The following is a 55,645-nucleotide window of genomic DNA, read 5'->3' on the forward strand; positions in this document are numbered from 1 at the left end:
GATCGGCAGCTGGAACATCTCGCCGCCGGCACCGCTCAACAGGAGATGCACTCCGTCGTCGTGCACGCCTACAAGCCGTAGATCCTGCATACAAATCCTCCACCCTGGCATTACTATCAATCGAAACTCTGCCACTCGCGGGCGGTGTTTTGGGTGAGGAGCGAGGGCGCGCCGCGATATTCCGGGACTTTGTGCGCCGGGGCACAAACCGGAGCCGCGCTGCGTTATGAAGGTGAAGCCCGCCGACGCGAAAGGAACGGGGTTGAGCGGAGATGGCCACCGACTACGATGCGCCACGCAAATCTGAAGAAGACCTCAACGAGGATTCCCTGGAGGAACTGAAGTCCCGGCGGACAGACAAACCGACGGCAGTAGTGGAAGAGGACGAAACCGACCTCGCCGCAGGCTACGAGCTTCCCGGAGCCGACCTCTCCGGCGAGGAACTGCTGGTCACGGTGATCCCGCCGCAGCCCGACGAATTCACCTGCGCGTCATGCTTCCTGGTCCGTCACCGCTCACAGATCGCCAGGGAAAAGGACGGCCACTTCTACTGCAGGGAATGTGAAAGCTGACCCCGCTGCGTCCCGGACGATACTGCGTGCAGACAATTCAGTTCAGTTACTTACCGGTCAGGGCGGCAGCAAGTTCCTCGGGCCGCCGGGTAGAGGTCAGCCAGTACGGAGTCCGGTCGGACGGGTCGGTAATCTCGATCCGCACCACGGGGTCGATCCAGCCCCGGATGCACAGGTAGGCAAGGCCGTTGAGCCTGGTCCCGCGCTGGGCCGTGGCTTCCTTCTCACGAAAGGTTTCCACTGCGCCGATAAAGCGGCGTTCGATGGTGGCCCGGCCCACGGTCAGGGTATCCCCGGTAACCACGATGCTCGGGGTGGAGACCACCAGCAGGACGGAGATGATGACGAACAGCACTCCAGCGGCTGTATAGCCCGCTGCCCAGGTGATGGGCGCGAAGACAAGGATGCCCGCACTCGAGACGCCCGCCGCGATGATCCACATCCAGACGTTTGGCCACAGCCTTTCCTGGAAGATTGCCGGGGTGCCGGCGGAAGGGGTGTTGGGGACAGGTGCGGCGGAACTGGATTCGGGCATGCCATCAGCTTTCCATCTTTGGGCGGCTAATTCATCTTGGCCGTCCCGGCAACGGATTCGTATCCCGGCGCCCCTGCCCGGTCCCTCTAAGCCGTGCCCGCGCCCGGCTGCCTTCCGTTGTCTAGGCCGCAGCTGCGGCGGGGCGTTAGAGTGAGTGACTGTGACTGACGAACTTGCCACCTTGAAGACCGTTCCTGACACTGCGCCCACCGGTGCTGTACCGGTGGCCTACGGTGCCCCCACGCTGCAGGTGCAGCTGAAAATGCTCGACGCCGGACTCGAGGCGCCGTCCTACGCGCACCCCGGTGACGCGGGAGCCGACCTCCGTGCAAGGGAGGATGTGGTGCTGCAGCCGGGGGAGCGGAAGCTGGTGCCCACGGGCGTCTCCATCGCCCTCCCGGACGGCTTTGTTGCCCTGATCCACCCGCGTTCAGGGCTGGCCACAAAACACGGATTAACCATCGTCAACGCCCCGGGGACGGTGGACGCCGGATACCGCGGCGAAATTTCCGTCACCCTGTTGAATACTGATTCGCGGGACGCCGTCGAGCTGCGGCGCGGCGATAGAATTGCACAGATGGTGATCCAGCGCGTGGAGTACGCGCAGTTTGTCCCTGTCAACGATTTGAGTGAATCGGTCCGGGGTGCCGGCGGATTCGGTTCCACCGGCGGCTTCACGCCGGGCAACGCCTGACACTAGCCACGAGGTGGCAGCCCGGGACTGTCTGACTGCGGCAGCGAAGATTTTGGCGGGACCCAGCGGCCGGCCGGGCACTTTCACAACTAAGGAGACAACCCCATGGTTTTTGGGCTCGGCAGGAAATCCAAGAAGGACCAGGCCGGCGAGCCGGAAGAGTCCTCGGCGGCAGCGGAATCAGAGGACACGGCCGGGAAGGGTTCCCAGGACACCGGCCGGCGGGCCAACGGCCCCTTTGATGTTTCCGAAGTCTCCAGCCGCGACGGCTACGTGGACCTCGGAGCGCTGCTCATTGCCCCGAGTGAGGGGCTTCAGCTCCGGCTGGAGGTGGAGGAAGCCACGCAGCGGGTGGTTGCTGTGACCATGGACCTGAACGGCTCCAGCCTTCAGTTGCAGGCGTTCGCCGCACCCAAGACCGAGGGGCTCTGGGACGAAATCCGCGAGCAGATCGGCCAGTCCGTGGGAAGCCAGGGCGGCCAGGTCGAAGAGGTGCAGGGTGCCTTCGGAACCGAACTCGTGGCGAAGCTCCCCGCCGGCGCCCCGGACGGAAGCCAGGGCTACCGGGTGGCACGGTTCATCGGCGTTGACGGACCCCGGTGGTTCCTGCGCGGCGTCCTGGGCGGAGAAGCCGCGATGGAGCGTGAGGCCGCCGCTCCGCTGGAGGACTTGTTCCGCCGGATCGTGGTGATCCGCGGCGACAGCCCCATGCCTCCGCGCGACCTGCTGCAGTTGCGGCTGCCCAAGGACGCCAGCGCTGCTCCGCCTCCCGGGGCCTCCGAATTCAAGGAACCTGAGGTCAGGGAGCCCGAATTCAAGGGGCCCGAGCGCGGCCCGGAAATCACCCAGATTGGCTGATTCCGGGCAACGCCCCCCGGGCCCGCACGGTCATGGGGTGCCGGTCAGCCAGCTCCCGGAAAGGGGCCGGGTGATGTGCCACGGGTACGTTGAATCGGTAACCTATGTGCCCGCGGACCAGAATCCGGCGTTCACCGCCATCCTCTCCGACGCTGAAGTCCTGCACCCCGGCGCCGGACCGGTACCTGGCAGGAACGCGCGCCTGCGGGTGGTGTGGCTGGGGCGCCGCAAAGTGCCGGGGATCGATGCCGGCACGGAAGTCAGCGTCAACGGCATGCTGACCCAAAGCCATGGACTGCCCACCATGTTCAATCCGCGCTACGAAATACTTTCCCGCCAGGAGCACGAATGACCTCGCCCCAGCTGCCCGAACCGCACTCCGGATCGGGCCATCGCTCTCCGGAACCATCCGGACCGCAGCCCGCCAGCCCCGAACCGTCCCCCGGGGAACCCTCTCCGATGGCGGGCCTCGCGGCGGACTACGCGGCCAAAGCCGGCCTGCACCGCACGCACGACGGCCGGATTGATGTCCTCAAGACCGCCGGCGGGGTCCAGGGCATCGCGGAGAGCATCGTGCCGGGCCTGTTGTTCCTGGTGGCCTTCACAATCACCCGGGACCTCACGCTGGCCCTGGTCGCAGCGCTGGCATCGGCCGCCGCGTTTACGGTGGCCCGGCTCATCCAGCGGCGCCCGCTGACCCAGGCGCTTGCCGGCGTTGTGGGCGTGGGCATTTCAGCCTGGCTCGCAAACACCACCGGGAAAGCGGAAGATTTCTATCTTCCGGGCTTCTTCACCAACGCCGCCTACATTGTGGCGATGGTCATCTCCATCGCCATCAAATGGCCGGTGGCGGGACTCTTGTTCGGTTTCATCCGCAATGAAGGCCTTGACTGGCGCAAGAACCCGGCACGGCTCAAGGCCTACCGCCTGGGCACCTGGGTCATCGTGGCGGTCCTGGTCCTGCGGCTGGTGGTCCAGGTACCCCTTTACCTGATGGGCGAGGACGGACTGGCTGCACTCGCCACCACCCGGCTGATCATGGCTGCCCCGCTGTACATCCTGGGCGTCTGGGTCGCGTGGCTGATCACCCGGCCGGCGCCGGCCGGGGCTGACCCTGGCGCTCAGCCGTCGAAGCCGTCGTCTTCCGGAGCCTGAACCTCGGCGGGCTGAACACCTTCGGGCCCGGCCGCATCGTCAGCCGTGGCCGATTCCGCGGACAGCAGCGCCCGCAGCTCATCTTCTGCGGCGATGGTGGTGACGAAGAACAGTTCGTCGCCGCCGTCAATCACGTCGTCGCGGCTGGGAGTGATCGGGGCATGGTCCCGGAGGATCGCCACCAGCGTTGAATCCTCGGGCCACCGGATATCTCCAACGGTCAGGCCAATGACATGGGAATCGTGCGGGACCGTGAACTCCACCAGCGAGGAAACGCCGGTCTGAAGCGTCAGGAGCCTGACCAGGTCACCGATCTCCACTGCCTCTTCCACCAGCGCAGTCATCAGCTGGGGGGTGTTCACCGCCACGTCCACCCCCCAGGAATCGTTGAACATCCAGTCGTTCTTGGGGTTGTTGACCCGGCCCACAGTGCGGCCCACGCCGAATTCTGTCTTGGCCAGGAGTGAGACGACGAGGTTCACCTTGTCATCCCCGGTGGCTGAAACCACGACGTCGGCTTCCTCCACTTTTGCCCCCTGCAGGGTGCTGAGCTCGCAGGCATCGCCCACCAGCCAGTGCGCGCCGCGCAGCCCGCTGCGTCCGATGACCTCAGGCTTGAGGTCGATCAGCAGGATGTCGTGTTTGTGGGCCAGCAGTTCCCTGGCGATGGATGAACCGACGCTGCCAGCGCCAACAATCACTACTTTCACTACGACTCCTTGGCGGGTGCTTTGGCCAGGACCTGGGCCACCTGGGAACTGCGGTCTACCGGAACCATGGCGTGCACGGTGTCGCCGTCCTGGTACGACGTGCCGGCCTCGGGGAGCATCCCCTCGCCGAACCGGGTCAGGTAGGCGACCCGGATGGCTGCGACTTTCTCGATTTCGCTGACCCTGTGGCCGATCCAGCCGGCGTCGAGGTCCACCTCGGTGAGCACCAGCCGGCCGGAAGGCTCGCGGAAATCGCCCGCGAGGTGCTGTTCGGGAAGGATGCGGCGCAGCACCTGGTCGGCGCTCCAACGCACGGCGGCCACCGTGGGGATGCCCAGCCGCTGGTAGATCTCTGCCCGGCCCGGATCATAGATTCTGGCTACAACGTGGGGAACATGGAACGTCTCGCGAGCCACGCGGGTTGCCAGGATGTTTGAGTTGTCTCCGCTGGACACGGCCGCGAAGGCGTAGGCGTCAGCCACGCCGGCCTGCTGGAGGGTGTCCCGGTCAAAGCCCACACCCGTGACTTTGCGTCCGGTGAAGCCTTGGCGGAGCCGGCGGAACGCCCGGTCGTCCTGGTCGATGATCGCGACGGAATGGCCCGCGTCCTCCAGCGTGTGTGCCAGAGTTGCCCCCACCCGGCCACATCCCATGATCACGAAATGCGCCACCGTGTTTCCTTACCTTCCGTCGCCCGTTGCTGCTGCTAGAACTCTACCGGCAGGCCGCCTGCCGCAGCCGCCTGGCCGCCGTCATGACACGGGCCGCGAATCAGACTAGCTTTGTGGAGTGCTGACAATACTGAATGCCGTTAAACGGGTGCTGGTGGGCAGGCCCTTCAGGAATGACAGGCTCGCCCACACGCTGTTGCCCAAACGGATAGCACTTCCGGTGTTCGCCTCAGACGCGCTGTCATCGGTGGCCTACGCCCCGGATGAAATCCTGCTGACGCTGGCCCTCGCCGGCATCAGCGCCGTAGCCTTCTCGCCCTGGGTGGGCCTGGCTGTCATGGTGGTGCTCCTGACAGTGGTGGCGTCCTACCGGCAGAACGTGCACGCGTATCCCTCCGGGGGCGGCGACTACGAGATCGCCAACGAAAACCTCGGCAAGTTTTCCGGGCTGACAGTTGCCTCGGCCCTGTTGGTGGACTACGTCCTGACCGTGGCGGTCTCGATGTCTTCGGCGGCCACTTACCTCACCACGGCCATACCCGCCCTCCATGGGCAACAGGCGCTCATCGCCACCATCGGCGTGGTCATCCTCGCCTTGGTCAACCTGCGGGGGGTCAAGGAAGCCGGGACCCTTTTCGCGGTCCCCACCTACATCTTTATGGCCTCCATCCTGGGCATGACGGCCGTGGGCATTTTCCAGGCGGTAACAGGCCAGTTGGGCCAGGCGCCGTCCGCGGCCTTCACGATTGTTCCGGCGCCCGGCTTCGACGAAGGGCTGGTGGGCCTGGCGGGGGCCTTCCTGCTGCTGCGGGCCTTTTCCTCGGGCGCCGCCGCCCTGACCGGTGTTGAAGCCATCAGCAACGGCGTGCCCAACTTCAAGGTACCTAAGAGCAAAAACGCGGCCACCACCCTGTTGCTTCTAGGCACGATCGGCGCCGCCATGCTGGCTGGAATCATGTTCCTGGCCAACGCCACCAAGGTCCATATTGTGCTGGACCCGGCCACGGAATTCCTCCTGAACGGGCTGCCGCTGCCCGAAGAATATATCCAGACCCCGGCGATCAGCCAGATCGCGCAAACCATCTTCGGACCCGGCTCCATACTGTTCTACGTTGTGGTGGCCGCGACGGGCGTGATTCTGGTGTTCGCAGCGAACACCGCGTTCAACGGCTTTCCCGTGCTCGGTTCCATCCTGGCCCAGGACGGCTACCTTCCCCGCCAGCTGCGGACCAGGGGTGACCGCCTGGCGTTCAGCAACGGCGTCCTGGCCCTGGCCGGCGGAGCGCTGGTGCTGATCATTTCGTTCAACGCCGATGTCACCAAACTGATCCAGCTCTACATCGTGGGCGTCTTTATCTCGTTTACGCTCAGCCAGTTGGGCATGGTCAGGCACTGGGGGAGGCACCTCAAGCTTGCCAAGGACAAGACCGTCCGACGCCGAATGGTCAAGTCCCGCACCATCAACAGCATCGGCTTCGGCATGACAGCCCTGGTGCTGGTGATCGTCCTGATCACCAAATTCACCCAGGGGGCCTGGCTTGCGCTGCTCGCGATGGTGGTGCTGTTCCTGATCATGTGGAGTATCCGGGCGCACTACGACAACGTGGCAAAGGAACTGGCCGTGGACGAGGATTCCTCCCCGCGGGCCCTGCCGTCCCGGGTCCACGCGGTACTCTTGGTTTCCCACGTGCGGAAGCCCGTGCTGCGTGCCTTGGCGTATGCCCGGGCGTCACGGCCGTCGCGGCTTGATGCCATTACGGTGGACATCAACGCCGAAGAGACAGCGCAGACAGTTGCCGACTGGGACAAGCTCGACATCCCCGTGCCGCTCACGGTCCTTGCCAGCCCATACCGGGAAACCATCACCCCGATCATGGAGTACGTCAAAAACATGCGGCGCGATTCGCCCCGCGACCTCGTCGTCGTCTACATCCCCGAGTACGTAGTGGGCAAATGGTGGGAACAACTGGTTCACAACCAGACGGCGCTGCGCATCAAGACCCGGCTGCACTTCGAACCTGGCGTGATGGTGGCCAGTGTCCCGTGGCAGCTTAAATCATCCGAAGAAGCAAAGAACCTGCAGGATATTCAATGAACCCCCAGTCCCAGTCCACGTCCCGGACAGCCCCCGCACAGGAAGCCGCCGTCGAGCTGGTGCTCGACGTCGGACCCATAGCCCACGGCGGCCACTGCGTAGCCCGCCACGAGGGCAGGGTGATCTTTGTCCGCCACGGGATTCCCGGCGAAAAAGTCCGCGCCCGCCTGACCGATGCGGGGGAGTCAGCGAAATTCTGGCGGGCAGACGTGGTGGAGGTCCTGGCCGCATCCCCGGACCGGGTGGAACCCTTCTGGCGCCCGGCCGACTCCCTCCGTTCCTGGCAGCACGGACACCCGCCGGTAGGCGGTGCCGAGTTCGGGCACATCGCCCTGCCCAGCCAGCGCGAACTTAAGTCCGCGGTACTGGCTGAACAGCTCAAGCGGCTCGCCGGCGTCGACCGTCTGCCCGATGGCCGGGACACACTCAACCTGGTGGAGGCAGTGGGGGCGCATGTTCCGGGCGCGGATCCCGCGTCCGGCACGGATGCGGCGTACGACGCCGGCACGGGCCTCGGGTGGCGGACGCGCGCGAGTTTCTCGGTCACCCCCGGCGGAAAACTCGGCATGCACGCCCACCGGTCGGACCAGATCATCCCTGTCCGGGAAATGCCGCTCGCAACGGAGCGCATCAATGGGCTGCGGCTCTGGGATATCGACCTGCAGGGCATCGAACGTGTTGAGGTGGCAGCGCCGTCAAACGGTTCCCGCCCCCTGGTACTGCTTGCACCTGCTCCCGGAACAAAGCCCAAACGGCTCAGTGCCATCGCGGCGCAGCTCCCGGACGACGTCTCGGTGGCCACTTTGGATCCCCTCAGCGGGGACGTCACGCCGTTGCGTGGCCGGACCTGGGTCCAGGAGTCTGCAGCAGGCCATGACTACCGGGTCACCGGCGCAGGTTTCTGGCAGATCCACCGCGACGCGCCCGGGACGCTTGTGAGGGCGGTCACATCCTTCCTTCACGAGGGCGGATTCCTGGCAGCCGGTTCCGTGGTTGCCGACCTGTACGCCGGAGCCGGGCTGTTCACGGCACCGCTGGCTGACGCGGTGGGCGAAACCGGGTCCGTTCTTTCCGTCGAAGGCGCGCCCGGGACCAGCCGGGACGCCCGGAAGAACCTGCATGAGGCGCCTCAGGTGGAGATCGTCCAGGGGCGGGTTGAGCGCATTCTCCGCCAGAAACCGCGGAATTTCGACGCCGTTATCCTGGATCCTCCGCGGGCGGGAGCGGGGAAGGCCGTGGTCAGCCAGCTGGTTGCCGCCGGTCCCCGGGCCGTTGCTTACGTATCCTGTGATCCGGCATCCTTTGCCAGGGATGTGGGGTACTTCCAGCAGGCAGGGTGGGCGCTGGCGGGCCTGCGCGCCTTTGACCTCTATCCGCATACCCACCACATGGAGACTGTCGCACTGCTGACGCCGGCCCGGTGATGCTACTAGGATGGCGGTAGTAATCCCACGTCGCGCACCGTATTAACGGCTGAGTATTCATGGCTGACCTCCTGCAACATATCTGGCCAGCACTAATTAGGCCTGCCTAACTAGCAAGCCGTCTACCGCGCGACAAAGATGAAACTGTTGCGAGAGGAGTCCTGCGATGAGCACAGTGGACAGCTTCGGTTCAAAAGGCAAACTTAATGTAGCCGGAACCGAATACGAAATTTTCCGGTTGAACTCCGTTGAAGGTGCAGAAAACCTTCCGTTCAGCCTCAAGGTATTGCTTGAAAACCTGTTGAGGACCGAGGACGGCGCGAACATCACTGCCGATCACGTGCGTGCCTTGGCTGGCTGGGATCCCAATGCCCAGCCCGATACAGAAATCCAGTTCACGCCTGCCCGCGTGATCATGCAGGACTTCACCGGCGTCCCCTGCGTGGTGGACCTGGCGACCATGCGTGAAGCGGTCAAGGAACTCGGCGGTGACCCCAAGCGGGTCAACCCGCTGGCTCCTGCGGAAATGGTCATCGACCACTCCGTCCAGATCGACGCTTTCGGTAACTCCGGCGCACTGGAGCGCAACATGGAGATCGAATACCAGCGGAACGGTGAGCGTTACCAGTTCCTGCGCTGGGGCCAGACGGCATTCGATGACTTCAAGGTGGTTCCCCCGGGAACCGGCATTGTGCACCAGGTCAACATCGAATACCTGGCGCGCACGGTGATGACCCGCGAAATTGACGGCGTAGTCCGGGCCTACCCCGACACCTGCGTTGGCACCGACTCGCACACCACCATGGTCAACGGCCTGGGTGTCCTCGGCTGGGGCGTTGGCGGCATCGAAGCCGAAGCGGCCATGCTGGGACAGCCCGTCTCCATGCTCATCCCGCGCGTTGTCGGCTTCAAGCTGACCGGGTCCATCCCGGCCGGCGCCACTGCCACCGACGTTGTGCTGACCATCACCGAGCAGCTCCGCAAGCACGGTGTCGTGGGCAAGTTCGTGGAATTCTACGGCGAAGGTGTTGCAGCGGTGCCGCTGGCCAACCGCGCCACCATCGGCAACATGAGCCCGGAATTCGGTTCCACGGCCGCAATGTTCCCGATCGACGACGTCACATTGGATTACCTGCGCCTCACCGGCCGCTCGGACGAAAATGTGGCACTCGTGGAGTCCTACGCCAAGGAACAGGGCCTCTGGCACGATCCGTCGCGTGAGATCAAGTTCTCCGAGTACCTTGAACTGGACCTCTCCACGGTTGTTCCGTCCATCTCCGGCCCCAAGCGTCCGCAGGACCGCATTGAGCTGACGGATGCCAAGGAGCAGTTCCGCAAGGACATCCACAACTACGTCGCCATCGAAGACGGCAGCGTGGACGAGTCCCTGGACGAGTCGTTCCCGGCCTCGGATGCCCCGTCCTTCACGCACGCCGACTCGCACACCACCGAGACCAGCCGTGTTGTGTCCGCAGCGAACGGCGCCAACGGGCGTCCGAGCAGCCCGGTGCACATCAAGACCGAAGACGGCCGCGAGTTCGAACTGGACCACGGAGCGGTGTCCATCGCCTCCATCACGTCCTGCACCAACACGTCCAACCCGTCTGTGATGCTGGCAGCCGCGCTGCTGGCGCGCAACGCCGTGGACAAGGGCCTCATGTCAAAGCCGTGGGTCAAGACCTCCGTGGCTCCCGGTTCCAAGGTAGTCACCGACTACTACGAGAAGTCCGGCCTGACCCCCTACCTGGAGAAGCTCGGCTTCTACATTGTGGGCTACGGCTGCGCAACCTGCATCGGCAATTCCGGCCCGCTGGACGCTGAAATCTCCGAGGCCATCCAGGCCAACGACCTTTCCGTCACCGCAGTGCTCTCCGGTAACCGCAACTTCGAAGGCCGGATCAACCCGGACGTGAAGATGAACTACCTGGCCTCCCCGCCGCTGGTCATCGCTTACGCCCTGGCCGGTACCATGGACTTCGACTTCGACACCGATTCCCTCGGCAAGGACGAAGCAGGCAACGACGTCTTCCTGAAAGACATCTGGCCCAACCCGGTTGAGGTCCAGCAGGTCATCGATTCCTCGATCGACAAGGACATGTTCGCCCGCGGCTACGAGGGTGTCTTCGATGGCGACGCACGCTGGAAGGCGCTTGACACGCCCGCCGGTGACACCTTCGCCTGGGATCCGAACTCCACCTACGTCCGGAAGCCCCCGTACTTCGAGGGCATGAAGGCGCAGCCCGAGCCCGTCCGGAACATCACCGGCGCACGCGTGCTGCTCAAGCTGGGCGATTCGGTCACCACGGACCACATCTCCCCGGCCGGTTCCTTCAAGTCGGACACCCCTGCCGGTCAGTACCTGCTGGCCAACGGTGTGGAGCGCAAGGACTTCAACTCCTACGGCTCACGCCGTGGCAACCACGAAGTCATGATCCGCGGCACGTTCGCGAACATCCGTATCAAGAACCAGCTGCTGGACGGCGTCGAAGGTGGCTTCACCCGCGACTTCAGCCAGGCTGACGGCCCGCAGGCTTATGTCTACGACGCCGCGCAGAACTACCAGGCAGCCGGCACTCCGCTGGTGGTCCTGGCAGGCAAGGAATACGGGTCCGGATCCTCCCGTGACTGGGCTGCGAAGGGCACGGCGCTTCTGGGCGTCAAGGCCGTCGTTGCTGAAAGCTACGAGCGCATCCACCGTTCCAACCTGATCGGCATGGGCGTCCTGCCGCTGCAGTACCCGGCCGGCGAGTCCGCAGCCACCCTGGGCCTGACCGGCACGGAAACCTTCGCGGTTGAGGGCGTCACCGCCCTGAACGAAGGCACCACGCCCAAGACCCTCAAGGTCACCGCCACCGCAGAAGACGGTTCGGCCAAGTCCTTCGATGCAGTACTCCGCATCGATACCCCGGGCGAAGCCGACTACTACCGCAACGGCGGCATCCTGCAGTACGTCCTGCGCCAGATCTCCGCAAACTAGCGGAGAGCTGAACTACGCAGCACCCTTCCGAAGCCCCGGCCGGTCACCGACCAGCCGGGGCTTCGGCTTTGCATTTCACCCAAGGCGTTAGAGTTAACAGGCACGTCTACCACCCGAAGGAGGGGTCATTTGGGAATCTTGGACACCATCCGGAATCCGCAGGACCTGAATGGGCTGTCCCAGGGACAGCTCGAAGAACTGGCTGATGAGGTCAGGAGTTTCCTGATCACGAATGTCTCCCAGACGGGTGGGCACCTTGGCCCCAATCTCGGTGTTGTGGAACTGACGCTTGCAGTGCACCGCATCTTCGATTCGCCGCGGGACAGCATCGTCTTCGACACGGGCCACCAGTCCTACGTGCACAAGCTTTTGACGGGCAGGCAGGATTTCAGCACGCTGCGCCAGCAGGGCGGGATGTCCGGTTACCCGTCCCGCGCCGAGTCCGAGCACGACGTCGTGGAAAGCTCACACGCGTCCTCATCATTGTCCTGGGCTGACGGCATTTCCCGCGCCCGCCAGCTCACCGCGGAAGGCGACCGCTATGTCGTCGCCGTTGTAGGCGACGGCGCCCTGACCGGCGGCATGGCCTGGGAAGCCATCAACAACATCGCAGCTGACAAACGCCGCCGTGTGGTCATTGTTGTTAATGACAACGGCCGTTCCTATGCGCCCACCGTGGGCGGTTTCGCGGACTACCTTGCTTCTCTTCGTCCCACCATTGACTCGTTCCGTGCCGCCCCGGCCTACGAGGGCACCCTGGACTGGTGGAAGAAGAAACTCCAGAACGGCGGCCCGGTAGGCCAGTTCACCTACAAGAGCCTGCATGCCATGAAAAAGGGCATCAAGGACTGGTGGGCGCCGCAGGGGATGTTCGAGGGCCTCGGCATGAAGTACATCGGCCCCGTTGACGGCCACAACCTCCAGGCCATGGAGCACGCGCTTTCCACGGCCCGTAACTTTGCCGGGCCTGTGATTGTCCATGCAATGACCGAAAAGGGGCATGGCTACGCCCCCGCCCGGGCACATGAAGCCGACCAGTTCCATGCCGTAGGGATCATCGACCCCGAAACCGGTGAACCCACCGGAGCGTCAGGGGCCCAGTCCTGGACGTCCGTCTTTGCCGACGAGATCGCTGCCATCTCCGATGAACGTGCCGACATTGTGGGCATCACGGGTGCCATGCTGATCCCCGTGGGCCTGCACAAGTTCGCTGCCAAGCACCCGGACCGCGTCATCGACGTCGGTATTGCCGAGCAGCACGCCCTGACCTCGGCTGCGGGCATGGCCTTCGGCGGCCTCCACCCGGTGGTGGCCGTCTATGCCACCTTCCTCAACCGTGCCTTTGACCAGTTGCTGATGGACGTGGCCCTGCACAAGGCCGGCGTGACCATCGTCCTGGACCGCGCCGGCGTGACCGGGCCTGACGGCGCAAGCCACCACGGCATGTGGGACATGGCCATGGTGCAGATTGTCCCCGGGCTGCACCTCGCTGCTCCGCGTGACGCCTCCCGGCTCCGCGAAGAACTCCGCGAGGCCGTGGCCATCAGCGACGCCCCCACCGTGGTGCGGTTCTCCAAAGGCACCGTCGGCGCCGAAGTGGAGGCCATCGAACGGCTCAGCGACGGTGTGGACGTCCTGGCGCGCCGTCCCGCCGGTTCCACCGAAAACGATGTCCTGATCGTCAGCGTCGGGGCAATGTCGGAACTCGCTTTGGACGTCTCCAACCGGCTCGGCGCCCAGGGCATCAGCACCACGGTGGTTGATCCGCGCTGGGTCCTGCCTGTGCGGCGTTCCATCATCGCCTTGGCTTCCCACCACAGGCTTGTTATCTGTATCGAGGACGGCGTGAGGGCCGGCGGCGTCGGATCGCGGATCCGGCAGGAGATGCGCGCAGCCGGCGTCGACACCGCACTGAACGAAGTGGGGCTGCCGGCCGAGTTCCTGGATCACGGTACCCGCAGCCAGGTCATGGAACGTGTGGGGCTGACTGCACAGCAGATAACGCACGACGTCGTCGCCCAGGTTTTGGGGACAAAAGTCCCCTTCGCGCGTCCCCTGCCCGGCCAGGAACACCCCACCACCGGCAGTCTTCCGATTCTGTGAGGGAAGAAGACGCACTGAAGTTTCCGGGCGCCGTCGGGGAGGCCGGCCCGGAACGGCACACCAGTACCACCCGTGTTCCCGCCGGCCTGCAGCCGGGACAGCTGGTGGTGGCGCGGAACCGGAAATGGAACGGCAAAGCCCACTGGGTGGTCCCGGGCCGCTATATCGGTGAAGACCGGCACGGCTGGTGGATCTTCCAGGGGACCAATGAGTTCTGTTCGCGCCCCGGAGCCGCGTTCTACACCCGGTCCGACGCCGTGCTGCTGGTACCGCGCTCGGGGGACTGGGTTGCCACCTTCTACGATTCAGACCACCCCAACGGTGTGCGGGTCTACGTTGACCTGGCTGTCGCCCACGAGTGGACGGAAATCCGGCCGGCGGTCACCGAGTTCCATGTGATCGACATGGACCTGGACGTGATCCGGATGGCCGGGCGCGACGTCTTCATCGACGACCAGGATGAGTTCGCGGAACACAGGATCGCCATGAATTACCCGGACCTGCTGGTGGATGACATCCAGGCAGCCGCGGATGAGCTTTATCACGCCGTCAAGGCACAGCAGGCACCGTTCGACGGCACCGATGTCGGATGGTTCACGAAGGGACGGTCATGAGCGGAATTATCAGGGTTTACAAACGGGACGACGAGGGAGTGCTGCACTTCCGCGAGGGCTGGTTCGATGAGGACTACAGCCAGTTCGTGATGAACTACGGCGTGGTGGGGCACCAGAGCAAAACCGAAGAGACCGACGTGGCTGACGCCGCTGCTGTTGAGGGCCTCATGGACGCCTTTGCTGTCCAGTGCGCCGAGGACGGCTACGCCGAAATCCCCGATGAAGAGCAGTTCTGGGTGGTGGCCCAGTTCGCCCTCAAAACCAGGGAAGGAACCGAGAGGGACCGCTACCTTGAGGAAAAGGCGAAGGATGCGATCATCAGCCACCTTGCCTGGCGCGGGCTGGGTACCGTGGAACGCTCAGAGTTCAGTGACTACAAGCTGAACATCTTTTGCCTCTGCCCCGACGTGAACAAGGCTGTCAATGCCATCAAGGTCTGCAGCCGTGGCGAGGACCTGGACTTCACCAAGCTCAGCATCGGCGCCGCGCCGTTCAACGAACCGGACAACTTCAAGCTCAAGCACTCGGCCAAACCAGCCAACAGCTTCAGCGTCTAGGAGATTCTGTGACTGAATACCGCCGCCTCGGTAAATCCGGGCTGACCGTCTCCGTCGTGGGCCTTGGCTGCAACAACCTGGGCCGCGCCAATACGGTGACCGAGTCGCAGGAGGGGACAGACGCCGTCGTCCACGCCGCCCTCGACGCCGGCGTGACGCTGTTCGATGTTGCCGACAACTACGGCAAGGAACCAGGCCTCAGTGAAACGATGCTCGGCAAGGCCCTCGGGAGCCGCCGCGACGACGTGGTGGTAGCCACCAAGTTCGGTATGAACATGCGCGGCGCCAACGGGCCCGATTTCGGTGCCAGGGGGTCCCGCCGCTACATCGTCCGGGCAGCCGAGGCCTCGCTGCGCCGGCTCGGCACCGACTGGATCGACCTGTACCAGTTCCATACACCGGACCCGCTGACGCCCATCGAGGAAACCCTGTCGGCGCTTGACGACCTCGTCACCAGCGGCAAAGTCCGCTATATCGGGCACTCAAACCGCGCCGGCTGGCAGATCGCCGAAGCAGAGTTTGTAGCCCGTGCCGCGGGCGGCACGCGTTTCATTTCCACCCAGAACCACTACAACCTCCTGGACCGGCGGGCCGAGCTCGAAGTCACCCCGGCCGCGGAAGCCTACGGCCTGGGCGTCCTGCCGTACTTCCCCCTGGCCAACGGGCTTCTGACCGGCAAATATTCGCCGGACACGGCACCCGAGGGCTCCCGGCTCAGCCACACCCGGACCCACATGGTGCACGACGCCGACTGGGACCAGCTGGGGCGGTTCAGCGCGTTCGCGGCCGAGCGCCAGCTGTCCGAAATCCAGGTGGCTTTCTCCTGGCTCGCGGCACAGCCTTCGGTGGGCAGCGTGATCGCCGGGGCCACGAAGCCAGGGCAGATCCGCCAGAACGCAGAGGCCGTCGCCTGGGTGCCCTCGCCTGCCGAGCTGGACGAGCTCGACGGGATCTTCCCGGCGGTCCCCAAAGTCGCACTCTTCTAGGGGGACTGACCATGACCAGGCTCCTGCTGGACGTTGACACCGGGATCGATGACGCCGTGGCGCTGGCTTACCTGGCCTCGCTGCCGGACGTGGAGTTCGTGGCGGTCACGGCCTCGCCCGGGAACGTGGACGCGCACCAGGTGGCACGCAACACCTTGGCCGTCCTGGAGCTGTGCGGGCGCACGGGTGTGGAGGTCGCCGTCGGCGCGGAAGCTCCGCTCGCCATCCCGCTGGTGACCACGCCCGAAACCCATGGACCACAGGGAATAGGCCACGCCGAACTGCCGCCGCCGGCCGGGACGGTGTCAGCGCGCCACGCCGCCGACCTGTGGGTGGAAGCGGCGCGTGCCAACCCGGGGGAGCTCACAGCCCTGATCACGGCACCGCTGACGAACTTCGCACTGGCCATCCGCCGGGAACCGCGGCTGCCCGCACTGCTGGGCAAGGTGGTGATCATGGGCGGCAGTTTCTACCACCAGGGCAACACCACGCCCACCGCCGAGTGGAATACGCACGTGGATCCGCACGCGGCGAAGGAGGTCTACGCGGCCTACCGGGGCATGCCGGCGGACCGGCTGCCTATTGTGTGTTCCCTGGACACCACGGAACGGATCGAGCTGCGGCCCGAGCACGTGCTGCGGCTGGCGGAGGCTGCCGGCTGTGCGGAGCGGGAGCTCGTCCTGCCAAAACAGCCTGAAGGGCTGCGGAGCACCGCGGACAGTCCGCTGGTGCGGCACTTGTCCGATGCGCTGCGCTTCTATTTCGAGTTCCACCGGCTCCACGGCCAGGGCTACCTGGCGCACATCCACGACTATTTCGCCGCCGGCGTGGCGGCAGGGACGCTCGACTACGCAACCCGCCTGGCCACCGTGGACGTTGAAGTGGACTCGCCCTTGCTGATGGGGACCACCGTGGCCGACTACCGGAACCTGTGGAAGCACCCGCCCACCGCGCGGATTGTCGCGGACAACAACCCGGAGCAGGCCTTCCAGGAACTGATCCGGTCCATCGGCGGCCTCGCGGCACGGCTGCGCTGAACCGTCCCTTCCCGGCGGGGCGCCTACAGCGGCGCGCTCTCAGGCACGTCCACGTCCAGGGCGAGCAGGGCGTTTTCCACCACCTCCGTCAATGCCGGGTGAATCCAGTAGGGTCCCCGCGCGAGCGTGGCCACAGGGGTGGACAGGGCGATCGCCTGGACCAGCGGCTGGATGAGGATGGACGCCTCGTGGCCCACAATATGGGCCCCCAGCAGCCGGCCTGTGGATTTTTCCGCGATCAGTTTGACGATTCCCTCAGAGTCCTCCATGGCCCAGCCGTACGCCGTGCTCCCGTATTCCTGGACCGCAACCACGATGTCCGTGGCGTCCGCGGCATCCTTCCGGGCTTCGTCTTCCGTCAGTCCGACGGCGGCCACCTGCGGATTGCTGAACACCGCAAACGGAACGCCCGTGTAATCGATGCTCCGCGGCCGGTCCGGGTTTTCGAGGTTGTGGGCCACCACCCGCGCTTCCCGGTTGGCGACATGCTTGAGCTGAAAGCGGTTGGCAATATCGCCCAGTGCGTAGACGCCTTCCAGCGGCTCGCCGTTGGACAGAATCCTCAGCCGTGCGTCGACTGAGAGCGTCTTGTCAGCCTCCAGGTCGAACCCTGCGGCATCGGCACCCAGCCGGTCGGTGTTGGGCACGCGACCGGTGGCCAGAAGCACAATGTCCGTTTCGAGGCGCAGCTGCTTGCCGTCGCCGTCGTCGAACACCGCGGTGACCCTGCCCTCCCCGGTGTCCTCCACGACCTGCAGGAAAAAACCAAGCTCAAGCTTCCAGCGGCGGGCGGCTGCCTCGGCGAAGTGCCGCGCGATGTCCTCGTCGTTGCCACGGAGGAGGCGCCCTGACCGGTTGACCTGGACCACTTCGGACCCGAAGCCGTGGAAGATGGCTGCGAATTCCGCGGCGATGTAACCGCCGCCAACCACCACAACCTGGCTGGGCGGGCCGTCGATGCGCATCACGGTGTCCGAGGTATGGACCTGGGGGAGATCCATGCCGGGGACATCAGGTTTCACCGCGCGGGACCCGGCGGCCACCACCACCTGGTCTGCGGTGATGTCGGTTCCGGATTCGGTTGTCATCGTTCGGGGCCCGGTGAAGCGGACGAATTCCTCGTAAAGGTCCACGTTGTCCAGCTCCTCGGCCCGGTAGCGCCGGCCGCTCTCGGAGATGGCGTCGATACGGCCGAAGATCCGGTCGCGGATTGCATTCCAACGCACTGTGTCCCGGGTCAGCTCCACGCCCAGGCGCGACGCTTCGGCGGGGACAGCGGCCAGGCCCGCGGGGTAGGCGAACATTTTTGTGGGGATGCAGCCGACGTTCACGCAGGTGCCGCCGAATACGCCGCCGTCGATGAGGGCCACCCGCTTGCCGTCCCAAAACGGAGTGATCAGCGAGTTTCCGGATCCTGAACCGAGGATGGCGAGATCGTAATGGGGCATCGGTGGGCCTTTCGGAAGGTCAGGGAGGGTGCGCCGGCGGGTGTCAGGGAGTCTACTCTTCATTCCGGCCTGCTTCGTCCCGGTAGACTGATCCGCGGACCGGGCCGGCGCAGACGCCCCCGGCTGCCGCCGAGGTGACATAGGCGGCGTTCCGCACCGCCCGGGCTTTCCGGGCGGCAGAGCCTGCATCCCTAGAAGGAACGCCATGTCATCGCCCTCCCTCACGCTGCCGCCCCAAACGCCGGCCAACGCCCGGAACCGTCGCCTGCTGGAAGTCCTTGGAGCCCTGGCCATCGCAGGAACGTACATCTACCTGGTCCTCAACCAGCCCGCTGACATCACCGGCGGGCCGGGCAGTGCCGCGGCGTTGATCGCCCTCTCCGGGTTCCTGGCGGGCGCTGTCCTGCTGATTGTGGCCGTGCTCCCGACACTGCCGGTCTCCACGCTGGTGCTGATTCCGGTTGCCCTGGTGCTGAACATCGTCCTGGGCCAGTTCGTCGGCAGCACCCTGGTGCCCTTCTACCTCGACGCCATCGGCACGGTGCTGATCGCGGTCCTCGCCGGACCGGCGGCGGGGGCGGCCACCGGTGCCCTCAGCAGCATCGTCTGGTCCTTCTTCAATCCCACCGTCCTGCCCTTCGCCGCCGGCGCGGCCCTGATCGGCTTCCTGGCGGGCCTCGCCGCACGCCACGGCCTGTTCCGTCGGTTCTACCTGATTCCCGTGGCCGGCTTCCTGACAGGCATCATCGGCGGCGTGGTCTCCGCACCCGTGGCAGCCTTCGTCTTCGGCGGCACTTCCGGCCTGGCTACCGGCGCCATCGTGAGCGCCTTCCGTTCCATGGGGGACACCCTGCTGGCCGCCATCACCAAGCAGGCCCTGATCTCGGACCCGATGGACAAGGCCATTGTTTTCACCCTTGTGGCCCTTCTTGTGTACGCGTTGCCGCGCCGCACCAGGCTGCAGTTCGCGTTTGTCCGCCGGCACCGCGTGCTGGCCGGCAAGGACTCCTGACCCGCCACTGATGCGCCTCCACCCCCTGACGTCCCTGGCCGCCGCCGGCAGCACCGCGGTGATCACGACGGCGGCCGGCAGCCTGCCCCTGTCTGTCGCCGTCTGTGCCGCCGCCGTGGGGTTCTCCTTTGTGGTCGGAACTGCCAAGCGGCTGCTGCCGGCCGCCGCCGCCGTCCTGGTTCCCCTGGGGCTGTCCCTGCTGGTGCTGCACGGCCTGTTTTTCCCGGAGGGCACCACCGTGCTGGCAGCGTGGGGGCCGGCACGGGTGACATCCGAGGGCCTCCGGTTCGCCGCCGAACGTGCCGCGCAGCTTTCGGCCGCCGTCCTGGCCCTGCTGCTCTTCTCCTTCAGCGTCAGCGTTCCCGACCTGGTGACGGCTTTGTCCTCGCGGGGAGCCAAGGGGCGGTTCGGCTACGTCCTCGCGTCAACCCTCACCTTGTTGCCCGCCATCAGCGCGCGGGTGCAGCGGATCAGGCGGGCGCAGGAATCCCGTGGCCTGGTGATCCGCCGGGGCTGGTTTAGCCGGGTGATCGCTTTCCGCCTGCAGGCCGTCCCGCTGGTCCTGTCCCTGGTGGATGATGCGGGGACGCGCGCCCAGGCGCTGGAGGCCCGGGGATTCAGCAACCGTGGCCCCCGGACCAGCTTCCGCGAGGTTCCGGATCCGCCCCTGCAGCGTGTACTGCGGTCAGTGCTGCTCCTGGCCGCCGTTGCCGCCATCGCCGCCCGGCTGTGGTTCCCGACGGCGGGCGCCCGGTAATGCCCGGCACGCTGGCTCCCGTCCTGTCCGCCCGCATTGGACACTTCACTTATCACGGTGATCCGGCCCCGGCCTTGCACGGGATCAGCCTGTCCCTGGCGCGCGGAACTTTGACAGCAGTCCTGGGCGGTTCGGGCAGTGGCAAAACCACCCTGGGACGGCTCCTGGCCGGCTGGCTGCGCCCCGGCAGCAGTGGCGTTTTCGAGGGATCACTGGGCCTGGCCGGGACCCGGCTGGAGTTCCAGGGAGTACCGGAAGACCCCCGGATCGACCCTTCCGCCTGGTGCCGCCAGGTGGGATTTGTCCCGCAGGATGCGGGCGCGGCGCTGTCCACCGTCCGTTCCACGGTGGCCGAAGAGCTGGCGTTTGGCCTGGAGAACCTGGGGACGGCCCGGCCGGAGATGCACGCAGCCGTCCGCAGGGTGGCGTCCCTGACCGGGCTGGACCAGCTTTTGGACCGTGATCCGGCCAGGCTCTCAGGGGGTGAGCTTCGCCGCCTGGCCATCGGCTGTGCCGTCATCACCGGCCCCGCCGTGCTGGTTCTCGATGAACCTTTCGCCTCGTTGGATACCGGCGGCGCGGCAGCCCTGACGGCCCTGGTGCGGAACCTCATGGCAGGCGGCACCGCGGTTGTGGTCTTGAGCCAGGCGGTGGATGCCCTGGTGTCCTGCGCGGACCACTGGACGGTGCTGAACAACGGCGCGTCAGTAGGTGCGGGTGCGCCGGAGCAATTGGCCAGGTCGCCCAAGCTCCGGGCCGCCGGCGTCGTTGAGCCCGGAACCCGCCGGGACGGCGAACCGCAGCTCCCGTCAGTGCCGGCCCGTCCGGCCGGTAAGGGGTTTGTGCCGGCGGGAGTCCCCGCGCTGGAACTCCGCGATGTCGGTTTCGCCTACGGCAGGCCGCCGGCGCGGAGCCGGTTCCGTAGGGCCGCTGCTGCAGGCACGGTGAAGCCCGCCGTCCTGGACGGCGTCAGCCTGTCAGTCCATCCGGGTGAGATCGTCGCCGTCACGGGCCCGAACGGCGCCGGAAAGTCCACCCTGCTGCGGCACCTTAACGGTCTGCTCCAGCCAGTGGCCGGCAGTGTCCGGATCAACGGGCAGGATATCGCCGGGCTGCTCCCGGGTATGGTTGCGGCAGATGTCGGCCTGCTCTTCCAGGACCCCCGGGACCAGCTGTTTGAGCGGACCGCGGAGCGGGAAGTCGGTTTTGGGCTCGCGGCGGGCCCGGCAGCCTCAGCCTCGGTGCAGCGCGCCTTGGCAGCCGTCGGCCTGGCGGAAACAGGTGGCATTCATCCCGCAGAACTGCCGGCCTCCCGGCAACGGCTCCTCGCGCTGGCCACGGTCCTGGCCAGGCGGCCTCACGTGCTTGCCCTGGATGAACCGACAATAGCCCTCGACCGCCACGGCCTGGCGAGGCTGGACACCGCGGTGCGCCGCGCTGCACAGGAGGGCACCGCCGTCGTCCTCGTGACGCATGACGTGGCGTACGCCCGGTCACTGGCGCACCGTACGGTGGTCCTGGCCGGCGGAAAGCTGAGGGCCGGCTGACGGGCCGCCTGCCCGGCCAACCGGCCCCCTCCAACTACTTCGTGCGCTTCGGCGCCTAAGCCCGGACGCCGGGCTCCTAAACCGCAGCGGCGCCGGAGGCTACCCCCGGTGCATGGAACCGCTTGCCGTTCACGCGCTCCGACGCGCCAACCCGGTCCAGGTACGGTGTGATGCCACCCAGGAACATAGGCCAGCCCGCGCCGAGGATCATGCACAGGTCGATGTCCTCGGGGCCTGCCACAACGCCCTCGTCCAGCATCAGGCCGATCTCCTCGGCGAGGGCATCCTGCACCCGGTGCAGCACCTGGTCGCCGGTGGAAGCCGACGTGCCTAAGGACATCAGCGCGAGTGTGGACGCGGGGATTTCCTGGCTGCCGTCAGCGGCGGGGGCCCAGAGCGACTTAACGCCGTTGTCGATCAGCTTCTGCAGGTTGGCGGACACCTCGAAGCGGTCGCCGAATGCGGCGTGCAGGGATTCCTGGACGTGCTGCGCCACAGGCAGGCCCACCATGGCGCCCAGCGTGAACGGGGTCATCGGCAGGCCCATGGGGCGCAGGGCGTTATCGGCAATGTCCGCCGGAGTGCCTTCGTCAAACGCCGCCACCACTTCGCCCATGAGCCGCAGCAGGACCCTGTTCACCACAAACGCGGGGGCATCCTTGACCAGGACTGCGGTCTTCTTTAGTCCCTTGGCCAACTCAAACGCCGTGGCCAGAACGGCGTCGTCCGTCCTGGGCGCGCGCACGATTTCGAGCAGCGGCATCACCGCCACCGGGTTGAAGAAGTGGAAGCCCACCAGCCGCTCCGGGTGCCGAAGATCCTCGGCCATGGCGGTGACGGAGAGGGAGGAGGTGTTGGTGGCGAGGATGCAGTCCGGCGTGACGATGGCTTCCACCTCGGCGAAGACCTGCTTCTTGACGTTCAGCTCTTCGAAGACGGCCTCAATGACAAAGTCGGCGTCGGCGAAGGCCTCCTTGGAGACGGATCCGGTGACCAGGGCTTTGGTGCGGTTGGCTGCGTCCGGGCTGATCCGCTTTTTGCCCAGCAGCTTGTCCACCTCTGCATGGACGTAGCCCACGCCTTTGTCCACGCGGGCGTGGTCGATGTCCGTCATGACGACGGGGACCTTGAGCTGGCGGGCGAACAGCAGGGCGAGCTGGCTTGCCATCAGTCCCGCTCCCACGACGCCGACCTTGGTGACCGGACGGGCGAGCTTCCGGTCCGGTGCCCCCGCCGGCCGCTTGGACCGCTTCTGGACCAGGTCCAGGAAGGCGTAGACAGTGGAGCGGAATTCATCACTCTGCATCAGGCCGGCCAGGGTCTCGCACTCGAGCGCGGCGGAATCAGCCTGGCTCATGGTGCGGTTGGCCGCCAGGATGTCCAGGACTTTGGCCGGCGCGGGGGACGCGTTGGACGTCTTGGCCTCCACAAAGGCCCGGCCGGCTTTGATGGCCGCTGACCAACGGGCCGCGACGGCGGGGTCTGCGGGATCGACCGCGTTGGTCCGCCCGGGAACCACCTCCCCGGCGATCACCTTTGCCGCCCAGAGGAGGGACTGCTCCAGGAAGTCGGCCGGTTCGAACAGGGCGTCTGCGATGCCCAGTTCGAAGGCCTGCGGGCCGGTCAGGGTCCGGTTGTTGCTCAGGGGATTCTCGATCATCACCCTGACGGCGTTCTCAGGGCCGATCAGGCGCGGCAGGATATACACGCCACCCCAGCCGGGGACAAGGCCCAGGAGGGCTTCGGGCAGCGCCAGTGCACCGGCTCCCGTGGAGACGGTGCGGTAGGTGGACTGCAGGGCGATTTCGAGGCCGCCGCCCAGGGCAACGCCGTTGATGAAGGCGAAGCTGGGGACCCCGAGGTTGGCCAGCGTGGCGTACACATCGTGGCCCAGCTGCGCCATCCACAGGCCGTGTTCGCGGTTCTCCAGCGACTTCACCGCGGACAGGTCCGCGCCGGCCACAAGGAAGTAGGGCTTGCCGGTTACGCCGACGCCGACGATTTCACCGCGGCCGGCGCGCTCCTTCAGGCCCTCCAGGGCAGTGCCCAGCTCAACCAGGGTGTTGGGCCCCAGTGTGGTGGGCTTGGAGTGGTCCAGGCCGTTGTCCAGGGTGATCAGCGCGAACACCCCGGGGCTGCGCCGGCCGGGAGCCGCCGGGAGCTCGATGTCCTGGACGTAGGAATGCGTCACGGTTTCATCGGGAAAGAGTTCGGCCAGTTTGGTAAAGTCTGCGGCGCTCATGCGGCTGTTCCTTCGATGGTTGCGTAGTTCCGGTGGTGCGGGTTTTCCCAGATCACGGTGGCACCCATGCCCAGGCCAATGCACATGGTGGTGATGCCGTAGCGGACGGACGGGTCTTCCTCGAACTGCCGCGCGAGCTGGTTCATCAGCCGGACGCCGGAGGACGCGAGGGGGTGGCCCACCGCGATGGCGCCGCCGTAGCGGTTCACCCGGGGGTCGTCGTCGGAAATTCCAAAGTGGTCCAGGAAGCTCAGGACCTGCACGGCAAAGGCCTCATTGATTTCGAAAAGCCCGATGTCCCCGATGGTGAGTCCGGCATTCTTCAGGGCCTTCTCTGTGGCGGGCACGGGCCCGATGCCCATGACCTCCGGCTCGACTCCTGCATACGCGTAGCTGACCAGGCGCATCCTGACGGGCAGGCCCAGTTCCGCGGCGGCGTCGGAGGATGCCAGAACGGCGGCGGTGGCGCCGTCATTCAGGCCGGCGGCATTGCCGGCAGTGACCCGGCCGTGCGCGCGGAAGGGAGTGCGCAGTGCGGCGAGGTCTGCCAGGGTGGTGCCCGGCCGGGGCGGTTCGTCCACGGTGTTCAGGGTCCAGCCCTCGCCCGGCTTCAGCGTGGCCACGGGCACAAGGTCAGGCTGGATCTGGCCGTTGGCGTAGGCGGCGGCCAGCTTGTCCTGGGAGGCGACAGCGTAGGCGTCGGTTCGTTCCTTGGTGATGGCGGGGAAGCGGTCGTGCAGGTTTTCGGCCGTGTTGCCCATGTTCAGCGCGGCCGGGTCAACCAGGCGCTCAGACATAAAGCGCGGGTTCGGATCAGCGCCGGAGCCCATCGGGTGGTTGCCCATGTGCTCGACGCCGCCGGCAATCACGACGTCGTACGCGCCGAAGCCGATGCCGCTGGCCGTCGTGGTGACAGCGGTCATCGCTCCGGCACACATCCGGTCGATGGCGAAGCCGGGCACCGTGCGGGGCAGTCCTGCGAGCAGGGCTGCCGTGCGGCCAAGGGTCAGGCCCTGGTCGCCGGTCTGGGTGGTGGCTGCTACGGCCACTTCGTCGATCCGGGCAGCCGGGAGGGCGGGGTTGCGGCGCAGCAGCTCGCGGATGCATTTCACCATCAGGTCATCAGCGCGGGTTCCGGCGTAGATCCCTTTTTCGCCGGCCCGGCCGAAGGGTGTGCGGACGCCGTCAACAAAAACGACGTCACGGACAGCACGCGGGGATCTGCTGCTGGGTTCTCCGCTGTGGCGGGCTTGGCTCACGGTTACTCCTCATCGAGACGTTGGCGCCGGCCGGAGGGCAAAGGGGCGGCACTCGTCCGGACGGCAGTGCACACTATGTTACTCGTCAGTAACATAGTGTGCAAGGGCCTGATGAGGGGTGTTATTCGGCGGTTGCGGCCGCCTTGGCTTCCTTGGGCGGCAACGGCTGTGGATTGAGGAACGCCTCCGTGATGATGGGGGCAGCCAGGCTGACCTGCCACTCGCGGGCACCGAGGGCGCGCAGTTCCGTGGCAACATTCTCTTCAGTAATGACAGCGGGCGGACGCCAGGCCACGCGCCGCAAATAGTCCGGAGTCAACAGATTTTCCATGGGCAGGTTCAGCTCGTCGGCCTTCTCCTGGAGGAGCGGCCTGGCCGTGGCCAGGCGCTCGGCGGCCTCGGGATCGCGGTCCGCCCATACCCGCGCCGGGGGAGGGGCGTTGGTGGGAAGGTGCAGGGGCGGAAGTTCCTCGAGGTCCCTGGCGGCGGCAATGCAGCGAAGCCAGCGGGGCGCCTCGCGCTGTGCGGCCCTGCCGTGGAAACCCTTTGTGCCCAGGAGCTGCGGCACGGTGGTGGGCATGGCCTTGGCGGCGGAGACCAGGGCGGAATCGGGAATCAGCCGGCCCGGGGCAACATCGCGCTTCTGTGCCAGCGAATCGCGCTCGAGCCACATTTCGCGGACTGCCGCCAGTTGGCGCCGGTCGCGGATCTGGTGGAGCCCGGAGGTCTTGCGCCACGGATCAACCCTGGGCGGAGCGACTCCTGCCGCCAGGATGGCGGCGAATTCCTGTTCGGCGTATTCCAGTTTGCCGTCCGCCTGAAGCAGCTCAATAAGTTCTTCGCGCAGTTCGGTGAGCACTTCCACGTCCAGGGCGGCGTAGCGCAGCCACGGCTCAGGGAGGGGCCGGGTGGACCAGTCAGCGGCTGAATGTTCCTTGGCGAGGCCGAATCCCAGCAGCTGTTCGATGACGGCGGCCAGCCCGACGCGCGGCAGGCCGGCAAGGCGCGCAGCCAGTTCGGTGTCGAAAAGTCTGTCCGGCCACATGCCGAGCTCAAGCAGGCAAGGGAGGTCCTGGCTGGCTGCATGCAGAATCCATTCCACACCCTTGAGCGCATCGTTGATGATGGCCAGGTTTTCGAACGGTTCAGGATCTATCAGCCACGTGCCGGAGCCTTCGCGGCGGATCTGGACGAGGAAGGCGCGCTGGCCGTACCGGAACCCTGAGGCCCGCTCGGCGTCAACCCCTGCAGGCCCGGTACCGGCTGCGATGGCTGCCGCGCACCGCTCCAGCCCGGCCTGCGTTTCGATGACCAGGGGCACACCGTCGCGGGGTGAATCAAGGTCAATGACAACGGGGACCTGGCTGTCGAAGCCCTCCACGGAGATGTGGGAAGTGGGTTCAGCAGCCGGAGCGCCGGCTGTGGTGTTATCCGGAATGTGAGGGGTCATGATGCGTTTAGTTTACCGACTCTATGTCCGGGACCGGGTCAGTCCTAGTTCCGGCGGCGGCGCGGAAGGGCGGAGACGCCGTCTGGTAGCGGGGGGAGGCCGGCAAACGTGCACACCATGTCGGACCACGCCTCGAGGTGCGCCGTGATGTCGGAGGACGCAGGGGTCCAGGAGGCGCGCAGCTCGATGTCTATCGAGCCGGGCCGGTCGGAGAGCGTGCCGAAGCTTTCGGACAGGACGCGTGTGGCAGTCCCGCCGGCTGCCCGGTAGGGGGCCTTGTGGTTTTCGAGGGCTTCAACCAGCCAGGTCCAGGCCACGGTACCGAGCATCTCGTCGTTGCCCATCTCGGGCTCGAGCTGCGCCCGGATGTAGGTGACGATGCGGAACTCGCCGTCCCACACCGCGGAGCCGTCGGGGTCGTGGAGCAGGATGAAGCGGCCGGTGGCCAGTTCGGTGGCGTCGTCGTCTTCCGTGCCTGACGCCGCGGCCAGCGCCATGGCTGCGGGGCCGTGGACGGGAGTGGTGCCGCTGCCCGGACCCGGCGCCATGACTTCGGCGCCGAGTGCCACGGCGAACGGCGCCAGCCGTGCGGGCGCCGGAATTTCCGCCAGCCGGAGTTCACTGCGGCAGCGGGCCTTCCTGAGGGTTCCCAAGGCGTGGAGAAATTCCGGGGGAACCTGGGCGAGTGAGTTCACCATCGCAGATTACGCACCAGGAGCGGGCAGGCAGTGCAGGCTCGCCGTCGGCCGGTCATGCTACCTCGCGGCCCTGCCTTCGTTGTGGGACGCAAGTTCCTGGCGGATGGCGGCCACAAAGGCGTCAATGTCCTCTTCGCTCGTGTCAAAGGAGCACATCCAGCGGACCTCGCGGGCGGCCTCGTCCCAGTCATAAAAGCGGAAGGACTCCCGCAACCTGTCCGCCACCCCGGCCGGCAGGACCGCGAAGACGCCGTTGGACTCCGTCTTCTGCGTGGGCTCCACGCCGTCGATCGTCTCCACCGCAGCCCGGAGCCGGGCGGCCATGGCGTTGGCGTGCGCCGCCGACCGGAGCCACAGATCGCCCTCGAGCAGGGCAATGAACTGGGCGGAGAGGAACCTCATTTTTGAGGCAAGCTGCATGTTCATCTTGCGGAGGAACACCAGGCCGTGCGCGGCTTCAGGGTTCAGGGCCACCACCACTTCGCCGTAAAGCAGCCCGTTCTTGGTGCCGCCGAAGGAGAGGATGTCCACGCCGGCGTCGCGCGTGAAAGCCCGCAGCGACACGCCCAAATGCGCGGCCGCATTGGCCAGCCGCGCCCCGTCCATGTGCAGTTTCATGCCCCTGGAATGGGCGTGCTCGGCAATGGCGCGGACTTCGTCCGGGGTGTAGCACGTACCCAGCTCGGTGGTCTGGGTGATGGAGACAGCCAAGGGTTGCGCGCGGTGCTCGTCGCCGAAGCCCCAGGCTTCGCGGTCAATCAGCTCCGGGGTCAGTTTGCCGTCGGGAGTCGGGACATGCAGCAGCTTGATCCCGCCGATCCGCTCGGGGGCGCCGTTTTCGTCCATGTTGATGTGCGCCGTGGAGGCGCACACCACTGCGCCCCACCGGGGGAGCAGGGACTGGAGGGACAGGACGTTGGCGCCTGTGCCGTTAAAGACCGGGAAGCATTCAATGCCGGCGCCGAAGTGCTCTTCCATTAATTCCTGCAGGCGGGCGGTGTAGTCGTCCTCGCCGTAGGACACCTGGTGTCCTTCGTTGGCGGCCGCGAGGGCAGCCAGCACTTCGGGGTGGACGCCGGAGTAGTTGTCCGACGCGAAGCCGCGGACGGAGGGATCATGCAGCCGGGCGGCGGTGTCGGGTGCGGTCCGGGGGGCGGCATCTGCCGTGGTTGTCATTGCTTTGCTCACGTTCTCAGTCTAGGGAGGTCAGATCCGACGGCGGGGCCCGGGAATCAGGTTCAGGTGGCCAGGCGCAGGCGCCGGCCGTTCAGTTCGGGTGCGGGAGTGCGGAAGAGTCTGACGACGGCGGCCCCCAGATCCTTGACGTCTGTGGCCCCTGGGAAGGAGCGTTCAGGGTGCGCCTGCCGCTGTTCTGCGTCCACCAGCGCCTTCACCACCAGGACGACGGCGGCGCTGCCCAGCTCCCTGCCCTCGCCCGCGGCCGAGCGGGACAGTCCGTCCGCCATCGCCATGGTCCACGCCTCCGCGGCAGCCTTGGCCGCCACATAGCTGGCCGTCGCCGCTGTGGGCTGCTCAACCGCGGTGGAGGATACGATGGCAAACCTTCCCGCGCTGGAGGCGGCCAGGTCATCGAAGAAAACCCGCGACACATTCCGCACCGTGGTGACGGCCCCGCGGTGCAGGAACTCCCAGTCGGCGTCACTCTGGTCCGTGATGCCCTTCGCGCCGCGCCAGCCACCCACGAGGTGGATCACAGCGTCCATCCGTCCGGCAGCGGCCGCGAGGGCCTGCCGGAGGGCGGTGACATCGGCCAGGTCTGCGAGGTCGCACACGAGGGGAGTGACGCCGTCGCCCGCTTTTGCTGCGGCGGCAGCGATCCGCGCCTGGTCAGAGCCCACGGTGAACACCCGGAATCCTGCCTCCTGCAACGCGCGGGCCACCGCGACCCCGGAGGGTCCGCTGCCGCCGGTGACCAGCACGTTCAAGGGACTGTCCTGGCTCACAGGGCGGAGGTTCCGGTGATGCCCGCCGTGGATTCGATGACCGGGCGCATTTTCTTCTCCAACGCCTCGTAGAACATGGACAGCGGGAATTCGTCGTCCAGAACCTGATCCGTCAGGCCGCGCGGCGGCCCTGATACGGGGAGCGCGTCCGGGCCCTTGGCCCACACTGATGCGGGGCTGGGCGTGACGGTGTTGGAAATCAGTTCGTAGGCAGCAAGCCAATGGGCGGTCTTCGGGCGGTCAATGGAGCGCCAGTAAAGGTCATCAATCGCTGACCCGAGGGCGATGACGGCGTCCGGCACCTGGTCCCAGTCGATGCGGAGGCGGGTGTCCGTCCAGTGCAGGACGTGGTGCTGGTGCAGCCAGGCGAACAGCAGTTGCCCGCCGAGGCCGTCGTAATTGCGGACGCGGCTGCCCGTGATCGCAAAGCGGAAGATCCGGTCGAAGATGATGGCGTACTGCACCAGCTTCGCGTGCCTGCGGGCTTCCGGCCGGGCGTCGTCGTCCTTTTCAATCCGGACCGATTCCCGGAACGCGGTGAGGTCGCAGCGAAGTTCCTCCAGTGAATACAGGAAGTAGGGCATCCGCTGTTTGATCATGAAGGGGTCGAACGGCAGGTCGCCGCGCATGTGTGTCCGGTCATGGATGAGGTCCCACATCACGAACGTGGCCTCGGCCAGTTCCTGGTCTGCCAGGAGCTCTGCGGCGCCGGCCGGGAGGTCCAGCGAGGTGATGTCCGCCGCCGCCTTCAGGACCCGGCGGAACCGGGCTGCCTCGCGGTCTGCGAAAATCGCACCCCAGGTGAAGGATGGCGTTTCCCGTACGGCCACGGTTTCCGGGAAAAGCACGGCCGAGTTCGTGTTGTAGCCGCGGGTGAAGTCCAGGAACCGGATGGGGACAAACAGCTTGTTGGAGTAGGCCCCGGCCTCCAGTTCAGCCACGAACTCCGGCCAGATCACCTCGACCAAGACGGCCTCCACCAGCCTGCTGCTGCTGCCGTTCTGGGTGTACATCGGGAAAATGACAAGGTGTGACAGCCCGTCGTGACGCTGCAGCTGCGGCTGGAAGGCCAGCAGCGAGGCCAGGAAGTCCGGCACGCCGAAGCCGCCGTTTTCCCATGCCTCGAAATCGGCGACGACGGCGTCAAGGTAGGCGGCGTCGTGCGGGAAGAGCGGCGCCAGCTCGGCAATGGCCTCGGTGATGGCGGCGACCTCGACGGCGGCGGCAGCGTGGTTGACCGCGTCAGGCACTGACCCGTCCTGGCTCTGCAGTGCCTGCAGCGATTCGGCGGCAGCCTTGAGCCGGTGCCAGGCGGGAAGCCCGGCGGTGATGGTTATGGGGGCGCCGGTCATGGTGACGGTCATGTGCGACTGCCTTTCTCGTTGCGTGGGCATCTACGGCGAGCGTAGCAAGCAACCAGAGTCCCTAACTCAAATTCCGCCTGAGCATAAGAAACTCTCATGCTCAGGGCACTTGTCAGCAGCACCAGGGATAGCCCGGCACCCGGCTGGCAGGATCAGGACACCGCGGAATCGCCGTCGTCAACGCTGCGGGGAACCAGCTTCAGGGATACCGAGTTGATGCAATAGCGCTGGTCAGTGGGCGTACCGTAGCCCTCACCCTTGAACACGTGGCCGAGATGGGAGTCGCAGTTCGAGCACCGAACCTCCACGCGTTCCATGCCGAGCGTCCGGTCATGGATGTACCGGACTGTCCCGTCCGCCAGCGGTGCCCAAAAGGACGGCCAGCCGCAGTGGGAGTCAAACTTCTCGTTGCTCCTGAACAGTTCAGACCCGCAGGCACGGCACTGGTAGACACCCTCCGTGTGGGTGTCCACGTACTCGCCGGTGAAGGGACGCTCGGTACCGGCCTGCCGCAGCACGCGGTACTCCTCCGGCGTCAGTTCCTGCCGCCACTCATCATCCGATTTCCGGACGGCGGGTTCCGGTACGTCGGTGCCCACGTCCAGGGACGACGCAGGGATGGAGTCGGTGGCTTTGTTCCCGAAAACGCTCTTTCCAAAGATGCTCATGGTGTGCTCAACGCTCAGGAGTCGCCGATAAATCCCGAGCCGGCATAAAGATGCAGCACGGGGAGGCCCAGCTGGGCCTGGGCTTTGTTCGCCCAGTCTGTGTGGAACGTGTCCGCCACCGCATGGGGCCGGGTAATCACAACGGCCTGGGCAGCCCCCAGCTGCTTGACCTTCGCCACCAGCCCATTGACGGCGCCGCCCTCCACAATCTCACCCGTGACTCCACCGCCCAGGCCTTCAAGGGCTGCCAGCGAGACGGCGAGCGTCTCGGCTGCCTCGGCCCGTTCAACGCTGGGGTCCGGGGCATGCGCGGTCAGCTCACGGAACGCCTTGGCGACATCCAGCAAGGACAGGTTCTCAAGGAAATCCACCAGCAGATGCCGCTCGGTGTTCCCTGGGACCAGGAGGACCAGGGGGATGTCCTGCCCGTCCACCAGCCGTTGAATGTTGACGCGGTCATCCGCGCCCAGGGGCTCTTCAGTCAGAATGACGATTGGATCGCTCATGGCATCAGCCTAGTCGTGCGCATGGGCACCCCGCACTCATTTGGGCGGGGCAACCGGTGAAGTGTCGATTGCCCCGGGTTCATCCGCCGCCGGCCCGGGAATGGGCCGCCACGGGCAGTGGAATAGGGCCAATGCGGCCGCGGCGGTAAGAATGGTTCCATGGCACCTTCCACGCGCACTCCAACGTTGACGGCGAATCCTCCGCAGGCGGACGGCCGCATGTCGCTGCGTGCCAAGTGGGCTGTGGGGGGCGCCATTGGCGGCGGGGCCCTGGCCGGCCTGCTTGCAACGGGGTCTTCCGCACTGGCGCTGTATTTCGCCCGGCGGGTGATCACGCCGGTGCGGCAGCGCGTTGCCGACCAGGAAGTGCTGGCCGTCCTCCGTGATGGCGATGCCATGCAGGTCATACTGGCAGCCACGCCGGAGACGACCGTTGACGGTGTGTATGGCTTCTTTTTCGACGGCGGCAAAGGGCACGCGCGGATCGGCCGGATCGTTTCCTACGCGCCCGCTGACGGGACAGTCCTGCGTGAGGTGGAGGCCGTCTACGCCGGCGACTTCGACACCGCCCGCCGCGGGTGGTGGAGCGGCGCGCTCTATCCGGATCCTGACGCTGCCGGCATCGCCGCAGAGGACGTCCTGATCCCGGTGAATGGCGGCCAGGCTCCGGCATGGCTGGTACCGGCAGAAGGCGCCGCGAAAACCTGGGCCATCATGGTGCACGGCCGCGGCGCAACCCGCCAGGAGGCCCTGCGCGCTGTTGGGCCGGCCCGGGAACTGGGCCTGACCAGCCTGCTGGTCTCCTACCGGAACGACGGATTGGCCCCGTCGGCCGACGATGGCCGGTACGGCCTGGGATCCACTGAATGGCATGATGTGGAAGCCGCCATCGACTATGCCCTGGAAAACGGCGCCGAGGAGATCGTGCTTTTTGGCTGGTCCATGGGCGGTGCCATTTGCCTGCAGACGGCCGATCTCTCGCGTCACCGCCACCTGATCCGGGCCATGGTTTTGGACGCACCCGTCATCAACTGGGTCAACGTCCTGGCGCACCATGCGCAGCTGAACAGGATTCCGTCGCTGGTGGGCCGCTACGGGCAGCTGATGCTGGGACACCCGCTGGGCCGCAGGCTGACGGGCCTGTCCGCCCCCGTGGACCTCAAGGCCATGGACTGGGTGGCACGCGCCGTCGAGGTCCGGACACCCACCCTGATCATCCACAGCGTGGACGACGAGTACGTTCCGTTTGAGCCCTCGGCCCTTCTGGCCGAACGGAATCCGGATATGGTCACGTTCGAGGCTTTCAGCGGTGCGAGGCACACCAAGGAATGGAACGTTGATCCGGAGCACTGGGAGAACCTGATTACGGCCTGGCTCCGGACGCGGCTTGCTCCGCGAACCAACCCCGGCCAGCGGCGTCCGGAGGATGCCTAAGTCCAGGGAGGCCTAGTCCAGGGAGCACTATGGCGTGCGTGTGCCGATGTTGGCCGTGATCGCGGATGTGAGCCGGATGAGGTCGGCCGGAGCCAGTTCGATGTCAAGGCCGCGCTTACCCCCGGAAACCAGCATGGTCCCGAGGCTGAGGGCGCTGCCGTCAAGTACGGTGGGCGACGCCTGCCGCTGGCCCAGCGGCGAGATCCCGCCCAGCACATAGCCGGTCCGGCGCTCAGCGGCCGCAGGGTCTGCCATGGAGGCCTTCTTGGCCCCCAAGGCGGCGGCGAAGGCCTTGAGGTCAAGGTTTCCGCTGACGGGCACCACTCCCACCGCCAGCCGGCCTTCGACCTCGACCATCAGGGTTTTGAAGACCGTCTCCGGTGCGATCCCCAACGCCTCGGCAGCTTCCGTACCGTAGCTGGCCGCAGACGGGTCGTGGACGTACGGATGCAGCACAAAGGGAACGCCGGCCGCAGCTAATGCTGCTGTTGCCGGCGTTCCCTGTGACGAGCTTTTGCGTCCCATTGGGTCAGCTCCGGTCAGGCGCTTAGGCCTCAAGCCGTGAAGTGGCGGCGACCTTGCGCTTGATGCGGCCCAGCATGGCGGTCATGCCCCGCATCCGCAGCGGTGTGATGGCCCGGGTCAGGCCCAGCAGTTCGGGCATATCGTCCGGGATAGCCAGGATTTCGGCCGCGCTGAGTCCATCGAGTCCCTCGTGCAGCACTCCGGCGAAACCGCGCGTGGTGGGGGCTTCGGGCGGCGCTTTGAAGTAGAGCCGGACGGCAGCGTCCGTGCCGGCGTCGTTCTTTTCCGTTTCGATGGTCAGGAACAGCGGCGACTGGCACTCCACCACTTGCTCCAGGAGCTCCGGGTGGTCCTTCAGGCGGTCCGGCAACTCGGGGAGCTCACGCGAAAACTCAAGCAGCAACTGAAGCCGCTCCGGTTCCGCCAGGGCCTGGAAGTCATCCACGATTTCCGCCAGTGCGGCGGGCAGGTCATGTGTAGTCATCTGTTCCAGCTTACGCCGGGACCGTGCCGCGTTCTGCGCCCTTGACAATGGGTGCGCGGACGGCGTTGCCCCACTCGGTCCAGGAGCCGTCGTAGTTGCGGACGGTGTCGAAGCCGAGCAGGTACTTGAGCGCGAACCAGGTGTGGCTGGACCGCTCGCCGATGCGGCAGTAGGCCACTACATTGTCGCCCGCTTCCAGTCCGGCCTCGCCCAGGTAGAGCGCCTCCAGCTCGTCGCGGCTGCGGTAGGTTCCGTCAGCGGCCGCTGCGCGGGCCCAAGGGATGGATGCCGCCGTGGGAATGTGGCCGCCGCGGAGCGTGCCTTCCTCGGGATAGGCCGGCATGTGGGTCCGCTGGCCGGTGTATTCCTCGGTGGAGCGGACGTCGATGAGCGGATTGCCGAAGTGCGCCAGGACGTCTTCTTTGAACGCGCGGATGGGGGAGTCGTTGCGCTCCACCACCGGGTACTCGCCCGGTGTGGGGGAGGGGCGCTCCGTGGTGAGTTCACGGCCTTCAGCGATCCACTTGTCCCGGCCGCCGTCGAGCAGCCGGACGTCCTCGTGGCCGAAGAGGGTGAAGACCCAGAGGGCGTAGGCCGCCCACCAGTTCGACTTGTCCCCATAGATCACCACGGTGGTGTCACGGGAAATGCCCTTCGAAGCAGCCAGTGCAGCGAACGCTTCGCCGTTGACGTAGTCGCGGGTCACTTCATCGTTGAGGTCGGTGTGCCAGTCAATCTTGACGGCTCCGGGGATGTGGCCGGTCTCGTAAAGAAGGACATCTTCATCGGATTCGACCACGACGAGTTTGCCGTCGGCAACCGCGCCTGACTCCAGTGCAGTCGCAAGCCATTCAGTGGACACCAGGCGCTCTGGATTGGCGTAGGCGGCGAACTTCTCGTTCTGTTCAACGGGGTAGGACATGGTGATGGCCTTTCACTTCAGACATACGGCGGAGCTGTTGCGGGAGGTGGAACCCTGCTTCCACCCTAGCTATGGCCGGCCGCCGTGTCCGCCCTGCTGTTAACAGGGGGACATATGGCCTTTGTCACGCCGAAGTCATAGACGGCGGCATGGCGCGGGAGGGCCGGGCCATTGCCGGTATTCTTTCTGGGGACAACCCACCAGCAGAACGGACCACCTTGGTACAGATCGAACAGCTTGCCGCCCGTACGCCGGCGGTGTCGGTGGATGAGCTCCTGAAGGGCTTTTATCCTTCGCCGAGGTTTGGCCAGGTCTCCTTCGCCAGCTACCGGCCTGACCCGAACCAGCCTTCCCAGGCGGCAGCCGTCAAAGCGCTGGAAGGATTCGCCGGCGGTGTCGGTGCAGGTGACGGCGCAGGTCTGTTCAAAAAGCTCTTCGCAAAGAAGGTCGAAACCCGGGCCGGAATATACCTCGACGGCGGCTTCGGCGTCGGCAAGACCCACCTGCTCGCGTCCCTGTGGCACGCAGCCCCCGGCCCCAAAGCCTTCGGCACGTTCGTGGAATACACCAACCTGGTGGGCGCCCTGTCCTTCCGTAAGACAGTCGAGGCGCTGAGCAACTACAAGCTGGTGTGCATCGACGAATTCGAACTCGATGATCCGGGCGACACCGTGCTGATGTCCCGGCTGATGCGTGAACTGGCCGACGCCGGCGTGAAGCTCGCTGCGACGTCCAACACCCTGCCGGGCTCGTTGGGCGACGGCCGCTTTGCCGCCGTCGACTTCGCCCGCGAGATCCAGGTCCTAGCGGACCAGTTCGACGTCATCCGGATCGACGGCGAGGACTTCCGGCACCGCGGCCTGCCGGCCGCCCCGGCCCCGCTGAAGAACAGCCAGCTCTCGGCACAGATGAAGGCCGAGTTCGACGGCAAGACGGTGGCCCAGGACGAATTCAGCTCCCTGATCGGACACCTCGCCGGAGTGCACCCGAGCCGCTACCGCCAGCTCATCGACGGCATCGACGGTGTGGTGTGGCGCAACGTGGAAACCATCACGGAGCAGGCCGTTGCCCTGCGCTTCGTGGTGCTGGCCGATCGCCTCTATGACAAGGATGTCCCCATCCTGGCCAGCGGTGTTCCCTTCGACAAGCTCTTTACCGACGAGATGATGAACGGCGGCTACACCAAGAAGTACTACCGTGCCGTGTCCCGTCTCACCGCACTGGCACGCGAGGGCCAGAACCACGAGCCCTCGTAAGCACTAATCCGCGACGCGCGTGATGGCCGCTTAAACGCCAAAGGTGCAGGTGCCGCCTCCCGGCGGGACCCGCACCCCCTTGACGTGCTAGGGCAAAGCCCTGGCCAAATCCTTGTTACGGAGCCTTGTCGACCGGCGGAACCGGGTTCACCGGCGGTACCTGCTCGCTGGCAGGTGCCGCGCCAGGCGTTCCGTTTTTGTCAATGAGCTTGGAAGCGCCATCCTGGATCTTGTCGACGTGACCCGCGTACTTGCCGCCGGTCTTGGTGTCGACGAAATCGCCGGCCTTGGTGATGCCGTCCTTGATGGCCTGCTCGTTGCCATGGATGAGACCCTGAGCCTTGCCCTTAAGATCGTCAATCAGTCCCACGAGCACCTCCCTTCAATCACGGAGCCAGGTCGCTCCTCCGCAATCGATCCTAGACCTCTCTTATGTGTGTGCCAAGGAAATCGGGGGTCCGGGACGTTCGCTGGCAGCGGATCACGCAGCTGCCGCCGGAAAGAGGGCAATAAAAAAGCAGCTCCGGGGAGCTGCTGCTGTGGGCGATACTGGGATCGAACCAGTGACCTCTTCCGTGTCAGGGAAGCGCGCTACCGCTGCGCCAATCGCCCGGAACCGGAAAGCCGGTTGTTTCGGATTTATTACTGGGGTAGAGAGCGGACGACGAGATTCGAACTCGCGACATCCACCTTGGCAAGGTGGTGCTCTACCAGCTGAGCTACGTCCGCGTATGAAGCACATTCAGGCCGTTGGGCCTTGAGTACTGCATGAAGCAAGTTGTCTTGCTTGGTGGGCGATACTGGGATCGAACCAGTGACCTCTTCCGTGTCAGGGAAGCGCGCTACCGCTGCGCCAATCGCCCATTGCCATCCGGGATGAACCGGAAACCATGGTTTTCACCGAGGTGGGTACGGGATTCGAACCCGTGTATACGGCTTTGCAGGCCGCTGCCTCGCCTCTCGGCCAACCCACCGTGTAAGCGCCGGTTCCGAAGAGCCTTTGCCGTGACAGTGTCCTGCGAGCGGACGACGAGATTCGAACTCGCGACATCCACCTTGGCAAGGTGGTGCTCTACCAGCTGAGCTACGTCCGCATGTTGACTGTTGATTCCGTGCCGTTTCGGGCATTTCCTCGCGTTCCAACGAGTAAGAACTCTATAGGAGGTTCAGGGATTCTCCAAATCGAGCCTCCCGGAGTGAAAGCGACGGCCCTGGATCCCTGCAATCTAGGGGTTTTTGCGAATTACACCTATGTAATTCGAGGATGACGCCATCTCGATTTCCATAAACCCCGTCCGGTCCGCTAGCATTCAAGGGCATCGGGGCGATTGGCGCAGTGGTAGCGCGCTTCGTTCACACCGAAGAGGTCACTGGTTCGAACCCAGTATCGCCCACCGAGGAATCAGGTCCGTTTCCGCTCAAGCCGAGCGGGAACGGACCTTTTTTGTGCCCCTCTTTTTGTCAGCCCCTTGTGAAAGAGTCTTTGTATGACTGATCCACTCCTTGCCCATGCCACGGAATACGGCCGCATGTACGCGCGGTCCACGTCCGAACAGTTCTCAGTTCCGTCCATCACCACGGTGATCGGCCAGCAGCCGCACGGGCTGGACGGCTGGTTCGGCTACATGGGTGCCAGCAGCCTGGCCAAGGATCCGTTGCTGGCCGACTGCCTGGGCAGTCCGGCGAAAATCCGCCAGGCCGTCAACCGGGCCTCCAAGGCGGCGGAGACATACCGGGATGACGCTGCCAGACGCGGTGACCGGGTCCATAACTACTGCGAGCAGGTCGCACTCCGTGCCCTGGGCCGGCCGCATGCCATGAAGGAAACACGCGAGGCCCTGGCCGCCAATGGTGAGGAAGCCTTTGCCCTGCGGTTCGATGAGTGGTGGGAACTCTACGACGTCGAACCCATCGCGCCGGAAATCACTGTCTGGAACAAATCGGTGGGCTACGCCGGGACGCTGGACCTGGTGGCCCGCATTAACGGCCGGATCTGCCTGATCGACTACAAAACCAAGGGAACCACCCGGGACGGCACGGTCAAGCCGCTGGATGACAAGGTGGTCATGCAGCTCGTGGCCGGCATGAAGGCGGAGGAAAGCCTGGTGGACGCCGTAGCAGGGGAATGGGAGCCCTGGAAGTACGGGGAGAACCCCTTGCTCCTTGCCGTGGCCATTGGCGAGACAGAAGTCCGTCCGGTCCGGGCCAACCCTGAGGTCCTTAAGCACCATTGGTGGAAGTTCTGCGCCTTGCGGCGCGTATGGGAGCTGTCTGCAGACACGGTGGCTGCCGGCTCGGCGCTCCTGCCGGTGGCGCCGCCGCCATCAGTACGCGTCCGCACGGCCTAGCCGTCCCGCCCTTTAGCCTGCTGCAGTCCCTGCAGTGATGGTCCTGCGCCTAAACTGGATTGGTTCGCCAACCCCCACCGTGAGGAAAGACAGCACATGGCCATTCTGAATATCCGCATCATTGGAGATCCTGTGCTCCGCACAGTGGCCGATCCTGTGACGGAATTCGGGCCGGAGCTGGCCAAGCTCGTCGCCGACATGACGGAAACCATGGAGGACGTTGAAGGCGCCGGTCTCGCCGCGCCCCAGATCGGCGTCAGCAAGCGCGTTTTCACCTACCGTGTGGGTGGCGTTGACGGCCACATCATCAACCCGGTCCTGGAAAACAGTGATGACTACCAGTCCGACCATGTGGAGGGCTGTCTCTCCATCCCGGGGCTGGGTTTCCCTGTCCGCCGGTTCCGCGCCACAAAGGTCTCCGGCGTTGACATGCACGGGAATCCTGTGACAGTCGAAGGCGAGGGCATGCTTGCCCGCTGCTTCCAGCATGAGACTGACCACCTGGACGGCGTCCTTTATACGGACCGCCTGGAAGGCGAGGACCGGAAGACCGCGCTGCGCGCCATCCGCAACGCGAACTACGAGGCCATCACGGAACGCACGACGACGAAACGCGCCAAAACGGTCGGGTCCAGTTTCGGCGGCGGAAGCTTTGACGGGTCCGGTTTCGGCGGTGGCCCCACCGCATGAGGGTACTTTTTGCCGGCACTCCGGCCGTCGCGGTCCCGTCCCTGGACGCCCTGGTCAATGCCGGCTTTGACATCGTTGCGGTCCTGACCCGCCCGGACGCGCCGGTTGGACGCAAGCGCGTGCTGACGCCGTCGCCCGTTGCAGCCCGCGCCGCTGAACTCGGCATCGACATCATCCATGCCACGCGCGTGGATGAGGCCGTTACGGCGCAAATCGCCGCTGCCCGGCCGGACGTGGCGGCCATCGTGGCCTACGGGGGACTGATTCCCCGGGCCGCCCTTGATGTTCCGCCGCATGGCTGGATCAACCTGCATTTCTCCCTCCTTCCAGCCTGGCGCGGAGCGGCCCCGGTTCAGCGGTCCGTCATCGCCGGTGATGACGTCACCGGCGCAGTCACCTTCCTGCTGGAAGAAGGGCTCGATACCGGCCCCGTCTTCGGGACGCTGACAGAGGGCGTCCGCCCGGACGACACCGCCGGAGCGCTGCTGGAACGGCTGTCCCACAGCGGCGCCGTCCTGCTCTCCCAGACTCTGTCCGCGGTGGAAGCCGGGAAGGCGGCGCCCCGGCCGCAGGCCGGCGACGTATCGCTGGCCCCCAAACTGACCATCGACGACGGCCGGCTTGACTGGAAGCAGCCTGCGCTTGCCATCGGGAGGCGGGCCCGGGGCGTTACGCCCGAGCCCGGCGCCTGGACCACGCTGGACGGCCAGCGGGTGAAACTGGAACCGGTCCGGCTCCGGCCCGGCAGTTCCGGCCTGGAGCCCGGTGCAGTTGCCCTCGAAGGCAAGAGCGTCCTGGTGGGGACCGGATCCCACGCCGTGGAGCTGACGAGGATCCAGCCGTCGGGCAAAAAAATGATGGCCGCGGCCGATTGGGCCCGCGGTATGGCTTCACTTGAAAGCGTGGTGTTCGAATGAGCGAGTCCGGCGGTAATGCAGGCGGCCGTGGCAGGGGCGGCAGCGGAAGCGGCCGGGGCAAGGGCGGCCCGCGCGATACCAGCACGCGCAACGCCCAGGGCCGTGAGCGGAACAGGAGTCCGCAGAAGAGTTTCACCGAGAACGCCCCCGCTCAGCGCACGCGCCGGGCGGACCCCGCGCGCCTTGTCGCTTTTGAAGTACTGCGTGCGGTGGCCGCCGAGGACGCCTACGCCAACCTGGTGCTCCCGTCCCGGATCCGCCACCACAACCTGGACAAGCGCGACGCCGGCTTCGCTACCGAACTGAGCTACGGTGCCCTGCGCAACCAGGGCACCTACGACGCCGTCCTGGCCCGCTGCGTGGACCGGCCGCTGGACCAGCTCGATCCCGCCATCCTCGATGCCCTGCGCATCGGCGCCCACCAGCTTCTGGCTATGCGCGTTCCGGCGCATGCGGCCCTGGACCAGACTGTTGGCCTGGCACGCGCTGTCATCGGCGCCGGCCCGTCGGCCCTGATCAATGCGGTGCTGCGGAAGGTCACGGCACACACCCTGGAGGAGTGGCTTGAGCACCTGGTGGCGGGGGAGAGCGATGAAACCAAAATCGCCTCCATCCGGTATGCCCACCCCGAATGGATCGTCCGGGCCATGCGCCAGTCGCTGGTGGCACACGGGCGTTCCGTCACGGAGATCAACGACCTCCTGGAAGCCGACAACGCCGCTCCGGTTGTCAACCTTGTTGCCTTGCCGGGCCTGGGCAGCCTGGATGAGGCCCTCGACAACGGGGCGACGCCGGGTGAACTCGTCGAAGGATCAGCGCTCTCCAGCGGCGGAGACCTTGGCCGGCTCGCCTCCGTCCGTGAAGGCAGTACCCGCGTGCAGGACGTCGGCTCGCAGTTGGTGGCGCGGGCCATGGCGGCAGTAGAGCTGGGCACCGGCAGCGGCACCGGCGAACGCTGGCTGGACCTCTGTGCCGGACCCGGCGGAAAGGCCGCGTTGCTCGGCGCCCTCGCCCGGCAACAGGGCGCCACGCTGCTGGCCAACGAGCCTGCCCCGCACCGGGCCAAGCTGGTCCGCCAGGCCCTGGCCGCGGTTCCGCGCGAGACGTGGGAGGTGCGCACCGGCGACGGCCGGGAAGTGGGCACGGAGATGGCCGCGAGCTTCGACCGCGTCCTCGTGGACGTCCCCTGCAGCGGCCTGGGCGCACTCCGCCGGCGGCCGGAGTCCCGCTGGCGCCGTACCCCTAAGGACCTGGCAGATCTTGGTCCGCTGCAGCGCGCACTCCTCACATCGGCCCTGGATGCAGTCCGACCCGGCGGCGTGGTGGCCTACGTGACCTGCTCGCCCCACCCGGCCGAAACCACGGCCGTCGTCACCGATGCCCTCCGGAAACGCGAGGACCTCGAACTGCTGGAGGCCGGCGCGGTCCTGGACGGCGTGAGCCTCACCGGAAACCTGGGGGCCGGCCACAATTCCACTGCCCAGCTGTGGCCGCACATCCACAGCACCGATGCCATGTTCCTGGCCCTCATCCGCAAGAAGGCCTGACCCGTGAAAGGTTCATCCATGCCGCAATGCTGCATCAACCCGAGCATTCTCTCTGCCGACTTCGTCAACCTTGAAGCCGAACTGCAGCGGATCAGCAACGCCGACGCCGTCCACGTGGACGTTATGGACAACCACTTTGTTCCCAACCTCACGCTCGGCCTGCCGGTGGTCCAGCGGATCCAGGCCGTCAGCCCCGTGCCGCTGGACGCACACCTGATGATCTCCGACGCCGACCGCTGGGCGCCCGGATTCGCCGACGCCGGGCTGGCGTCGGTGACCTTCCACGCCGAGGCCTCCGTTGCGCCCGTAAAGCTGGCCCGGGAACTGCGGGCCAGGGGGTCCAAGGCGGGCCTGGCGTTGCGGCCTGCCACCGCCGTGGAACCGTACCTGGATATGCTCGAAGAACTGGACATGCTCCTGATCATGACGGTGGAGCCGGGCTTCGGCGGCCAGGCATTCCTGGACCTGACCCTGCCCAAGATCCGCCGCGCGCGGGCCGCCATCGACGGGTCCGGGCTTGAGGTCGCCCTCCAGGTCGACGGCGGCATCACCGAGGAGACGATCCTGCGGGCGGCAGAAGCCGGGGCGAACGTCTTCGTCGCTGGCTCGGCCGTGTATGGTGCCGAAGACCCGGGAGCAGCCATCACCCGGCTCCGTGAAGCCGGCACCCTGACGTTGCGTTCCACGTTACGTACCGGGTCGGGGGAATAGTCCGGACGCCCTTGTAGTTATGGCACAATAGCAACACACAATACGTGCTCCGGGGTCGGTGTAAGTCCGAACCGGCGGTGATAGTCCGCGACCCGCGAGCCGGCGCTTTCCCCTTCGGGGGAGGGAACCGGCGGACGGTTGAATCGGTGAAATTCCGGTACCGACAGTTAAAGTCTGGATGAGAGAAGCACGTACAGCTGTATCTGCGGCGTCCTGATGACGCCGCGGCCTTCTGCTGTCATATACCCCCGGAGCCATCGCGGTTCTAGAGGGAAGGAACGACACAACACATGAACCCCTTGCGATGGCTCTTTGAAGCCAGGCTGTCCTACGTACCGGACGCCGACGCCACCCGCCCGGTGGCTGCCCCATGACCCGCGTCGACAACGTGACCCGCGTCGACAACGTGACTCCGGTCGATAACGTGACGGCGTTCAGCAACTCCGAAACGGCCGCAATGAACGCTGCCCTCGAAGCAGCCCTTAAGGGACCGCGCGGAGCGAATCCGCTCGTTGGCGCCGTCGTCATTGACGCCGCCGGTCAGCACCTTGTGACCGGTTACCACCGCGGCGCCGGGACCCCCCATGCCGAAGCCGACGCGATTTTGGAGGCCGCTGCAGCAGGGCTGGACCTGACGGGCTGCACCATGGTGATCACGCTTGAGCCCTGCGACCATCTCGGCCGCACCGGCCCCTGCACCCAGGCGATCATCGAGGCCGGAATCGCCGATGTGGTCTACGCCGTCGACGATCCGCATGACCCGGCAGCGGGTGGCGCAGCCACCCTGCGGAAGGCCGGAGTCCGCGTCCGCAGCGGCCTCGCCGCCGTCGAAGCCCTGGAACTGAACCGTCAGTGGTTCCTCGCCGTAGCTGCCGGCCGGCCCTTCGTCACACTGCACATCGCCCAGACCCTGGACAGCCGGATCGCCGCGGAGGACGGGACCAGCCAATGGATTTCGTCTCCGGAGTCCCTGGCGGACAATCACGGGCTACGGCAGCGGATCGACGCCATCCTGGTGGGCACGCAGACAGTACTGGTGGACAATCCACGGCTCACTGCGCGTGACGCCTCGGGGGCCACTACAGGGAAGCAGCCGCTGCGTGCCGTGATGGGCCTCCGGGAGATCCCGGCGGACGCAGCCATCCGCGGCGACGACGGGCACGTGCTTCACCTGCCCACCAGGGACCCGCATGAGGCGTTGTCTCTGCTGTACGCGGAAGGAATCCGCCATGTCATGGTGGAAGGCGGCTCGCGCATCCTCAGCTCATTCCTTGCCGCCGGGCTCGTGGATGAACTCATTGTCTACCTGGCGCCTACGTTGTTGGGTTCAGGAACGCCCGCGCTGAACGGCTTAGGAATCACCACCCTCGCAGAGGCACAGCACTGGGAATGGGACACGTCCGACGGCGGCGCGGTGCGGACGCTGGGACGCGACCTTAGGCTGCACCTCCGGCCAGAACCAATCGAAGCTTTGGAACCACAACCATCCCGCACTGCCGCGGAACCAGCCATGGGAGGCTACTGATGTTTACCGGAATTATTGCCGAACAGGGCCACGTCCTGTCCGTGGAGCGTGACGGCGATGCCAGCGCGACCCTCCGGCTGAGTGCTCCAGGAACCACCGAAGGGCTAGCCCTCGGCGGGTCCATTGCCGTCAACGGAGTCTGCCTGACTGCCACAGAGATCGACGGCAAGGAGTTCAGCGTTGACGTGATGGGCGAGACACTGGTCCGAAGCACCATTGGCGAGCTTGCGGCCGGTGATTCGGTCAACCTTGAGCGGTGTGTACCGGCAGGCGGCCGGCTCGACGGCCACGTTGTCCAGGGCCATGTCGACGGCGTCGGCCAGTTGCTGGAACGCGAGGCGCTGGGCAACTGGGAGCGCCTGCGGTTCGGTGTGCCGGCCAACCTCGCCCGCTACATCGCCGAAAAGGGTTCCATAGCGATCGACGGCGTCTCCCTCACCGTCACGGCGGTCAGCGCCGCGGCGGAGTCCGAGCCGTGGTTCGAAGTGGGCCTCATTCCCACAACGCTGGCTGAGACCGGTCTGGGCGCAAAACAAACAGGCAGCAAGGTCAACCTCGAGGTGGACGTGCTGGCCAAATACACCGAACGCCTGCTGGCATTCAGCACCGGCGCAGCAAATGGAGGCACGCGATGAACACCACGATCCGGCTGGAGCCAGCCTCGGACGCAACGACGCGCCGGGACGCCACAACAGGACTCGACCCCGTGGAAGACGCCATCCGCGCCATGGCCGCTGGACTGCCCGTGCTGGTGGTGGATAACGAGGACCGCGAAAACGAAGGTGACATTATCTTCGCGGCCCAGCACGCCACTCCCGCACTGATGGGCTGGACCATCCGGTACAGCTCCGGGGTCATCTGCGTCCCGCTCGCCGGAGACCGCGCCGATGCCCTGGCACTGCCTCCCATGGTGGCAGTCAACCAGGATTCGAAAGGCACGGCGTACACCGTTTCCTGTGACGCGGCGGTAGGCGTCAGCACCGGCATTTCCGCCACCGACCGCGCCCTGACCGCACGCGTGCTGGCAGACCCCGGCGCCGGACCGGCCGACGTGACCCGGCCGGGGCATATTTTCCCGCTCCGGGCCGTTAACGGTGGAGTGCGTGAACGCCCCGGCCACACCGAAGCGGCCGTGGACCTCTGCCGGCTTGCCGGACTGGAGCCGGTGGGCGTCATTGCCGAGGTTGTGTACGACGACGGCGAAATGATGCGGCTCGACGGGCTGCGGGTATTCGCCGCCGAACACGGGTGCCCCTTGATCTCGATCGAGGACCTTGTGGCTTACCTTGAAGCAGGGGCCGCGGTTCCCGCCGACAGTAACACCGGGCCGGACGCCCGGGCGGAGTAGAGGAGTAACGATGACGGTTTCCGGATTTTCGGACGACAGCCACCAGGACGGCCACCACCGCAAGGCAGCCAGCAACGGCCATGCCCACCACCCGGTAAGCGCCGGTCCTATCGTGCAGCTGCCCACCGCCTTTGGCGACTTCATTACGCAGGCCTGGACCGACCTTGCCACGGGCGCCGAACACCTGGCCGTGAGCTCGCCCAATCCGCCCAAGGATGGATTGGCCCCCTTGGTCAGGCTCCACTCGGAGTGCCTGACCGGTGACGTTTTCGGTTCCTACCGCTGCGACTGCGGCGAACAGCTGGCGTACGCGCTGGAGCTCATCAACGAGTTCGGCGGCACCCTGCTGTACCTGCGCGGACAGGAAGGCCGGGGGATCGGCCTGGCCAACAAGATCAAGGCCTACGCGCTCCAGGAAGCCGGCTTTGACACCGTGGAAGCCAACGAGCAGCTGGGACTCCCGGTGGACGCCCGCTGCTACAAGGCTGCCGCCCAGATCCTCGCAGAGATGGGCCTCCACGAGGTCCGGCTCCTGAGCAACAACCCTGACAAACAGAACCGGCTCGCCAAAGCCGGCGTGAAGGTCGTGGAGATGGTTCCCACCGAGGTGCCCTCCCGCGACCAGAACATCCGCTACCTGCAGACCAAAAAGGACCGCATGGAGCACCGGCTGACGCTGGACACCCACGTTGTGGCAGTGCCCGGCGCAGCTGCTGACACCTTCTCCCACGAACAAGACTGAACGGACCAGATACACGCATGAGCGGACACGGCGCACCAGATATCGACCTCACCACCCTCAACCCGGCGGAAACGTCGCAGCTGCGGCTGGCCATTGTGGCCGCCAGCTGGCACACCCAGATCATGGACGGACTCCTGGACGGTGCACTGCGCGCCGCCAAGGACGCAGGCATCAGCGAACCCACGGTCCTGCGCGTTCCGGGAGCCTTCGAGCTTCCGGTCGCTGCCGCGCGGCTGGCACCGCACTTTGACGCAGTGGTTGCTCTCGGCGTCGTCATCCGCGGCGGCACGCCGCACTTTGAGTACGTCTGCCAGGCAGCGACGTCGGGACTGACCGACGTGAGCGTCAACACCGGGGTGCCGGTGGGCTTCGGCGTGCTCACCTGCGACACGGAGCAGCAGGGCCTGGACCGGGCCGGGCTGCCCGGCTCCAATGAGGACAAGGGCCACGAAGCAGTGACGGCGGCCCTGGCCACGGCAGTCCTCCTCAAGCAGTACAGCCGCTAGCAAAATGGCGGGCGCTGTGTGTCTTCACTCACATGGCGCCCGTCATGCAGCGGCCCGACAGGCGCCGTGAGGCGCGCAGCAAGTAGGCTGTAGGGCGTGAAGAATTTCGAGACGCTGTTCGCTGAACTGAGTGAGAAGGCAGCCACCCGCCCGGCAGGCTCCCGCACCGTCGCTGAATTGGAGTCCGGAGTCCACGGCATCGGCAAGAAAGTCGTGGAGGAAGCAGCCGAAGTCTGGATGGCCGCTGAGTACGAATCCGATGAAGCCGCGGCTGAGGAAATCTCCCAGCTGCTGTACCACCTGCAGGTTCTGATGCTCGCCAAAGGCCTGACCCTGGAAGACGTCTACAAGCATCTGTAGCCACTGCGCACTGTGCGGCCTTCCTTGCCCGCCAGTTCCCTGTGTGGCCCGTTTGCCTGATCACTAGACCTCCCAACAAGAAAGACCCCCATGCTGCGAGTAGCCGTCCCCAATAAGGGCTCCCTGTCCGAAGCCGCCTCCGCCATGCTGTCCGAAGCCGGTTACCGCCAGCGCCGCGACACCCGCGAACTGGTCATGATGGACCCTGACAACGGCATTGAGTTCTTCTTCCTCCGACCGCGCGACATCGCCGTCTACGTCGGCCGGGGAACGCTCGACGTCGGCATCACCGGCCGCGACCTGCTGCTGGACGCCGAGGTGGAAGCCGAAGAGCTGCTGCCCCTGGGCTTTGCTGCCTCCACGTTCCGCTTCGCCGGACCGGTCGGGGACTTCAGCAAGGTGGAAGAACTTGAAGGCAAGCGCCTCGCCACCAGCTACGACGGACTGCTGCGGGGATACCTCGCCGAGCGCGGCGTCAAGGCCACAGTGGTCCGGCTTGACGGCGCCGTCGAATCATCTGTCCGCCTGGGCGTGGCGGACGCCATTGCCGACGTCGTCGAAACGGGTAACACGCTTAAGGCCGCCGGCATGGAGATCTTCGGCGATCCGATCCTCAAATCCGAGGCCGTCCTGATCCGGCGCACCGGCGAAGGCGGCGCCGCCAACGGCACTGCCAAGGAAATTGAAGTTCTCATCCGCCGCCTCCAGGGTGTCCTGGTTGCGAGGCAATACGTCCTGATGGACTACGACATCCGCAAGGAACTCGTGGAGCAGGCCGCAGCACTCACCCCGGGTCTGGAATCGCCCACCGTCTCCCCGCTGCGTGACTCCGAATGGGTGGCCGTCCGGTCCATGGTTCCGAAGAAGGAAACCAACCGCATCATGGACGAGCTGTATGACCTTGGCGCCCGCGCCATCCTGGTCAGCAGCATCCACGCCTGCCGCATCTGAGCCTTTGGCCTCGTAGCGCCGCAGAATCCACCCGAGAATTCCAGGAGTACCCATGGCTGTAGCTGTACGAGTCATCCCGTGCCTCGACGTCGACGCCGGACGCGTTGTGAAGGGCATCAACTTCGAGGGCCTCCGCGACGCCGGAGATCCCGTGGAACTCGCCCACCGGTACGACAACGCCGGCGCCGACGAACTGACGTTCCTCGACGTCACCGCGTCCTCCGGCAACCGCGAGACCACCTTCGACGTGGTCCGCCGGACCGCCGAGGAAGTCTTCATCCCGCTGACCGTTGGCGGGGGAGTGCGGGGCGTCGCCGAGGTGGACAAGCTCCTGCGCTACGGCGCCGACAAGGCCTCCATCAACACCGCCGCGGTGGCCCGTCCGGATGTCATCAACGAAATCAGCAGGCACTTCGGTTCGCAGGTGCTTGTCCTGTCCGTCGACGCCCGCCGCACCCGGCCGGGATCCGAGCCCACGCCGTCGGGCTTTGAAGTAACCACCCATGGCGGGCGCACTGGTACGGGCATCGACGCCATCGAGTGGGCCAAGGAAGCGGCCGACCGCGGCATCGGTGAAATCCTGCTGAACTCCATCGACGCCGACGGCACCAAGGACGGCTTCGATTTGGAGCTCATCCGGCTTGTGCGGGCTGCCGTGAAGGTGCCGATCATCGCTTCAGGGGGAGCAGGGGAACCTGCCCACTTCCCGCCCGCCGTGGCTGCAGGGGCCGACGCCGTCCTGGCCGCCTCGATCTTCCACTGGGGCCCGGACAACATGATGTCCCAGGTCAAGCAGGCCATCCGCGAAGCAGGCTTCGAAGTCCGCTGATCCCCACGCGTGGGTTGTTAGAGGCCCACTTCGGCTGACTGGAGGAGGGCGACGGCGTCGGGCTGGCCTTCGAAGGTGACAAGGGCGTGGCGGGTCCGGCCGTGGGCGTGCATCAGCAGTTCGCCCGGTTCGCCGACGATGGCCACCGACACGGGTGCGCGTTTGGCCACGTGCCGGGGCCCGGACGGGCGTACCAGCACAATGCCCAGGTCGACGCCGCGGTACAGGATGGCGGCCCGTTTGATGAGTTCGTCCCACAACGCGTCCGAGTACGCCTCATCCAGCTGCCGCGGAGCCCACCGGTCAAGGGCGCGGCGGATGTCCTCGGTGTGAACGAAGTATTCGATCAGGTTGGAGCTCTCGTCCAGTGCCTTGATCTTCATGGGCGACAAGGCCGGCGGCCCGCTGCGGAACGTATTGACCAGGCCCGTGTAGTCGTCCGTGGTCTTCAGCTTCGCGGCGAGCTTGGCAGTGGCCTTGTCCGAGGCCTTTGAAAGGCTCTTGATGATCAGGCCCAGGCCCACGGCAGCCTTGCGTTCGCGCAGGTAAAGGTGCGCAGCAAGGTCCCTGGTGCGCCAGCCACGGCAGAGGGTGGGGGCGTCAGGGCCGGCCGCCAGGAGGGTTTCGGCCAGGACTTCTCGGGACGGGTCAACGTAATGCATCACTTGTGAAACTAGCACGAGAGCGGGGAAGTTGGGCAGCAGAAGCGCTCCCGCACGGGTGCCGTTGGTAACACTCCGTTCCATGCCTGTTCGTGCATATTCGACCGCCCCGGATAAGGCACTAGACTTGACCTGATGTCTGAGCAGCCCGCCCCCGCCCCCGTATCTGTCCCGGTCCCCGCCGCCAGCCCGCTGTCGCCGGATCTGGCCGCCGCACTCAAGCGGGACAGTGCCGGGCTTGTTGCCGCTGTGGTCCAGCAGTTCGACACCAACGAGGTGCTGATGCTGGGTTGGATGGATGACGAGGCCCTGCACCGGACCATGACCAGCGGCCGGGTGACGTTCTACTCCCGCTCCCGCCAGGAATACTGGCGCAAGGGGGACACCTCCGGCCACGTCCAGTGGGTCAAATCCGTGGCCATGGACTGCGACGGCGATGCCCTCCTGATCCGCGTCGACCAGGTCGGCGCCGCGTGCCACACGGGCACCAGGACCTGCTTCGACGGCCGGGACCTGGACGTCCGGGCCGGCGCGGCCCTCTGATCCACCCGCCTGGGGCGGAACCCCCTCAGGCCTCCATACTTTGGCAGCAGAAGACTGACGCGGTTCCACCGCGGCGGCACACAAGAACAGGCGGCGAAGCATAGCCATGCAGGACCTTGGAATCATCAGCCCGGGCCTCGAGGAGTTCCGCGAACTGGCCGGCAACAGCCGGGTCATCCCCGTCACGCTGAAGGTGCTCGCCGATGCGGAGACTCCCATCGGCCTGTACCGGAAGCTGGCTCAGGGCCAGCCCGGCACCTTCCTGATGGAGTCCGCGGCGGTGGGCGGAACCTGGTCGCGCTACTCGTTCATCGGCGCCAAATCCCGTGCCACGCTGACCACCAAGGACGGCCAGGCGTACTGGCTTGGCCAGCCGCCGGCCGGAGTGCCGCTGGACGGCAACCCCGTGGATGCCATCCGCGACACGGTCGAAGCGCTGCGGACCAGCAGGTTCGAAGGCCTGCCGCCGTTCACGTCCGGCCTGGTGGGCTTCCTGGGCTGGGAAACGGTCCGTCACTGGGAACGCCTCACCAGCCCGCCCGAAGATGACCTGCACCTGCCGGAACTCGCGCTGAACCTCGTCACGGACATGGCCGTGCACGACAATCACGACGGCAGCGTGCTGCTTATTGCCAACGCCATCAACTTCGACAACAGCTCTGAGCGCGTTGACGAGGCGTGGCACGATGCCGTGGCCCGGGTCAAGGCCCTGCTCACCAAGGTCAGCACACCGGTGGCGCAGCCGGTCTCGGTCATGGAACCCGCAGCCCTGGACTTCGCTTCCAGTGTGGAGGAGCGGTGGGCCGAGCCCGCCTACCTGGAGGCACTGGACCGGGGCAAGGAAGCCATTGTGGACGGTGAAGTGTTCCAGGTGGTCATTTCCCGCCGCTTCGAGATGGAATGCGGCGCGTCCCCGCTGGATGTCTACCGTGTCCTGCGCAATACCAACCCCAGCCCCTACATGTACATCCTCAGCCTCGAAGACGCCGACGGCCGGGAGTACTCGATCGTCGGGTCCTCACCGGAGGCCCTCGTGACGGTGACCGGCGAAGAGGTCATCACCCACCCGATTGCCGGTTCGCGGCCCCGCGGCAAAACGGTCGAGGGGGACAAAGCCCTCGCCGAGGAACTCCTGGCGGACCAGAAGGAACGCGCTGAGCACCTGATGCTGGTGGATCTCTCCCGCAACGACCTCTCCAAGGTGTGCGTGGCAGGAACCGTGGACGTCACACAGTTCATGGAGGTGGAGCGCTTCAGCCACATCATGCACCTTGTCTCCACCGTGGTGGGGAAGCTGTCTCCCCAGGCCAAGGCGTATGACGTCCTGAAAGCGACGTTCCCCGCCGGCACCCTGTCCGGCGCCCCGAAGCCCCGAGCCCTCCGCCTGCTGGACCAGCTTGAACCGCACCGGCGCGGAATCTACGGCGGCGTGGTGGGCTACCTGGACTTCGCCGGCGACATGGACATGGCCATCGCCATCCGCTCGGCGCTGCTGCGTGAAGGACGCGCCTACGTCCAGGCCGGCGGCGGCATCGTGGCGGATTCGGTGAACCCCACCGAGGCACTCGAAACCGTGAACAAGGCAGCCGCTCCGCTCCGGGCAGTCCACACGGCCGGATCGTTGCGCAACATCACGGCCGAATCATTGCCTGATCCCGGGGAGGCCCGCGAATGACTCCGGCATGGGCACGCAAGTCTACGCTGGTCCTGCTGATAGCAGTTCTGGCGCTGGCCGTCTTTGGCACCACCACCCAGACCTGGATCAACATCACCCTGGACCCGGACCAGGTTGGCCAGACAGCGGGAGGACAGAACACCCTGCCAGTGCAGGGCAGCAAGGCGGCCACCGCGGTGACCGCCCTGGCGCTCGTGGCACTGGCCGGGGGGCTGGCCGCCTCCATCGCCGGAAAGGTCGCGCGCTGGGTCATCACCGTCATCGTCGTCCTTGCAGCCACCGGCATCGTCGCGGCCGCCGCAACGGTGCTGGCTGACCCGCTGGCCGCCGCGCAAGGGTCCATTGCTGCCGCCACCGGAGTGACCGGAAGCAGCGCCGGAGCCGAGGCGACTGTCTTCCCGGTTCTCGCCGTCGTCGCCGGTGTCCTGTTGGCGCTGGGCGCCCTGGTGATTGTTCCGGCGGGCCGGTACTGGAAGTCGCGGACCAAATATGACACGGCCGCCTACGGCGCGTCCGCCGGCAGTAGCATGGCGCCGGCAGGGCCGGTGGACGAGATCGACAGCTGGGACAGGCTCTCGCGCGGCGACGACCCCACCTAAGCGCCGCCGGCGGCCGGCCGGGATGACGCCCTCAAACCGCCGCCGGGCCCGCCGATGGGCAGGTCACCGCCAAAAAATGGCAGAATGTAAGCAGTATTGATCCTGAGGAGATTCACATGAGCAAAGCACCCGCATCCGCGTCCAAGTCCGCTACTGAAGCTGCCGTCCACCACGGTGTTGACCACAGCCAGGAACTGGGCCATGGCAACAGCCCCGCAGCGTGGACCTGTGTGATCGTGATGCTGGTTGGTGCCCTGGTGTGCTCCATCGCCTTCGTCATCGCCAACACCCCCATCTTCATCGCCGGTGGAGCCGTTATGGTCCTCGGCCTGATCCTGGGCTACATCATGCGCAAGGCAGGCTACGGCGTCGAAGGCAGCAAGCTGAAGAGCACCGGCCACTGATGGCTACTGTTCTCGATGACATCAACGCCGGTGTCAGGGAGGATATGGACTCCAGGAAGCGCCTCGTTTCGCTCGCGGAACTGAAAGATCTGGCCGCCGCTGCGGCGCCCGCGCGTGATGCCTGGGCGGCCCTCGGCGGTCCGGCTGATCCGCGCGATGAGCTCAAGGTCATCGCCGAGATCAAGCGGCGCAGTCCGTCCAAGGGGGACCTGGCCACGATCGTGGACCCGGCTTCGCTCGCGGCGCAGTACGCCGACGGCGGTGCCGCCGTCATCAGCGTCCTCACCGAACAGCGGCGCTTCAATGGCTCCCTCGCGGACCTGGACGCCGTCCGTGCCCGCGTGGACACTCCGCTGCTGCGCAAGGACTTCACGGTCGACGAATACCAGATCTGGGAGGCCCGCGCCCACGGTGCGGACCTGATCCTGCTTATCGTGGCGTCACTCTCGGACAGCGAGCTTCGGGACTTCAGCTCGCTCAGCCGCGAACTGGGCATGAATGTCCTGGTTGAGACGCACACGGAAGAGGAAATCGAACGTGCCGTGGCGGCGGAGGCGCGCATCATCGGCGTCAACGTCCGCAACCTCAAAACGCTCGACGTCGACCGTTCCGTTTTCGCGTCCCTCGCCGGCCTGATTCCAGCCGCAGCGCTGGTCATCGCCGAATCCGGCGTGCGCGGCGTGGACGACGTGAGGCACTACGCCGCGAACGGCGCGAACGCCATCCTGGTGGGCGAGGCGCTGGTGAGCGATTCCACTCCCCGGGAGCGGATCGCCGAGTTCACCGCCGCCGGCGCAGCCGCAATCTCCGCACGGGCCTAGTCCCGGCAACCGCCGGCGCCGGTGCCGGCGGCACAACACTTCTGAACGATCAACTGGAACAGGACGGGACTGATGGCTGAAGCTTCAGAGAACGCTGACATCAACGCCACGGAGGCATTCCTGCAGGGCGGCTCGCTGAAGCACGCCCCGGGGCCCTACTTCGGCGGCTACGGCGGACGATGGATGCCCGAGTCGCTGATCGCCGCCCTGGACGAGCTCGAGGACACCTTCGAAAAGGCCAAGGCCGATCCTGACTTCCTGGCCCAGATCGCGGAGCTGAACAAGAACTACTCCGGCCGGCCTTCGCTGCTCACCGAGGCCAAGCGGTTCTCTGAATACGCGGGCGGCGCACGGATCTTCCTCAAGCGCGAGGACCTGAACCACACCGGATCGCACAAGATCAACAACGTGCTGGGGCAGGCCTTGCTGGCCAAGCGCATGGGTAAAACCCGTGTCATCGCTGAAACCGGTGCGGGGCAGCACGGCGTGGCCAGCGCCACCGCCGCAGCCCTTCTCGGCCTGGAATGCGTTGTCTACATGGGCGCCGAAGACTGCCGCCGCCAGGCACTGAACGTTGCCCGCATGCAGCTGCTCGGCGCCACGGTGGTCCCCGTGACCAACGGCTCCCAGACCCTCAAGGACGCCATCAACGACGCCCTCCGGGACTGGGTCAGCAACGTCGACACCACCCACTACCTGCTGGGCACCGCCGCCGGCGCGCACCCGTTCCCGGCCATGGTCCGCTTCTTCCACGAGGTCATCGGCGAGGAAGCCCGTGCCCAGATCCTGGAGCAGACCGGCAAGCTGCCTGACGCCGTCGTCGCCTGCATCGGCGGCGGCTCCAACGCGATCGGCATCTTCCACGGGTTCCTGGATGACCCCGGCGTCAGGATCTACGGCTTCGAGGCCGGCGGCGACGGCGTCGAGACCGGACGCCACGCGGCCACCATCACGCTCGGCAAGCCCGGCGTCCTCCACGGTGCGCGCTCCTACCTCATGCAGGACAACGACGGGCAGACCATCGAGTCCCACTCGATCTCCGCCGGGCTGGACTACCCGGGCGTCGGCCCCGAGCACGCCTACCTGGCCGATATAGGGCGGGTCACGTACGAGCCCATCACCGACAGCGAAGCGATGGAGGCGTTCAAGCTCCTGTGCCGGACCGAGGGCATCATCCCCGCCATCGAGTCCTCACACGCCCTCGCAGGCGCCATCAAGGTGGGCAAGCGGCTCACCGAAGGCAGCGCCAACCCGTCCGATACGGTCATCATCGTGAACCTCTCCGGCCGTGGCGACAAGGACGTGGAGACTGCCGCGGAATGGTTCGACATGCTCGACGAGGAGGGCAAGGTCAAGGGGACCAACCTCTCCACCCGCAAGCCCAAGGGCCCTGCCGACCGGGCAGAAACGGAAGCCGTTCCCGCGACCGGCGCCCCCGCCGCCGTCGCAGATCAAGCCGTTTCAGAGAAGACTGCCGCAGAAAACACTGAGGACCACTGATGACTGAACAGACGGCCAGCAAGTCCGCCGCCGCCATCGACCGCGCCCGCGACGCCGGGCGCTCAGCCCTGGTCTGCTACCTGCCGGCCGGGTACCCCGACGTCCAGGCCACCATCGACGCCGGCATTGCCATGGCGAAGAACGGTGCCGACCTGATCGAAATCGGCATCCCCTACTCGGACCCTGTCATGGACGGTCCGGTCATCCAGGCGGCCACCACCGAGGCCATCGCCAACGGGTTCCGCGTGGAGAGCGTCTTCGACGTCGTAGCCGGCATCACCGCCGCCACAGACGTCGCCGTCCTGGTCATGACGTACTGGAACCCCGTACTGCGCATGGGCGTGGACGAGTTTTCCCGCAGGCTGGCCGAGGCCGGGGGAGCAGGGCTCATTACGCCGGACCTCATCCCGGACGAAGCAACGGAATGGTTCGCGGCGTCGGAC

Annotated in this window: 58 protein-coding genes, 6 tRNA genes and 1 riboswitch (2 of these 65 cut by a window edge); of the genes, 39 read left to right on the top strand and 25 right to left on the bottom strand. The window is 66.1% G+C overall.

Annotated features, from left to right (window positions below; translation table 11 throughout):
* Positions 1-90, bottom strand: the start of a protein-coding gene (gene sepH, locus IDT60_RS07855) for a septation protein SepH (protein WP_191081484.1). It extends 1,302 nt beyond the left edge of the window; only the first 90 of its 1,392 coding nucleotides appear in the window; it begins with the start codon at positions 88-90; its stop codon lies off the left edge, out of view.
* Positions 91-272: 182 nt separating this feature from the next.
* Here sepH and IDT60_RS07860 point away from each other — a divergent pair, with 182 nt between their 5' ends.
* On the top strand, positions 273-572 hold the full coding sequence (locus tag IDT60_RS07860) for a DUF4193 domain-containing protein (protein WP_164200749.1): 300 nt from the start codon (positions 273-275) through the stop codon (positions 570-572).
* 46 nt (positions 573-618) lie between these two features.
* On the opposite strand, the gene IDT60_RS07865 is transcribed toward IDT60_RS07860, so the two are convergent.
* The gene (locus IDT60_RS07865; protein ID WP_164200747.1) at positions 619-1,107 is read right to left on the bottom strand and encodes a DUF3093 domain-containing protein; all 489 of its coding nucleotides are present in this window, start codon (positions 1,105-1,107) and stop codon (positions 619-621) included.
* Positions 1,108-1,267: 160 nt separating this feature from the next.
* Here IDT60_RS07865 and dut point away from each other — a divergent pair, with 160 nt between their 5' ends.
* From dut to IDT60_RS07885, 4 genes are all read left to right on the top strand, one after another.
* A complete protein-coding gene (gene dut / locus IDT60_RS07870; RefSeq protein WP_191081485.1) occupies positions 1,268-1,801 on the top strand; it encodes a dUTP diphosphatase in 534 nt (177 codons plus the stop codon).
* Between the two features lie 105 nt (positions 1,802-1,906).
* Positions 1,907-2,659: a DUF3710 domain-containing protein gene (locus IDT60_RS07875; RefSeq protein ID WP_164200743.1), complete on the top strand. Its 753-nt coding sequence runs from the start codon at positions 1,907-1,909 to the stop codon at positions 2,657-2,659.
* Between the two features lie 73 nt (positions 2,660-2,732).
* A complete protein-coding gene (locus IDT60_RS07880; protein WP_223883923.1) occupies positions 2,733-3,011 on the top strand; it encodes a hypothetical protein in 279 nt (92 codons plus the stop codon).
* Positions 3,008-3,814: a DUF3159 domain-containing protein gene (locus IDT60_RS07885; RefSeq protein ID WP_191081487.1), complete on the top strand. Its 807-nt coding sequence runs from the start codon at positions 3,008-3,010 to the stop codon at positions 3,812-3,814. Before IDT60_RS07880 ends, IDT60_RS07885 begins: the two co-directional genes overlap by 4 nt.
* Here IDT60_RS07885 and IDT60_RS07890 read toward each other — a convergent pair.
* Complete coding sequence (locus IDT60_RS07890; RefSeq protein WP_191081488.1) at positions 3,781-4,524, bottom strand: TrkA family potassium uptake protein; 744 nt, start codon at positions 4,522-4,524, stop codon at positions 3,781-3,783. The two genes, IDT60_RS07885 and IDT60_RS07890, sit on opposite strands and share 34 nt — an antisense overlap.
* Entirely contained in the window at positions 4,524-5,195 is a 672-nt protein-coding gene (locus IDT60_RS07895; RefSeq protein WP_164200735.1) for a TrkA family potassium uptake protein, read from the bottom strand. Before IDT60_RS07895 ends, IDT60_RS07890 begins: the two co-directional genes overlap by 1 nt.
* Positions 5,196-5,313: 118 nt before the next feature.
* Between IDT60_RS07895 and IDT60_RS07900 the strand changes: the two genes are divergently transcribed.
* Positions 5,314-7,290: an APC family permease gene (locus IDT60_RS07900; protein ID WP_191081489.1), complete on the top strand. Its 1,977-nt coding sequence runs from the start codon at positions 5,314-5,316 to the stop codon at positions 7,288-7,290.
* A 630-nt stretch (positions 7,291-7,920) separates the two neighbouring features.
* Here the strand turns inward: IDT60_RS07900 and IDT60_RS23525 are convergent.
* Positions 7,921-8,019 (bottom strand): hypothetical protein, encoded by a 99-nt coding sequence (locus tag IDT60_RS23525; RefSeq protein WP_370590739.1) that lies wholly within the window; start codon positions 8,017-8,019, stop codon positions 7,921-7,923.
* A 404-nt stretch (positions 8,020-8,423) separates the two neighbouring features.
* Between IDT60_RS23525 and IDT60_RS23530 the strand changes: the two genes are divergently transcribed.
* The 7 genes from IDT60_RS23530 to IDT60_RS07935 all read left to right on the top strand — a co-directional run bounded on the left by IDT60_RS23530 (position 8,424) and on the right by IDT60_RS07935 (position 16,988).
* On the top strand, positions 8,424-8,714 hold the full coding sequence (locus IDT60_RS23530) for a hypothetical protein (RefSeq protein WP_370590740.1): 291 nt from the start codon (positions 8,424-8,426) through the stop codon (positions 8,712-8,714).
* Positions 8,715-8,880: 166 nt separating this feature from the next.
* Positions 8,881-11,691, top strand: coding sequence for an aconitate hydratase AcnA (acnA, locus tag IDT60_RS07910; RefSeq protein WP_191081491.1), 2,811 nt, complete (start codon positions 8,881-8,883; stop codon positions 11,689-11,691).
* A gap of 129 nt (positions 11,692-11,820) precedes the next feature.
* Positions 11,821-13,794, top strand: a complete 1,974-nt coding sequence (gene dxs / locus IDT60_RS07915; protein ID WP_191081492.1) for a 1-deoxy-D-xylulose-5-phosphate synthase — start codon at positions 11,821-11,823, stop codon at positions 13,792-13,794.
* Positions 13,791-14,408 (top strand): DUF402 domain-containing protein, encoded by a 618-nt coding sequence (locus tag IDT60_RS07920; protein ID WP_164200725.1) that lies wholly within the window; start codon positions 13,791-13,793, stop codon positions 14,406-14,408. The genes dxs and IDT60_RS07920 overlap by 4 nt, the downstream gene beginning before the upstream one ends.
* Entirely contained in the window at positions 14,405-14,965 is a 561-nt protein-coding gene (locus IDT60_RS07925; protein WP_191081493.1) for a hypothetical protein, read from the top strand. The genes IDT60_RS07920 and IDT60_RS07925 overlap by 4 nt, the downstream gene beginning before the upstream one ends.
* Positions 14,966-14,973: 8 nt before the next feature.
* The gene (locus tag IDT60_RS07930; RefSeq protein ID WP_191081494.1) at positions 14,974-15,951 is read left to right on the top strand and encodes an aldo/keto reductase; all 978 of its coding nucleotides are present in this window, start codon (positions 14,974-14,976) and stop codon (positions 15,949-15,951) included.
* Between the two features lie 11 nt (positions 15,952-15,962).
* The gene (locus tag IDT60_RS07935) at positions 15,963-16,988 is read left to right on the top strand and encodes a nucleoside hydrolase (protein ID WP_191081495.1); all 1,026 of its coding nucleotides are present in this window, start codon (positions 15,963-15,965) and stop codon (positions 16,986-16,988) included.
* 23 nt (positions 16,989-17,011) lie between these two features.
* On the opposite strand, the gene IDT60_RS07940 is transcribed toward IDT60_RS07935, so the two are convergent.
* A complete protein-coding gene (locus IDT60_RS07940) occupies positions 17,012-18,436 on the bottom strand; it encodes a mycothione reductase (protein WP_191081496.1) in 1,425 nt (474 codons plus the stop codon).
* A gap of 205 nt (positions 18,437-18,641) precedes the next feature.
* Here IDT60_RS07940 and IDT60_RS07945 point away from each other — a divergent pair, with 205 nt between their 5' ends.
* The 3 genes from IDT60_RS07945 to IDT60_RS07955 are packed head-to-tail and all read left to right on the top strand — an operon-like array spanning position 18,642 to position 21,752.
* The gene (locus IDT60_RS07945; RefSeq protein WP_164200715.1) at positions 18,642-19,448 is read left to right on the top strand and encodes an ECF transporter S component; all 807 of its coding nucleotides are present in this window, start codon (positions 18,642-18,644) and stop codon (positions 19,446-19,448) included.
* 10 nt (positions 19,449-19,458) lie between these two features.
* Positions 19,459-20,205 carry an energy-coupling factor transporter transmembrane component T gene (locus IDT60_RS07950; protein ID WP_191081497.1) on the top strand — a complete coding sequence of 249 codons (747 nt, stop codon included), beginning with the start codon at positions 19,459-19,461 and terminating at the stop codon, positions 20,203-20,205.
* Positions 20,205-21,752 (top strand): ABC transporter ATP-binding protein, encoded by a 1,548-nt coding sequence (locus IDT60_RS07955; protein WP_191081498.1) that lies wholly within the window; start codon positions 20,205-20,207, stop codon positions 21,750-21,752. The genes IDT60_RS07950 and IDT60_RS07955 overlap by 1 nt, the downstream gene beginning before the upstream one ends.
* A gap of 76 nt (positions 21,753-21,828) precedes the next feature.
* Here the strand turns inward: IDT60_RS07955 and IDT60_RS07960 are convergent, their stop codons facing one another.
* The 9 genes from IDT60_RS07960 to IDT60_RS08000 all read right to left on the bottom strand — a co-directional run bounded on the left by IDT60_RS07960 (position 21,829) and on the right by IDT60_RS08000 (position 31,903).
* The gene (locus tag IDT60_RS07960) at positions 21,829-23,994 is read right to left on the bottom strand and encodes a 3-hydroxyacyl-CoA dehydrogenase NAD-binding domain-containing protein (protein ID WP_191081499.1); all 2,166 of its coding nucleotides are present in this window, start codon (positions 23,992-23,994) and stop codon (positions 21,829-21,831) included.
* Positions 23,991-25,253, bottom strand: a complete 1,263-nt coding sequence (locus tag IDT60_RS07965) for a thiolase family protein (RefSeq protein WP_191081500.1) — start codon at positions 25,251-25,253, stop codon at positions 23,991-23,993. Before IDT60_RS07965 ends, IDT60_RS07960 begins: the two co-directional genes overlap by 4 nt.
* A 121-nt stretch (positions 25,254-25,374) precedes the next feature.
* A complete protein-coding gene (locus IDT60_RS07970; RefSeq protein ID WP_191081501.1) occupies positions 25,375-26,703 on the bottom strand; it encodes an HRDC domain-containing protein in 1,329 nt (442 codons plus the stop codon).
* A gap of 44 nt (positions 26,704-26,747) precedes the next feature.
* Positions 26,748-27,401, bottom strand: a complete 654-nt coding sequence (locus tag IDT60_RS07975; protein WP_191081502.1) for a DUF3000 domain-containing protein — start codon at positions 27,399-27,401, stop codon at positions 26,748-26,750.
* Between the two features lie 57 nt (positions 27,402-27,458).
* Positions 27,459-28,577, bottom strand: a complete 1,119-nt coding sequence (locus tag IDT60_RS07980) for a low specificity L-threonine aldolase (RefSeq protein WP_191081872.1) — start codon at positions 28,575-28,577, stop codon at positions 27,459-27,461.
* A 62-nt stretch (positions 28,578-28,639) separates the two neighbouring features.
* Complete coding sequence (locus tag IDT60_RS07985; protein WP_191081503.1) at positions 28,640-29,365, bottom strand: SDR family oxidoreductase; 726 nt, start codon at positions 29,363-29,365, stop codon at positions 28,640-28,642.
* Positions 29,362-30,729, bottom strand: coding sequence for a DUF6421 family protein (locus IDT60_RS07990; RefSeq protein ID WP_191081504.1), 1,368 nt, complete (start codon positions 30,727-30,729; stop codon positions 29,362-29,364). The genes IDT60_RS07985 and IDT60_RS07990 overlap by 4 nt, the downstream gene beginning before the upstream one ends.
* Before the next feature lie 152 nt (positions 30,730-30,881).
* Positions 30,882-31,397, bottom strand: a complete 516-nt coding sequence (gene msrB / locus IDT60_RS07995; RefSeq protein WP_191081505.1) for a peptide-methionine (R)-S-oxide reductase MsrB — start codon at positions 31,395-31,397, stop codon at positions 30,882-30,884.
* Positions 31,398-31,411: 14 nt separating this feature from the next.
* Positions 31,412-31,903, bottom strand: coding sequence for a hypothetical protein (locus tag IDT60_RS08000; protein ID WP_164200695.1), 492 nt, complete (start codon positions 31,901-31,903; stop codon positions 31,412-31,414).
* 159 nt (positions 31,904-32,062) lie between these two features.
* Here IDT60_RS08000 and IDT60_RS08005 point away from each other — a divergent pair, with 159 nt between their 5' ends.
* Positions 32,063-33,337, top strand: coding sequence for a S9 family peptidase (locus tag IDT60_RS08005; protein WP_191081506.1), 1,275 nt, complete (start codon positions 32,063-32,065; stop codon positions 33,335-33,337).
* Positions 33,338-33,364: 27 nt separating this feature from the next.
* On the opposite strand, the gene ybaK is transcribed toward IDT60_RS08005, so the two are convergent.
* From ybaK to IDT60_RS08020, 3 genes are read right to left on the bottom strand one after another with little or no spacing between them, the layout of a single operon-like run.
* On the bottom strand, positions 33,365-33,862 hold the full coding sequence (gene ybaK, locus IDT60_RS08010) for a Cys-tRNA(Pro) deacylase (protein WP_191081507.1): 498 nt from the start codon (positions 33,860-33,862) through the stop codon (positions 33,365-33,367).
* A 22-nt stretch (positions 33,863-33,884) separates the two neighbouring features.
* Positions 33,885-34,346 (bottom strand): SufE family protein, encoded by a 462-nt coding sequence (locus IDT60_RS08015; protein ID WP_191081508.1) that lies wholly within the window; start codon positions 34,344-34,346, stop codon positions 33,885-33,887.
* A gap of 10 nt (positions 34,347-34,356) precedes the next feature.
* Positions 34,357-35,268 (bottom strand): sulfurtransferase, encoded by a 912-nt coding sequence (locus IDT60_RS08020; protein ID WP_191081509.1) that lies wholly within the window; start codon positions 35,266-35,268, stop codon positions 34,357-34,359.
* Between the two features lie 218 nt (positions 35,269-35,486).
* Between IDT60_RS08020 and zapE the strand changes: the two genes are divergently transcribed.
* Positions 35,487-36,524 carry a cell division protein ZapE gene (gene zapE, locus IDT60_RS08025; RefSeq protein WP_164200687.1) on the top strand — a complete coding sequence of 346 codons (1,038 nt, stop codon included), beginning with the start codon at positions 35,487-35,489 and terminating at the stop codon, positions 36,522-36,524.
* A gap of 115 nt (positions 36,525-36,639) precedes the next feature.
* Here the strand turns inward: zapE and IDT60_RS08030 are convergent, their stop codons facing one another.
* The 6 genes from IDT60_RS08030 to IDT60_RS08055 all read right to left on the bottom strand — a co-directional run bounded on the left by IDT60_RS08030 (position 36,640) and on the right by IDT60_RS08055 (position 37,618).
* A complete protein-coding gene (locus IDT60_RS08030; RefSeq protein WP_164200685.1) occupies positions 36,640-36,894 on the bottom strand; it encodes an antitoxin in 255 nt (84 codons plus the stop codon).
* A gap of 170 nt (positions 36,895-37,064) precedes the next feature.
* Positions 37,065-37,136: transfer RNA gene (locus tag IDT60_RS08035), tRNA-Val, on the bottom strand.
* A 44-nt stretch (positions 37,137-37,180) separates the two neighbouring features.
* Positions 37,181-37,253: transfer RNA gene (locus tag IDT60_RS08040), tRNA-Gly, on the bottom strand.
* A gap of 59 nt (positions 37,254-37,312) precedes the next feature.
* Positions 37,313-37,387, bottom strand: a tRNA-Val gene (locus tag IDT60_RS08045).
* A gap of 40 nt (positions 37,388-37,427) precedes the next feature.
* Positions 37,428-37,498 (bottom strand) — tRNA-Cys (locus tag IDT60_RS08050).
* Between the two features lie 47 nt (positions 37,499-37,545).
* A tRNA-Gly gene (locus tag IDT60_RS08055) sits at positions 37,546-37,618 on the bottom strand.
* Positions 37,619-37,846: 228 nt separating this feature from the next.
* Here IDT60_RS08055 and IDT60_RS08060 point away from each other — a divergent pair.
* The 14 genes from IDT60_RS08060 to hisF all read left to right on the top strand — a co-directional run bounded on the left by IDT60_RS08060 (position 37,847) and on the right by hisF (position 48,998).
* Positions 37,847-37,918: transfer RNA gene (locus IDT60_RS08060), tRNA-Val, on the top strand.
* Between the two features lie 93 nt (positions 37,919-38,011).
* Entirely contained in the window at positions 38,012-38,872 is an 861-nt protein-coding gene (locus tag IDT60_RS08065) for a cytochrome (protein ID WP_164200683.1), read from the top strand.
* A gap of 96 nt (positions 38,873-38,968) precedes the next feature.
* Entirely contained in the window at positions 38,969-39,562 is a 594-nt protein-coding gene (gene def / locus IDT60_RS08070; RefSeq protein WP_191081510.1) for a peptide deformylase, read from the top strand.
* Positions 39,559-40,479, top strand: a complete 921-nt coding sequence (fmt, locus tag IDT60_RS08075; RefSeq protein ID WP_191081511.1) for a methionyl-tRNA formyltransferase — start codon at positions 39,559-39,561, stop codon at positions 40,477-40,479. Before def ends, fmt begins: the two co-directional genes overlap by 4 nt.
* Positions 40,476-42,026 carry an RsmB/NOP family class I SAM-dependent RNA methyltransferase gene (locus IDT60_RS08080; protein WP_191081512.1) on the top strand — a complete coding sequence of 517 codons (1,551 nt, stop codon included), beginning with the start codon at positions 40,476-40,478 and terminating at the stop codon, positions 42,024-42,026. Before fmt ends, IDT60_RS08080 begins: the two co-directional genes overlap by 4 nt.
* Before the next feature lie 18 nt (positions 42,027-42,044).
* Positions 42,045-42,737 carry a ribulose-phosphate 3-epimerase gene (gene rpe / locus IDT60_RS08085; protein WP_191081873.1) on the top strand — a complete coding sequence of 231 codons (693 nt, stop codon included), beginning with the start codon at positions 42,045-42,047 and terminating at the stop codon, positions 42,735-42,737.
* Between the two features lie 40 nt (positions 42,738-42,777).
* Positions 42,778-42,932: riboswitch (FMN riboswitch) on the top strand.
* A 262-nt stretch (positions 42,933-43,194) separates the two neighbouring features.
* Entirely contained in the window at positions 43,195-44,262 is a 1,068-nt protein-coding gene (gene ribD, locus IDT60_RS08090) for a bifunctional diaminohydroxyphosphoribosylaminopyrimidine deaminase/5-amino-6-(5-phosphoribosylamino)uracil reductase RibD (RefSeq protein WP_370590741.1), read from the top strand.
* Positions 44,262-44,897 carry a riboflavin synthase gene (locus tag IDT60_RS08095; RefSeq protein ID WP_191081514.1) on the top strand — a complete coding sequence of 212 codons (636 nt, stop codon included), beginning with the start codon at positions 44,262-44,264 and terminating at the stop codon, positions 44,895-44,897. Before ribD ends, IDT60_RS08095 begins: the two co-directional genes overlap by 1 nt.
* A complete protein-coding gene (gene ribB / locus IDT60_RS08100) occupies positions 44,894-45,610 on the top strand; it encodes a 3,4-dihydroxy-2-butanone-4-phosphate synthase (RefSeq protein WP_191081515.1) in 717 nt (238 codons plus the stop codon). Before IDT60_RS08095 ends, ribB begins: the two co-directional genes overlap by 4 nt.
* Before the next feature lie 10 nt (positions 45,611-45,620).
* The gene (gene ribA, locus IDT60_RS08105; RefSeq protein WP_164200671.1) at positions 45,621-46,352 is read left to right on the top strand and encodes a GTP cyclohydrolase II; all 732 of its coding nucleotides are present in this window, start codon (positions 45,621-45,623) and stop codon (positions 46,350-46,352) included.
* 17 nt (positions 46,353-46,369) lie between these two features.
* Positions 46,370-46,858 (top strand): 6,7-dimethyl-8-ribityllumazine synthase, encoded by a 489-nt coding sequence (gene ribH, locus IDT60_RS08110; protein ID WP_164200669.1) that lies wholly within the window; start codon positions 46,370-46,372, stop codon positions 46,856-46,858.
* 96 nt (positions 46,859-46,954) lie between these two features.
* Complete coding sequence (locus tag IDT60_RS08115) at positions 46,955-47,218, top strand: phosphoribosyl-ATP diphosphatase (protein ID WP_028270786.1); 264 nt, start codon at positions 46,955-46,957, stop codon at positions 47,216-47,218.
* A 90-nt stretch (positions 47,219-47,308) separates the two neighbouring features.
* Complete coding sequence (hisG, locus tag IDT60_RS08120; RefSeq protein WP_164200667.1) at positions 47,309-48,169, top strand: ATP phosphoribosyltransferase; 861 nt, start codon at positions 47,309-47,311, stop codon at positions 48,167-48,169.
* 52 nt (positions 48,170-48,221) lie between these two features.
* The gene (gene hisF, locus IDT60_RS08125; protein WP_164200665.1) at positions 48,222-48,998 is read left to right on the top strand and encodes an imidazole glycerol phosphate synthase subunit HisF; all 777 of its coding nucleotides are present in this window, start codon (positions 48,222-48,224) and stop codon (positions 48,996-48,998) included.
* Positions 48,999-49,015: 17 nt separating this feature from the next.
* Here hisF and IDT60_RS08130 read toward each other — a convergent pair whose 3' ends face one another.
* On the bottom strand, positions 49,016-49,660 hold the full coding sequence (locus tag IDT60_RS08130; protein ID WP_164206273.1) for a TIGR03085 family metal-binding protein: 645 nt from the start codon (positions 49,658-49,660) through the stop codon (positions 49,016-49,018).
* 135 nt (positions 49,661-49,795) lie between these two features.
* On the opposite strand from IDT60_RS08130, the gene hisI reads away from it, so the two are divergent.
* From hisI to trpA, 7 genes are all read left to right on the top strand, one after another.
* Positions 49,796-50,203, top strand: a complete 408-nt coding sequence (hisI, locus tag IDT60_RS08135) for a phosphoribosyl-AMP cyclohydrolase (RefSeq protein ID WP_164200663.1) — start codon at positions 49,796-49,798, stop codon at positions 50,201-50,203.
* 106 nt (positions 50,204-50,309) lie between these two features.
* Positions 50,310-51,878, top strand: coding sequence for an anthranilate synthase component I (locus IDT60_RS08140; RefSeq protein ID WP_191081516.1), 1,569 nt, complete (start codon positions 50,310-50,312; stop codon positions 51,876-51,878).
* Positions 51,875-52,477, top strand: coding sequence for a Trp biosynthesis-associated membrane protein (locus IDT60_RS08145; protein ID WP_164200660.1), 603 nt, complete (start codon positions 51,875-51,877; stop codon positions 52,475-52,477). Before IDT60_RS08140 ends, IDT60_RS08145 begins: the two co-directional genes overlap by 4 nt.
* A gap of 116 nt (positions 52,478-52,593) precedes the next feature.
* Complete coding sequence (locus IDT60_RS08150) at positions 52,594-52,881, top strand: HGxxPAAW family protein (protein ID WP_164200658.1); 288 nt, start codon at positions 52,594-52,596, stop codon at positions 52,879-52,881.
* Complete coding sequence (gene trpC, locus IDT60_RS08155; protein WP_191081517.1) at positions 52,881-53,702, top strand: indole-3-glycerol phosphate synthase TrpC; 822 nt, start codon at positions 52,881-52,883, stop codon at positions 53,700-53,702. The genes IDT60_RS08150 and trpC overlap by 1 nt, the downstream gene beginning before the upstream one ends.
* Before the next feature lie 72 nt (positions 53,703-53,774).
* Positions 53,775-55,202 carry a tryptophan synthase subunit beta gene (trpB, locus tag IDT60_RS08160; protein ID WP_191081518.1) on the top strand — a complete coding sequence of 476 codons (1,428 nt, stop codon included), beginning with the start codon at positions 53,775-53,777 and terminating at the stop codon, positions 55,200-55,202.
* Positions 55,202-55,645: the 5' portion of a tryptophan synthase subunit alpha gene (gene trpA / locus IDT60_RS08165; RefSeq protein WP_164200652.1), read on the top strand. 363 nt of this gene lie beyond the right edge of the window; the window shows 444 of its 807 coding nt (coding positions 1-444); its start codon is at positions 55,202-55,204; the stop codon falls past the right edge of the window. Before trpB ends, trpA begins: the two co-directional genes overlap by 1 nt.

This window comes from Pseudarthrobacter sp. BIM B-2242, assembly GCF_014764445.1.
In the GTDB taxonomy this organism is placed as follows: domain Bacteria; phylum Actinomycetota; class Actinomycetes; order Actinomycetales; family Micrococcaceae; genus Arthrobacter; species Arthrobacter luteus_A.

Bases quoted from the DNA above. Each gene is read 5' to 3' on its own strand.
- IDT60_RS07860 (WP_164200749.1), top strand. From the start codon at position 273: ATGGCCACCGACTACGATGCGCCACGCAAATCTGAAGAAGACCTCAAC.
- IDT60_RS07865 (WP_164200747.1), bottom strand. From the start codon at position 1,107: ATGCCCGAATCCAGTTCCGCCGCACCTGTCCCCAACACCCCTTCCGCC.
- IDT60_RS07875 (WP_164200743.1), top strand. From the start codon at position 1,907: ATGGTTTTTGGGCTCGGCAGGAAATCCAAGAAGGACCAGGCCGGCGAG.
- IDT60_RS07880 (WP_223883923.1), top strand. From the start codon at position 2,733: ATGTGCCACGGGTACGTTGAATCGGTAACCTATGTGCCCGCGGACCAG.
- IDT60_RS07885 (WP_191081487.1), top strand. From the start codon at position 3,008: ATGACCTCGCCCCAGCTGCCCGAACCGCACTCCGGATCGGGCCATCGC.
- acnA (WP_191081491.1), top strand. From the start codon at position 8,881: ATGAGCACAGTGGACAGCTTCGGTTCAAAAGGCAAACTTAATGTAGCC.
- IDT60_RS07925 (WP_191081493.1), top strand. From the start codon at position 14,405: ATGAGCGGAATTATCAGGGTTTACAAACGGGACGACGAGGGAGTGCTG.
- IDT60_RS07935 (WP_191081495.1), top strand. From the start codon at position 15,963: ATGACCAGGCTCCTGCTGGACGTTGACACCGGGATCGATGACGCCGTG.
- IDT60_RS07940 (WP_191081496.1), bottom strand. From the start codon at position 18,436: ATGCCCCATTACGATCTCGCCATCCTCGGTTCAGGATCCGGAAACTCG.
- IDT60_RS07945 (WP_164200715.1), top strand. From the start codon at position 18,642: ATGTCATCGCCCTCCCTCACGCTGCCGCCCCAAACGCCGGCCAACGCC.
- IDT60_RS07950 (WP_191081497.1), top strand. From the start codon at position 19,459: ATGCGCCTCCACCCCCTGACGTCCCTGGCCGCCGCCGGCAGCACCGCG.
- IDT60_RS07955 (WP_191081498.1), top strand. From the start codon at position 20,205: ATGCCCGGCACGCTGGCTCCCGTCCTGTCCGCCCGCATTGGACACTTC.
- IDT60_RS07960 (WP_191081499.1), bottom strand. From the start codon at position 23,994: ATGAGCGCCGCAGACTTTACCAAACTGGCCGAACTCTTTCCCGATGAA.
- IDT60_RS07970 (WP_191081501.1), bottom strand. From the start codon at position 26,703: ATGACCCCTCACATTCCGGATAACACCACAGCCGGCGCTCCGGCTGCT.
- IDT60_RS07975 (WP_191081502.1), bottom strand. From the start codon at position 27,401: ATGGTGAACTCACTCGCCCAGGTTCCCCCGGAATTTCTCCACGCCTTG.
- IDT60_RS07980 (WP_191081872.1), bottom strand. From the start codon at position 28,577: ATGACAACCACGGCAGATGCCGCCCCCCGGACCGCACCCGACACCGCC.
- IDT60_RS07990 (WP_191081504.1), bottom strand. From the start codon at position 30,729: ATGACCGTCACCATGACCGGCGCCCCCATAACCATCACCGCCGGGCTT.
- msrB (WP_191081505.1), bottom strand. From the start codon at position 31,397: ATGAGCATCTTTGGAAAGAGCGTTTTCGGGAACAAAGCCACCGACTCC.
- IDT60_RS08000 (WP_164200695.1), bottom strand. From the start codon at position 31,903: ATGAGCGATCCAATCGTCATTCTGACTGAAGAGCCCCTGGGCGCGGAT.
- IDT60_RS08005 (WP_191081506.1), top strand. From the start codon at position 32,063: ATGGCACCTTCCACGCGCACTCCAACGTTGACGGCGAATCCTCCGCAG.
- ybaK (WP_191081507.1), bottom strand. From the start codon at position 33,862: ATGGGACGCAAAAGCTCGTCACAGGGAACGCCGGCAACAGCAGCATTA.
- IDT60_RS08015 (WP_191081508.1), bottom strand. From the start codon at position 34,346: ATGACTACACATGACCTGCCCGCCGCACTGGCGGAAATCGTGGATGAC.
- IDT60_RS08020 (WP_191081509.1), bottom strand. From the start codon at position 35,268: ATGTCCTACCCCGTTGAACAGAACGAGAAGTTCGCCGCCTACGCCAAT.
- IDT60_RS08065 (WP_164200683.1), top strand. From the start codon at position 38,012: ATGACTGATCCACTCCTTGCCCATGCCACGGAATACGGCCGCATGTAC.
- def (WP_191081510.1), top strand. From the start codon at position 38,969: ATGGCCATTCTGAATATCCGCATCATTGGAGATCCTGTGCTCCGCACA.
- fmt (WP_191081511.1), top strand. From the start codon at position 39,559: ATGAGGGTACTTTTTGCCGGCACTCCGGCCGTCGCGGTCCCGTCCCTG.
- IDT60_RS08080 (WP_191081512.1), top strand. From the start codon at position 40,476: ATGAGCGAGTCCGGCGGTAATGCAGGCGGCCGTGGCAGGGGCGGCAGC.
- rpe (WP_191081873.1), top strand. From the start codon at position 42,045: ATGCCGCAATGCTGCATCAACCCGAGCATTCTCTCTGCCGACTTCGTC.
- ribD (WP_370590741.1), top strand. From the start codon at position 43,195: ATGAACGCTGCCCTCGAAGCAGCCCTTAAGGGACCGCGCGGAGCGAAT.
- IDT60_RS08095 (WP_191081514.1), top strand. From the start codon at position 44,262: ATGTTTACCGGAATTATTGCCGAACAGGGCCACGTCCTGTCCGTGGAG.
- ribB (WP_191081515.1), top strand. From the start codon at position 44,894: ATGAACACCACGATCCGGCTGGAGCCAGCCTCGGACGCAACGACGCGC.
- ribA (WP_164200671.1), top strand. From the start codon at position 45,621: ATGACGGTTTCCGGATTTTCGGACGACAGCCACCAGGACGGCCACCAC.
- ribH (WP_164200669.1), top strand. From the start codon at position 46,370: ATGAGCGGACACGGCGCACCAGATATCGACCTCACCACCCTCAACCCG.
- hisG (WP_164200667.1), top strand. From the start codon at position 47,309: ATGCTGCGAGTAGCCGTCCCCAATAAGGGCTCCCTGTCCGAAGCCGCC.
- hisF (WP_164200665.1), top strand. From the start codon at position 48,222: ATGGCTGTAGCTGTACGAGTCATCCCGTGCCTCGACGTCGACGCCGGA.
- IDT60_RS08130 (WP_164206273.1), bottom strand. From the start codon at position 49,660: ATGCATTACGTTGACCCGTCCCGAGAAGTCCTGGCCGAAACCCTCCTG.
- hisI (WP_164200663.1), top strand. From the start codon at position 49,796: ATGTCTGAGCAGCCCGCCCCCGCCCCCGTATCTGTCCCGGTCCCCGCC.
- IDT60_RS08140 (WP_191081516.1), top strand. From the start codon at position 50,310: ATGCAGGACCTTGGAATCATCAGCCCGGGCCTCGAGGAGTTCCGCGAA.
- IDT60_RS08145 (WP_164200660.1), top strand. From the start codon at position 51,875: ATGACTCCGGCATGGGCACGCAAGTCTACGCTGGTCCTGCTGATAGCA.
- IDT60_RS08150 (WP_164200658.1), top strand. From the start codon at position 52,594: ATGAGCAAAGCACCCGCATCCGCGTCCAAGTCCGCTACTGAAGCTGCC.
- trpC (WP_191081517.1), top strand. From the start codon at position 52,881: ATGGCTACTGTTCTCGATGACATCAACGCCGGTGTCAGGGAGGATATG.
- trpB (WP_191081518.1), top strand. From the start codon at position 53,775: ATGGCTGAAGCTTCAGAGAACGCTGACATCAACGCCACGGAGGCATTC.